The sequence below is a fragment of the Metabacillus mangrovi genome, assembly GCF_009711125.1.
GTDB classification, from domain to species: Bacteria; Bacillota; Bacilli; order Bacillales; family Bacillaceae; genus Metabacillus_B; species Metabacillus_B mangrovi.
The window spans coordinates 1-43,376 of sequence record NZ_WMIB01000029.1 but is presented as its reverse complement, the minus strand read 5'-3'; the positions used below and the strand labels follow the sequence as shown (position 1 = coordinate 43,376).

The following is a 43,376-nucleotide window of genomic DNA, read 5'->3' as shown; positions in this document are numbered from 1 at the left end:
AACAAGGAAAAAACTGAATAACTACATGATAAAGGATCCACGCCTTCTCTTTAAGGTGTGGATCCTTTTACGCTTACAGATAATAGTCGATATCTCATTTTTTAGATCGATATATAGAAAACGTACAGAAGGAGATAGAAAAAATTCGAAGAATATACCCAGTAGAAATAGAAAGGAGACCCCTATGATTGCTAAGAAAAGAACTCTACCTTTACACCTCTTGAAAATCCAGGCACTTCTTCGACGTTTGCCACCGTCTCACAAGCAAATTTCTCTCATTACGGAAGATATGAATAAAAGTACAGCCGGATATAAAGGTGAGCTGGCTGCTGATTATTATCTCTCACTCTTTGACCAGCCATCTCGGTACATCTTTCATGATCTCCGCCTTCCCCACGCCCATACTTATTTTCAGATGGACACTCTTTACCTTTCTCCCAGTTTTGCTCTAATTATTGAGGTCAAAAATATCTCTGGGACTCTCATATTTGAACCCGGTCTGAATCAGATGATTCGATCAAAAGATGGAATTAAAACAGGATTTGCTGATCCCATTCTTCAAACAGATTGATTGAAGTTTGAACTAAAAGAATGGTTTGAAAAGATGCAGGTAACCCGCCTCCCTATCTTATCGCTCGTCGTAATCAGCAACCCAAAATCGATTATACAAACTGTCAGCCCTCATATGTTAAAGGATCGTGTTATCCGGGCTGAAAAACTTCCGCTTAGCATTCAGCAGCTTGAAAAGTCATATAAAGAGATTTTAACTGAAAAAGAAGTAAAAAAAGTAGTGAGAACCTTAAATAAAAACCACGCAGAAGCTCATTATTCTATTTTAGACCGGTATGGTATCCAAAAAGAAGAACTTATAAAAGGTGTCCTTTGCATCCATTGTTCGAAGGTGATGGAAAGATACAAAGGAGGATGGCACTGCAGAGGCTGTAACATAAAGTCCAGGAATGCCCATACAACTGCGTTAAACGATTATTTGTTACTGATCAATTCAAGTATTACAAATCAAGAGCTTAGAAGCTTTTTGAAATTAGAGAGCCCAGCCTCTGCAACAAAACTCCTCAAATCCCTCAACTACCCCTCCTCCGGCCAAAACAAAGGCCGCACCTACCAGCTTCATCTCATCGAGATAAATGTATAAAAAAAGCACCCCATCAAGAGGTGCCCGCCCAACCTTTTATTCCGTATCCTTTTTCCACTCATCCTGCTCGATCAGCATCTTGCCGGGCCAGGTGTAGGCCATGATGCCGCCGTCAGCTTTGATGTCTTCGCCGGTGACGTAGGAGCTGTCGTCGGATGCGAGGAAGAGGGCGACTTTGGCCATTTCGTCCGGGCGGCCGAGTCTGCCAAGCGGAGTGATCCATTTGTTGGCTTCCCTGAATTTTTCACCCATGTCTTCCTGCCGGTCCCCGACTAGATTGTCAACGAGCGGCGTTTCAATCGTTCCGGGGGAGAGGGAGTTCACCCGGATTCCGCTGCGTGCATAGTCGATGGCCATGGCCCGTGTGAAGTTAATGATTCCGCCTTTCGCCGCGTTGTAGCCGGAACGGTCCAGATCCGCTGCGCTTCCGGACATCGATGCATTGTTAATGATGGAGCCGCCGTTTTCAAGCATGAGCGGAATCAAATATTTGCTGACTAAAAAGGTTCCCCGGAGATCCACCGCGATGATGCGGTCAAACAGCTCGACCGGGTATTCGTGCACTTTCCCGCCCTGTTCATCGACACCTGCATTGTTAAACAGGATATCAATTTTTCCGTATTTTTCTTTTAGATGATCTGCAAATTCCATGACGCGATCCTGGCTCGAAACATCCAGCTCAACCGCCTCTGCCTCGCCGCCGTTCTGCTTGATCTGTTCAACCGTTTTCTTCATCTCATCTTCCTTCAGATCAGCGCAAATGACACGTGCACCTTCCCGTGCAAACACTTCAGCAGTCGCTTTACCGATCCCGGTCGCTGCCCCTGTAATCACTGCAATTTTATTATCCAATCTGCCCATTTTCTATGACCTCCAATAATAATCATTTAGGGTACTCTTCCCGGTATGTGAAATAGTAAACATAAGGATGGGCTGTATTATTTGAACAATCGGAACCTTTCAACTTTGTATTATCGTATTGCCTATTTCTCAAGCCTGTTTTAAAATGACTTTACTCAAACAACCTAATTTACAACCTGCATTTACGGAGGATTCCGTAAATGTCTAAACGTGCTACATGTTATCCTTGTATAAGATCAGTTAAGCTTCGGTCTGATCGTTTCTACCTGGCAGCCGCTAAATGCCGGACTACAAGGAAGTGTGAAACCTTGAGGTGTCCGGTCTTTTTTTAGTCCCGGCATTCAGACTCTATTTTTCATGCTTTCTGTCCATTTTTGGCTGAGGGTGAAAATTAGGGTCTTTTTTGTTGGGAAAATGACATCCGGGAGTTGACATCATGTATTTTCTAATGAATGTGCTGGGGATTTTTGTAGTGATTGGTTTGGTTTTTGCTCTTTCACCAAAGAAAAGAGAGGTTAAATGGAAGCCGATCGGCATCCTGATTGCAGCGGAGCTTCTGATCACGTGGTTTATGCTGGGGACAAAAATTGGCGGACAGGCGATCGGCGGATTTGCATCGTTTTTTAATTGGCTGATTGCCTGTGCGAATGAAGGGATTTCATTTGTGTTTCCATCGGTGATGGCGAATGAACAGGTCGACTTTTTCTTTAGCGCGCTTCTGCCAATTATCGTAATTGTCACCTTTTTTGATATTTTATCTTATTTTGGCATTTTAACGTGGATTATTGATAAAGTCGGCTGGGTGATTTCAAGACTGTCCCGCCTGCCGAAGCTTGAAAGCTTCTTTTCGATTCAAATGATGTTTCTCGGCAATACGGAGGCGCTCGCGGTTATCCGCCAGCAGCTTGTCGTGCTGAAGGATAACCGGCTTCTTACATTTGGAATCATGAGCATGAGCAGCATCAGCGGCTCCATTATTGGAGCGTATCTGACAATGGTCCCCGCCGAATATGTATTCAGCGCCATTCCATTGAACTGTCTGAATGCCCTGCTTTTAGCAAGCATTTTGAATCCTGTTCAGGTTGCTAAAGAAGAAGACATTGTGTACGTTCCTCCGAAGAGTGAGAAGAAGGATTTCTTCTCGACGATTTCCAACAGCATGATGGTCGGAATGAATATGGTTATCGTCATTCTGGCGATGGTCATCGGGTATGTAGCCCTGACGGCGATATTGAACGGCATCCTTGGTTTTTTTATAGATGGACTGACCATCCAGAAAATCTTCTCGATCCTGTTCAGCCCGTTTGCATTCCTGCTTGGACTTTCCTGGAAGGATACAATGTATGTAGCCCAGCTGATGGGAATTAAGATGGCCACAAACGAGTTTGTGGCAATGCTTGATCTAAAAGAGAACCTGAATACGCTTAGTCCGCATACGGTGGCTGTTGCCACTACGTTCCTTACGTCATTTGCAAATTTCAGCACGGTAGGAATGATTTACGGAACCTTCAGCTCCGTTCTCGGGGATGAAAAATCTTCAATGATCGGGAAAAATGTGTGGAAGCTTCTTGTGAGCGGCATGGCCGTTTCCCTGTTAAGCGCCATGATTGTCGGTCTGTACGTTTGGTAACAGAAAAGCCGGTCGCCCTGTTAACGGGCCGCCGGCTTTTCCTGCTTCTTAAACGCAAAATGATAATAAGTGAAAAGACCGGCCCCGAGCAGGAGTACACCGGCAAATACCCAGGCAGGAATACCATAAAAGACAGTCCCTTTAAATGCAAGAACGATAAGCAGGATAAAATCAAACACCATATCAAATTTACCCATGAATCTGCACCCCCCTACTATAATTTACCATCTTTTTTTTCGGACAATATGATTGGTGCAATCTCTATATGTTCAAGGAATTTTCACAACATTCTCCCTTGTTTCCATCAGCTTTACCTAGTTTTATGACCTCAAACGTAGTAAGCTTAAGGAGTTGCACACTCGAGTTACCGGGGAGGAAAAAATGTCCAAACAAAAACAGCTTATGCTGAAAAAGAACATGGCACCCTTTGAAAAATCCAATGTGAAATCTAGTGCAAGACAATTGTTGAATACATTGCCGCCGTTTTTCCTGCTGTGGTTCGCTGCTTATCTGAGTTTATCCGTGTCATTCTGGCTCTCACTTGTCTTTTCCATAGCCGCAGCCGGCTTTGTGATCCGGATTTTCATCATCTTCCATGACTGCTGTCACCAATCGTTCTTAAAAACACGCAGGGGAAATGATGTACTGGGGGTCATAACCGGGGTACTGACTCTGTTTCCTTACGAAAAGTGGAAGAGGGCCCATTCCATCCACCATGCAACGAGCAGCAATTTGAATAAGCGCGGAACCGGCGATATCTGGGTTCTAACTGTAGACGAATACGTTTCATCTTCCTTTTGGAGGAAGGTTGGATATCAGCTTTATCGAAATCCCCTTGTGATGTTCGGGCTTGGTCCGATCTATCTTTTCCTGATCTCCAACCGGTTCAACCGGAAAGGAGCCAGGAAAAAAGAGCGTCTTAACACGTACCTGATCAACTTTCTGATCGCAGCGTCGTATTCACTGATGTGTCTGTGGATCGGCTGGCAGGCTTTTCTGATGATTCAGCTTCCGATCATTTTTGTATCCGGTGCACTTGGCATCTGGCTGTTTTACGTGCAGCATCAGTTTGAAGATTCCTATTATGAAAACGAAGAAGAGTGGGATTATGTAAAAGCGGCCGTTGACGGCAGTTCCTATTACAAACTCCCTAAGATCCTTCAATGGGTGACAGGCAATATCGGGTTCCATCACGTTCACCATTTAAGCCCGAAAGTGCCGAATTATAATTTGGAGAAGGCTCACCAATCGACACCGCCGCTCCATAAGGCAACAACGATCACTTTGCTATCAAGCCTGCAGTCTCTGCGTTTCCACTTGTGGGATCAGAAGAACAAAACATTTGTAAGGTTTAAAGATATCAAGCACCTGCTTCAAAAACCGAAAACGGAATTGTAATGATTAAGGCCTGCCGGCTTTCCGGCAGGCCTTTTCTGTCTGTATAGGAACGGCCAATCCGGAGAACCTATGAACATTCGAGGTGATGCGGGTGCTGAGCACATATACAGGCAATGCGGATGATGCCATCTGCTATATAAAAGAAGCTTTTTTCCATTCAAGTGATGTAAAGGTAAGACCGGTGCCCTTTAACGGTAAGCCATCATGCATCGTATTTCTTGCCTCTGCAGCTAACCGGGAGCTAATCCAGCTTAACGTCATCAAGCCCCTCCTTGTAAGTCCGGCAGGAAAAGTTGAAGATGTGGCTGCCGTTACAGGCATCCTGAAAACAGAGGACCTGGACGAGGCAGTCCGTTACATGGCGGAAGGACATTGCGTCTTTTTAACAGCTGGTGAAAAGAAAATGACTCTTCTGAATGTGTATAAGCCATTACCTGATTCAGCCAGAGCCCCGAACAACGAGCAGGTTGTCCGGGGCTCCCACCAGAGCTTTTCGGAAAATTTGATGAAAAATATCCAGATGCTCAGGGAACGTGTCAGACATCCTTCATTAACGGTAAAGGTCCGGAAAATCGGAAGGACGAGTCAGTCAAACATTGCAGTTGTTTATGCCGGGAAAATTGCAAACCCTGCGATTGTAAAAGAAGTAGAGAGAAGGCTGGACTGCATTCAGGCGGATTCGCTTCATTTTCCGGGAAATCTAGAGGAATATCTGGAGGATTACCCGTTTTCTCCTTTCCCGCAGATCCTTAATACGGAGAGGCCTGACCGGGCTGCGGCTAACCTCATGGATGGCAGAGTAGCAATCGTAATGGAAGGCAGCCCGACGGTTCTGGTACTGCCTGTTCCGTTCTTTTCTTTTTTTCAGTCATCAGAAGATTACAATCAGCGGACCCTACTCGGTTCGTTTTTCCGCCTGCTGAGATTTCTATCCTTTTTAATTGCTCTTGGCCTGCCTGCCCTTTACATCGCTCTCGTTTCCTTTAATTACGAAGCCATTCCGGTGGACTTGATTTTCTCAATCAAAAATTCACTGGAATTTGTTCCGTTTCAGCCGCTTCTGGAGGCGATTATCATGCAGGTCACGCTTGAGCTCCTGAGGGAAGCATCGATCAGGCTCCCCAGCCCGATCGCCCAAACGATCGGGGTGGTAGGGGGACTTGTTATTGGTACGGCGGTTGTTGAGGCGCACCTTGTATCGAATACGATGATCATCGTTGTGGCCATAACAGCGATCTCATCGTTCGTCATCCCATCAAATGAAATGAGCAGTACGATCCGGATCCTTGGATTTCCCATCATGCTGATGTCGGCGATGTTCGGCTTTTTCGGAATTGTCATCTCTATGATGCTGATCTTGATCCATCTTGTTAAGCTAACGCCGCTCGGAAGCCCTTATTTGTACCCGCTGGCGCCATTCTCGGCCAGATTTTTTAAGGATACGCTGCTCAGGGCACCGGTCTGGATGATGAACAGCAGGCCAGACGATACAAGGCCTGTCTATAGCTGGAGAGAATCCCGGTCAAGAGGGTGGAAGAAAAATGAATAAAGAAGTGACTCCTTTCCAGCTATGCTTTTTTATGATTCAGACACAAATCGGTGTAGGGGTATTAGGACTTCCTTACAATGTTCATTTGGATGCAAAAGGGAACTCCTGGATCTGTATTGTGATAACAGGGCTAATGATACAGATGGTTCTATGCCTCTATTGGGGTCTTGGAAAAAAATTCTCCCATTACAATCTGTACGGGTATACGCCTGTCCTGTTCGGAAAGTTTATCGGAGGAGCTGTAAATATGCTGTATGTCCTGTACGGCATTACAGTGATGGCCGTGATCCTGATTTTTGCAGTGGGCATAATTAAAGACTGGGTGCTGGATGAAACACCGCGATGGATTTTGCTTGCCTTGCTTTGCCTGACCGGCATTTATCTCGGCAAGGAGAAAGCGGGAGTGATTGCGAAATTTAATGTCATCGTTTCATCCTTAATCGTGCTTCTCTTAGTGATAACCCTGATTGCCTTGTATACGTACCCTCTGGAATTCCGTTACCTGCTGCCGATCACGCAGACCGGTGTTATGGAAATTGCAAAAGGGGTAACAAAGGTGTATTTTTCAATGATTGGATTTGAGATTCTGCTCATCTTGTATCCTTATATAAAGGCAAAAAAGACGGGTTCCATATTAAAGGCAGCAACAGCTGCAAATATTGCAGTGACGGGAATCTATGCTTACCTAACCATTGTTTGCGACATCGTTTTCAGCCCGAAGGAAATTGAACTGATCCCCCAGCCGATTCTCTACCTTGTTAAAGCGCTCTACATTCAGGTGATCGAGCGGTTTGATCTGCTGTTTGTTTCCATTTGGATTGTAAATGTATTGACTTCCTATGTTGGCTATATGTTTCTTTCAGCAGAGGGTACAGCTGCTGTTGCTCCCCGTCTTAAACGGTCTGTCACCGTACCTGTAATCAGTGCGGTTACATTTTGCATTGCTCTTTTCATTTCGACAGACCAGGAGGCACAGGTGCTGAATGATTACTTGCTGATCGCTACGGTGTTTTTTGTGCTCGTGATTCCGGTACTGCTGTATTTTACTTCATTCTTTAGGAAAAAGGAGTCTGTGAGATGAAAAAGGCATGGATAATCGTGGTTGCAGCATCGCAGCTCATCTTATCAGGGTGCTGGGACCAAAGGATATTAAAAGAAAGCCGGCTCGTTTTCGGTACAGGAATGGACCTTATAGAAGATGACCGGCTGCTCGTTACATCCGTGATCAGGGATTATAGTAATAACGTCCCGATCAATGCCATTGTTACCGGGGAAGGAAGGACGTTCAGAGAAACTAGAATGGATATGGACAGAAAAATCGCCGGCCGGTTTGATCCTTCAAAGAACCGTGTTTTTCTTTTTGGGGAAAAATTGGTCCAGAAAGATTTGTATTCCTTTCTGGATGTCGTATACCGCGATCCTGATGCCTCCGTGTCTTCTAAATTAGCTGTGGTTAAAGGAAATGCGGGAGATGTTTTAAATGCCGGGAGAGTTCAAAATGTCCTGATTGCCGAGTATCTGATTAAGCTGATTGAAAGTGAAGAAAAAGAAACGACCATTCCTGAACAAAGCCTTCAAACCATCTGTTCCGTCCTGTTCGACGATGGAAAAGATTTCGGCCTTCCGGCTATTAAAAGAGAAGGAGACGAGATCATTCTTGACGGCATGGCCATGTTCAACAGGCATACTTTAGCAGGCTATCTTTCTCCGGATGAAACCGTTCTTCTTCAGATGCTCTTGAATAAAAAAGCAAAAATCGCCAGGTACGTGAGCAAAATCAATGAGAACCAAGAACCTGCAAACAAAAATTATATCTCTTATACGTTCCTTAAATCCAAGGCGAAAATGAAAATCCTATCTGCTCAACCCGGCAGGATGAGGGCGGAGATTACAATGAAAGCAGAAATCAACGTGGCCGAATACCCTCAGGACACGTTAACGAAAGAAAAGACAAAGAAGCAGCTGAACCGCAAAATTTCAAAAGAATTGACGGAAGACGCAGAACGCGTCATTTCCAAAATTCAGGAAGCGAACAGCGATCTTTTCGGGATCGCAAGGGAATTGATGGCGTACTACCCAGATAGATGGGATAAAGTGGAGTGGAAAAAAGAATATCCATCAATGGAAATTGTTCCAAAGGTTGAAGTGGAGATTACGGAATACGGAGTGATTAACTGACTTTTTTTTTCTCAAATAAAAAACGGAGAGGCTCTATACCTCTCCGTTTTACAGCTTCTATTCCAGGTTCGCATGCTTTCCGTACATGGTTTTTGTATCGAGTTCTTTTTTCTCCATGACCTTTAAAATCACGGCATCGAAATACAGGAGCAAAGTCTGTTCGAAAAGAGAACCCATCGGCTGGATCGTTTCTTTCCGTTCCCCGGCTTGATCTTTCGGAGCCCCGGGAAGCTTGACGGTGAAGTCTGCCATTTTCCCGAGTGTGGAGTCTATAGAAATGGTAACGCATGCGATGCTGCCTCCGATGGATCGGGCTTTCTCAGCCATTGCAACGAGACTTTTTGTTTCCCCGGATCCTGATGCGAAAATAATGAGGTCACCCTCCTCAAATTGTGGAGTCGTGGTTTCACCAACTGCATATGCATCAAGCCCCATGTGCATCATCCGCATCACGAACGACTTTGCCATTAAACCGGAACGGCCTGCGCCGGCAGCAAAAATTTTATTGGAAGCCATGACTTTATTGACAAGGTCATCGGCTTCTTTTTCATTTAAGACGTCTGATGCTGCCTCAAGTTCATTCAGTATCGTACGGAAAAATTCAGCTGTTTGCATGGAGTTACCCTTGCTTGATCAGTTCTTGCATTTTGGCAGCTGTACCTTTTTTATCATCCTGCCCTGTAATGCCTCCTCCGACAATGACGAGGTCAGGATTCGCTTTAATGACTTCAGGGAGTGTATCCATTTTAATACCGCCTGCTACTGCGGTCTTCGCGTTTTTTACGACACGCTTGATGGCTTTCAGGTCTTCAAATGAATTTTGGCCTGCTGCCTGCAAGTCATAGCCTGTATGAACGCAGATGTAGTCTACACCGAGGTTATCCAATTCCTGCGCACGGGTTTCAATGTCTTTTACGGCAATCATATCGACCAGGATTTTTTTGTTTTGTTTTTTTGCTTCTTCGACAGCGCCTTTAATCGAAGCGTCTTCTGCAGCACCGAGAATGGTGATAATGTCGGCCCCGGCTTCGGAGGCTTTCATGACTTCGTAGCCTGCTGCATCCATTATTTTAAGGTCAGCTAAAACCTTTAAATCCGGAAATGCTTTTTTCATTTCCTTAACGGCTTTAAGGCCTTCGTTAATCACAACGGGGGTTCCGATTTCGACGATGTCGACGTGGTCTTCCACTTCTTTTACTAATTCAATCGCTTCTGGAATGTTTACTAAGTCTAATGCAAGCTGCAGTTCCATCTATAATCACTCCTGAGTAGTAGTTTGGGCAATCTTTATTAGTATTCCTGAATGATTGCCTTCTACAAGCATACTCCTTCAATTATTTTAATGTAAGTACTGACTTTAATCTTACATAGTGATAAAAAGTATACTATGGGTTATACTAAGGGATGAGGTGATGTTCAATGACACGATCCGGAGATAAAGTGTACAACTGTGAAAAAGAGCTAACACTTTCTGTCATTGGCGGGAAGTGGAAGATGCTGATTTTATGGCACCTTGGCAAAGAAGGAACGAAGCGGTTTGGAGAACTGAAGGCCCTCATGCCGGGGATCACCCAGCGGATGCTCGTGAATCAGCTGCGGGAGCTAGAAGAAGACCGAATTGTGCACCGTGAGGTTTATCCGGTGGTGCCTCCCAAAGTGGAATATTCTCTTACTGAACAGGGAGAAACCTTGATGCCAATTCTTGAAGCGATGTATGACTGGGGAAAAAACTATATGAGTGAACTCGACCAGCCGCCTCTTGATCCCGCGGCTGAAAAATAAAAAAGGGAAACGCCTTCTTAGTGCGTTTCCCTTTTTGCATGCCGTTAGAGCTTTAAATCTTCGGGTCCTTCTATGACACGTCCGGCACTCGATTCAAGATCTCCGATCGGATCGCTTTTCTTCAAATCTTTGAATTGAAGCCCGGTCAACGATTCAATCTTAGAGAGCGGGACCTGATAGGTTTTGTAGTCTCCATAGGCAAACTCCAAGTCCTCAATCAGGTTTTTCTGGGACTGAAGGTAGGCAGTTGCTGACAAGGTGCCGTCCTCTTTTACCATAACGGCTACCTTCCAGAATTCTGCCGGAATCTTCACATCCCTGTACACGATATCATCTTCGCGGAAGACAGGCCCTGTAAAGACGGTAGCTTTAAATTGATGATTCTCGGCATTCTCCAGAATATAATCCTCGAGATCAAGCCACGTCTTCTGATTCAGATTCTTGTGCTGCGGAGAACTGTTCGTAAAGTGGAACGTGTCTTCATTCGCTTTTTTAGCATCTTTCCCCCACACAGGATCTCTCCTCCTGACGAGGTGCCCCCGGTCCAGGTCGTTCCGGCTGTACAATTCTTCGCCAGCCTGGTATTTTTCATCAATTCGGGGATCGTAATACCAGGAGTCTTTTCCCCGTTCAACGTTCTTCATTTCTTTGCCATCGATGTTGACCACGGTATAGTACGCAAGTTTTCTTGATTTGCTCATGACAATGGAAAAGTGAATGTAGTTCAGAACATTTTCTCCGCCTTTTACCTCGGCAGCATCTTCCTCCAGCGCTTTTGAAAGCTTGGGCAGGGAAACGGAATGCTTCTCACCAAGAAATTTGCTGTCATACCCTTTTGCTTTCTCATATCTGGAAGGCTTCAGTCTTTCGGTTTTTACCGGGTCTGCTTCTTTTTTTACATCCATCAGCATTTCCGCGAGCATTTCTTTCTGATGTTCCTTGAACGAAGATTGCTTTTCCGCTAAAAATTTCACAATGCTGCTGATCCGGATTCCTTCGTTAGCAGTGTATTTTTCGGGATCATCAGGGTCCGGCACACCTGCATGATGAAGGGCGACCGGAAGCCATTCGTCATTTAGCACTGGGGAGCCGGATGAGCCCTCTAATGTATCCGTCGTATAATGGATAAATTCATCAAAAACATCACAAATTTCGTTCTCTCTCATAGCGACTGCCTTTGGCGCCCCGGAAGGATGCTGGATAATGGAGACATATTCCCCGATCAGTGCTTTTCCGGATTGTGCATGGAGCGGCAAATGGCCGAAGTCGGTCAGCTTTGTGCCGTCGCTTGAAACTTCCTCGACAGCAACCAGGGTCATATCCAGCTTCTCATCTGTGATGAAAAACACTTCAGGAGTTAGGCGGAAGCTTTGAATCGGCTTTTCCCGCAGATTCAGATCCATTTCATAGTTGAATTGCGCAAGGCTGTGCAGCGCGCAGTCTTCATCTGTCAGCACGTGATGATTCGTAAGAAGAAGAGAGGGAGTCACTAAAAATCCCGTTCCGTGGCCAAGGATGCGTCCGATTCGATCGCGGATCTCAATCCGGCAAACGGCTTTCGCTGCCCGAATGCCTGCTTCAAGGTAAGAAATCGGGATCAAATTGTTTTTGCCAATCATTCTTTCCATGGCCAAGCCATCCCGCGGATTCACAAGAGCCTGGCGGAAAGCCGTTCTTTCTGGGCTGTCCACTTCAAGAGGAGTGCTGGTTTTCAGCTGTTCTGAAAGCTTTCTGCGCTGTTCTGACCGTTCTTCATATCTTTTTAGGGCGTCCTTTTCCTGATTGGCTGCAAGATCCCGGTTCCATTGCCTGGTAGGCTCTTTCACACGTGCTGTCGTCATGATACCCTCCTGAAATGAATGTTCACCTCTGGCAATCCTGGGTGACACTTCCATTATAAAAGGGAATGCAAGGAAGCTCAAAAGTTTTGGCTCCTTGCGGAGGGGGAACAATAAGAACATCTATTCAGAAGGAGGCAAGATCATGATCCAGCTTACTGAAAGTGCAAAAAAGCGTCTGGAGGAGGCTCCGGAAGGCACCGTTTATACCATTCCTTTCGATCCCGGCAGCTGCGACATCGTAAACAATGTGTATGAAATAAAAGGAATTCCGGACAGAGAGCTTGAAGAAAGAGAAAAGAAGCTGCTCGCCGAAGGAATAGAGTTTATTGTAGACCGCAACTTTGATGAGAACTTTGACGGGGAGCTTGTGATTGATTATTCAAGCAACCACCTTGTTCTGCGGAATAAAAACCAAATATTCAACAGCCGGGTAAGGCTGTCGATTGAAAAGTAAAAGCGGGCCTGTGACGGCCCGCTTTTTACTTTCTGTTTTTCGTTACATATTGAACAATTTTTCGAAGCTCTGTTACAGAAGGGCGTCCGAATGGACTTGTCTGCCTCTGCTGGTAAAGAATCTTCCCGTTTTCATCTATAAGGAAATAAGCGGGCTCTCCATGAACTCCATGATCCTCGTATGGAGCTTCTTCTCCATGATAGAAAACATCGTACGCTTTCAGTGCTTCCTGTTCTTCATCCGCGAGTACGGGAAAGGTAAAATCATTTTCCTCTGCCATCTTCTTTAAATCTTCTTTTTTATCGGTAGAGATCGTTAACAAGTGCACATTCTTCTCATCGAAATACGATTTGCTTTCCTGAAGACTTTTCAAGTCACTGACGCAAACCGGACACCAGGATCCCCTGAAAAAAATGATAAGGTGCATGCTTTGGTGCTGGTCTTGGTGTTCTTTAAACGAAAAACGGTCTCCGGATACAGCAGGCAGTGAAAAATCTGGTGCCTGTTCATTTAATTGAAAAGCCGGCATGGTTAGCCCTCCTCCAGTTTTGTGATCTCCCTCACCTTATCCCGGATTGACTCGGGAATTCTACACATATGCTTTAAAAAAGCACATTGACAAAAATTGAATAGTGAAATACTTTGGTCTTACGTATCATTCTGAGGGGGGATGAGGGGATGGAGAGGAAAGGCTTGTACCGCGATTTTTTTCTTCATGGGGATATTTTGATTATGGGTGTTCTTTTTTTTCTGCTGGGCACCGCAGTCTCTGTATTTGGATTTGTATGGATGAATGTATTTTACATTCTGGCGGGGATGGTGGTCTTTATGTTCAGCGAGTATTTTACCCACCGCTTTCTATTTCATTTAAAGCCGCCAAAGCAGCGCTGGCTTCTAAATTTTTTAAAGCGTTTACACTACGATCATCATAGAGAACCGGATAATTTGAAGCTGCTGTTTCTACCTGTATGGTACAGCATCCCGAATTTTCTCGTGCTGGCAGCTTTCTTTTATTGGTTGACCGTCGATGCAGCCGGCACAGCCGCGTTCGGCATGGGACTCATCTTCATGCTCCTTGTATATGAATGGAAGCATTACGTAGCCCACCGGCCGATTAAACCGCTTTTCAAATTCGGAAGATGGCTTAAGAAAACCCATCAGCTGCATCACTATAAAAATGAAAATTACTGGTACGGGGTATCCAACCCGATCGGTGACCTTCTTTTTGGCACGCTCAAAAATGAAAAAGAGGTAGAAAAAAGCCAGACAGCAAAAGACTTAGAGAAAAGAGGGTTATCATGAACAAAATTGCTTTAGTTACAGGAGCCTCCCGCTTGCAGGGGATCGGTGCAGCGGTCTGCAGAGAACTCGGTTCCTCCGGTTATTCGGTGTTTTTTACCTCCTGGACACCTTTCGATCAGGCAGTCTATCAGAAGAATACCACCCGGGATCCGGACATTTTACTGGAAGAGCTCCGCACTGCAGGTGTCCAGGCGGAACAGATGGAAGCCGACCTGTCGGATCCTGAAGTACCGGAGCAGATTTTTCTGGAGGTGAAAAACAGGCTGGGTGCGCCACCTGATATTCTTGTCAACAATGCAGCATTCAGTGTCAATAAAGACATCCTGGAGATGACGGCACTGGACCTCGACCGCCACTACCACGTAAATGTCAGGGGCACGGCCCTCATGTGCGGTGCGTTCGCCCGTCATTTTTCCAAAGAAAGCGGGGGCCGGATCATCAACATGACATCCGGACAGTCGCAGGGCCCGATGCCCGGAGAAATTCCGTACGCCGTCAGCAAAGGAGCCATCGATGCGCTCACCCTCTCCATCTCCGCCGAACTGGCACCGATGGGCATCACCGTCAACGCCGTCAACCCCGGCCCGACCGACACCGGCTGGATGACCCGTGAAATCAAAGAACAGCTCACCCCGCTCTTCCCACTCGGCCGCCCCGGCCAGCCCGCCGACGCCGCCCGCCTCATCCGCTTCCTCGCAAGCGAAGACTCAGCCTGGATCACCGGCCAGGTGCTGCACTCGGAGGGCGGGTTTCGGCGGTAGGGGTGATGTGTGGGGGGGGTGAGGTAATGAATTAAAGATGAATATTAGTAGCAAGTGATCGAATCCTGATTCCAGAGCGGACAACAATGCAGTAGAAAACGAGTTTGATTGAATAAATGGATATGGTGAAGGAATACCGCGGTTAGGTGATGGAATAAATGGAAAACGTGAAGGAATACCGCGGTTAGGTGATGGAATAACCTGTTCAAGTGATCAAATCCTGGTTCCAGAGCGGACAAAAGTGAAGTATGAACCGAGTTTGTTGAATAAATGAGTAAGGTGAAGAAAAACCGCGGTTAGGTGATGGAATAACCTGTTCAAGTGATCGAATCCTGGTTCCAGAGCGGACAAAAGTGAAGTATGAACCGAGTTTGTTGAATAAATGAGTAAGGTGAAGAAAAACCGCGATAAGGTGATGGAATAACCTGTTCAAGTGATCGAATCCTGGTTCCAGAGCGGACAACAATGCAGTAAAAACCGAGTTTGATTGAATAAATTAGTATGGTGAAGGAATACCGCGGTTAGGTGATGGAATAAATAAGGCAGGTGATTGAATAAATGAATAAGGTGATTGAATAAATGAATAAGGTGATTGAATAAATGAATAAGGTGATTGAATCCTGGTTATATGGGAGAAAAAAAGTAAGTAGAAAAGTCGTTAATTGAATAAAATGTGATTCATATACATAATCGGTTAAAGTTTTATCTTAGAATGAAGTACCTGAATAGGAAAATAAAGTTTATAATATATTTTGCACGCGATAGAAAAGGAGTGTGAAAATATATTGATAAAGAAAGTGAGGGACTTCCCGGTTAAGCTTAAAAAACTGGAAGCTTTGTTAAGACGGATTCCTAAGTCCCACCCGAAGTATAATGATATCGAGAAAGATTTTGCTATTACTCTGGCTGGCATTAAAGGTGAGCAGTCGATGGAATATTATTTGAGTTTACTGCCTGAAAAAGAGTACAGCATTTTTTACGATTTGAGATTGGTTAACGACGATCATTTTTTTCAAATCGATGCGCTTGTGCTTCATAAATCTATTTGCATCATACTCGAATCAAAGAATATAGGAGGCACTGTTCAATTCGATCCTTCTTTCCAGCAGATGATCAGGTCATTTAATGGCAAGGATGAAGTATTTCCTGATCCTCTGATTCAGGCAGGAAGACAAGCAATGCATCTTCGTAAATGGTTTATCTCTAAAGGCTTTACTCCACCTGTTATAGATTTTCTGGTTGTAATGACCAATCCCCATGCTATTCTCCAAAGCGGTTCTATCCCCTTACCCAAAAGCCTTCAAAAAATAATAAGAAGCTCCTACCTTATGGAAAAGATACATTTCCTTACTGAATCTAAAAAACCTTTTATCTCTGATGAAGAGATGGAGAAATTATCTGCCTCTCTGCTTAAGTATCACGAGCCGAGAAAAATTTCGATATTAAGCTCCTATAATTTTAATTGCGAGGATGTTGTTCAAGGAATACAATGCATTAAATGTTTAAAGTTTACTATGAGCAGAAAAAATAAAGGGTGGATTTGTTTAGCCTGTAAAAATACTGACAGATCAGCTCATGTAGCTGCTTTATTAGATTATTGCTGGATTATTTCGTCTAACGCTTCAAACAGAGAGATTAAACAGTTCTTGAATATTGACTCTCCCCAAGCAACATACAGGATTATTCGCTCTCTCAATTTGAAATCTTACGGCAGTACAAAAGCGACCACCTATAATTTAGAGTCATTAATTAAGGAGACGTAAAAATGAACATCCCCACCCACCTAACCCATCTCGAATCTGCCCACAATATCAAAATATGCTATGCGGCTGAAGCTGGAAGCCGGGCTTTCGGGTATGCTTCAGAGGCGAGCGATTATGATGTTCGCTTCATTTATATTCATCCTCCAGAGTGGTACCTTTCGATTGACAGGGGGAGAGATGTGATCGAGGCGCCTATCAGCGAAAAGCTGGATATGAGCGGCTGGGAGATTACGAAGGGGCTAAGGCTTTATCGGAAGTCGAATCCTTCCTTATTAGAATGGCTGCAGGCGGATACGGTGTATGCAGACCGGTTTTCTTTTTCCGAAGCATTGCGAGGGATACAGCATTTTAGGCCAAAACAGGCGCTTTTTCATTTTTTGCACATTGCCGGCAACAATGAGAAAAAAGTAAAAGAGGGGACCATCCCTGTAAAAGCGCTCCTCCACATGATCCGTTCCATTGCAGGGGCAAGGTGGATTCAGGAATACGGAGCTTTCCCTCCGAACGACATTCGAAAACTTGAGTTTCCATTCAGTGACGAATTCACCAGAGCACTGGAGTTAAAACAATCCGGCTTTGCGGGAGATGTTCCAGTGAGTGCTTCGCTGCTTGCCTATGTAAAGGAGGAGCTGGAGGAACTGACGCGTTATGCAAACTTATTCATTCAGGCGGATTCAGATCCGACTGAAGAATTGAATCGACTGTTTCAAATCACTCTCAAAAAAGCCTGGCCGGAAAGCAGATTTTAAAATAAATCTGCTTTTTTGCATATTTATAAAACTTTTTAGTGATCCATTGGGCTGCCGGTCCCGTTTACTAGGTGTCAAACAAAAAACAAAGGAGTGAAAGACTTTATGAACATGAAAAGAATTCTGGTTATGATGATGGCTTTGCTGCTTTTTATCCCGACGATGGCAATGGCCGCGGGTGAGAAAGCACAGCCGACTGTTAAAACACCGGCAGCCGATTTGAGATCAACACTGGATCAGCTACTGTCTGAACACTTCGTTTTAGCCGTCATGTCCATGACAAAGAAATATGATGGTGCAGAAGATGCGGAACAAGTACAAGCCGCTCTTAATCAAAACGCGAAAGATATGACTCCCGCCATTGAATCCATTTATGGAAAAGAAGGTGCGGCACAATTTGAAGAAATTTTCCTTGGCCATAACGGCTATACAGATTCACTGGTAGAAGCAGCAAAAAGCGGCGATGCTGAAGCCCGTAAAGCAGCGGAAGCTGAAGTTCAGGAATTCGTAGACAGCTTCTCAGCATTTCTTGCAACAGCAACAGAAGGAAAACTTCCTGAAGCCGCAGCAAAAGAAGTGCTTCGTGCACACGAAGATGATGTAATGAAAGCATTCGATTTACATGTAAAAGGTGAATATGAAGCATCTTACACGGCTTTCCGTGAAGGATATGCAAGAATGTTTGCCATCTCGAAAGCGCTATCAACTGCAATTGTAACTCAGATGCCTGAGAAATTTGAAAACACGAAAGCTGATACACCAGCAGCTGATTTAAGGTCTAACCTTAACATGCTCGCTTCTGAGCATTTTGCACTCGCAGCAATGGGCATGCAAAAAGGATTTGATGGTGCGGAGGATTATGACTTCGCTACATGGGCTGAAGATATGCATACAGCTGATTTCAAAGCAGCCATCGCTTCCATCTATGGTGAAGAAGGTGCCGCTCAGTTTGAAAAAGTATGGCAGTCCGAGCACATCACAGCACAAGCTGATCTTGCAGCCGCTGCAGCAGAAGGTGATGAAGAAAAAGTAAAAGCAGCAAAAGAATCTCTAAGCATGTTCTCTCAGGAATTCGGTGCATTCCTTGGAGCAGCTACGGAAGAGAACCTTCCAACTGCTGATGCACAAGCAGCAGTTAAAGGACATGAGGACACAGTAATCAAAACTTTTGAGAGCTATACAGCTAAAGACTATGATGCCACTTACGCATCTTTCCGTGAAGGGTATGCCTACATGTATGGAGTAGGTGAAGCACTTGGAGGAGCGATTGTAAAACAAATGCCGGATAAATTTATGGCAGAAAACATGCCTTCCGATATGCCGAAAACGGGTATGGGCGGAGCTTCTGACAGCAGCGCATTGAATATGATGTATGCGGCACTTGCCGGAATGGCAGTTCTGACTGGAGCTCTTATTATCCGCAAAAAAGCAAGCAGCAAGTAATTAATGCAGGAAAAAGAAGAGAGGCTCTCTCTTCTTTTTCCCGTAACAGAGGGGCGGAGGTGTTACCGTGAAATGGATCCTTTCCATTGTTTATGTTGGATTGTTCACCTTGTTCATTTATAATGCAGCTGATTATTTTTTGTTCAGCAAAGAGAAGCCGGCCACTTCTGCCGCGCAAGCAGATAAAAAGCCTGAAGAAGAGGTCCCGGGTGTCATCAGAACGAAACTTCCGTTAAATGAAGAGTTTCCTAGAATTAAAGAGCAAATCCAATCCATGAACGGGTTAACCTCCGCTTTTCAAGGGATGGACCCGGTGAAAGTCGAAATTCCGAAAATTGATGTTTCAGCCAGTATTGAAAACGTAGGGACCCTTTTAAACGGGCAGATGGATGTACCAAAGGATGATCAAAACATTGGCTGGTTTCAGCCTGGCGTCAAGGTTGGAAATCCCGGGAACGCAGTCCTTGCAGGACATGTAGATAACAAGACCGGCCCGGCCGTTTTCTACAATCTGAAAAAGCTTGAAGCCGGAGACGAAATCAAAGTGAAAGACGGCGAGGGCAAAGAGCTTGTGTTTATTGTGAAACGCAAGGAGAGCTATCCGCGGGACAAAGCGCCACTAAATGAGATTTTTGGCAGTGCAGGCGGCCGGAATTTAAACTTGATCACATGCACAGGTACATTTGACCGCGATAACCGGACCCACGAAGAACGTCTTGTCGTCTATACAGAGTTAAGAGAAGATTTAGTTGAGCAAATTGAAACGAATGCACAAAAACCGGACGCACCTACTAAAGTAGAGGTGAACGGAAATCTCGTTACATGGCACGCAGTCCGGAATGAAAAAATAATCGGCTACCGCGTCTACCGTCAGAACAGCAACGGAACGAAAGAACAAGTAGGAAGCGTTTCTTCATTGGACCGTAAAAACTATATGGATCCTGATTCTGAAAGCTCCACCTATTCGGTTACGTCTGTTGATATGTATGGACAGGAATCCCATTTTGCAAAATGGTCCGGAAAAAGCACCCGCTGAAAAGTTTCAGCAGGGTGCTTTTTTTACAGAAAATCTCTAGTACAGATTGCATTTTACTTCAAGAGCGGCTGAATGTTGTTTGAATCCAGTCCGTTTTATTTAGAGTGTAGTGTAAATATCTTTCCTTCTCCAATTCTAAGTTGCCTGACAGGGAGAACCCTGCCTTCGGGCCTGCAGGAAGCAGGTCAGTTCTGCGTTGCGACAGGACGTCGCGCACTTAGCAGAACCTCCTTACTATGGCGCCCTCCGCTTTTCATTGTCCAGCTCCAGCGGCTAGCTCTTCGGCCGCTTCGCTCTCTCGGTCGAAGGCCCGCAGGACGCCGCGCACTTAGCAGAACTTCCTTTAAAGCGCCTCTCGGTCGAGAGCTCCACCGTCCTTCGGGCCTGCAGGATGCAGGTCAGTTCTGCGTTGCGACAGGACGTCGCGCCTTTAGCAGAACCTCCTTACTGCAAGCCGCCTCCGCTTTTCTCATAATTTCACATGATTTTCTCATTCTCTTGCCAAATTCTTCTTATATGATAGAGGCAGATGATAAGTGAGTATTCGATAGGAGGAGAGATAGATGGGATATTACGATGATCAGCAACAGTCCGGTTATGGTCCGCAGGAGTCTCCGTCCCGCTATGGTGAGGGGAGGAAGCCGGGTAGGCCGAGCCGGTTGAGGCCTGTGCTGTCTTCGATTACGAGCGGGGTTGTCGGCGGGATGATTGTGCTTGGGGTGTATCCGATGATTGATCCGAAACAGGATCAGGAGCCCTCTGTGAAGACGCAGGCTCCGGATAGTCAGACAGGTTCTCAGAGTGCGGGCCAATCTGATAATGTCCGCCAGGTAGGGACCAGCACGGCAACAGCGGATATTGCGGAAGAGCTTTCTCCGGCGATTGTGGGGATTGCAAATCTTCAGCAAAGCCAGCAGAGTATTGGTGCTCAGGAAAAGGGCTCCGGCTCCGGGGTGATTTTTAAGAAAGAAGGCAAGGATGCCTTTGTATTGACGAATAATCATGTGGTGGAAGACGCACAGTCACTGGAGGTTTCCCTGTCAACGGGTGAAAAGGCAAAGGGTGAGCTTGTCGGTGCGGATCCGCTTACTGATTTGGCTGTCGTTAAAATCAATGCAGATAAGGCCCCGGGGACCGCGCCCATTGGAGATTCGTCTAAGCTGCGCGCAGGTGAACGTGTGATTGCAATTGGGAACCCGCTTGGGATAGAGTTTTCCCGGACCGTTACAGAAGGGATCATCAGCGGAACCGACCGCAGCATCGAGATTGACACGTCTCAGGGACCTTGGCAGCTTGGCGTCCTTCAGACAGATGCAGCCATCAACCCGGGCAACAGCGGAGGTCCGCTCATTAACATGAGTGGTGAAGTAATCGGGATCAACAGCCTGAAAATCAGCCAGAACGGAGTGGAAGGCCTCGGTTTTGCGATCCCAAGCAATGATGTTATGCCGATTGCAGAGCAGCTGATGAGCGGCGGGAAAGTTGAGCGCCCTTTCCTTGGTGTTTCCCTTGGAGACATTGACCAGATTCCTCCGCAGATTGCAAGCCAGGAGCTGGGTCTTCCGGATGGAATGACGACAGGCGTGTATCTGGATTCCATCCAGCAGGGTTCACCGGCTGATAAAGGCGGCCTTCAAAGAGGTGACGTCATCACAGCCCTTGATGGCAAGGACATAAAAAATTCCAGTGAGCTGAGAAAGTTCCTTTATGAAAACAAATCCATCGGTGAAAAGGTGGAAGTGACCATCTACCGCGACGGCAAAAAGCAAGAAGCTGTTCTCACACTCACTGCTCAGGAATAGATGTTTTACCCTCCCCCTTAAAATAGATCAGCCTGTATCCCATGTGGATACAGGCCCTTTATTTTTTACTCTCCGCCGCCCCCGTCAGAAGCTGAATCAGATGTACTGGCAATCACAGCAATCATCGCTGCCTGCTGGGCCTGCATCAGTGTTTCCATTGCTGTGTAAAGACCGGTGCTCAGGAGCTCATTGTGCTGAAGCTCGCCGCTCACGACCAGGTGGACAGCAATGGTGAAGTTCATCTCTTTATACCATTTGAATTCCTGATTTAAAGCAGCTGTGATCTTTTTCAGGCTGTTCCAATCCGGATTCTTAAGGAAAGAAAGAAGGCCGATTTCAGGATAAAATCTTTTTTTGACAGGAAGTCCATGCCTTTCAAGTTCATATGCAGTTTGAACACAGCGGCTGATCACATTGTGCTGAGGATCACCCATCGTAAGAATATGGCTTAGGAATTGAAGGTCGTTTCCTTTTTTGAATCCCTTGTCAACAAGCTCGTCATAGCATGCTTCCATTCGGGCAATCAGTTCTTCAGCAGGTTCCGCCCTTTCTGCGAGGAGAGCAGCCAGAGGGTAGTCGCTTGCGGAGGTAAGGAAAAAATGATTCTTCTTCATCATCGTAAACAGGATATAGGCTTTTTCCATTTTTTCTTTTGTGAAGGGTCCGTCCAAGCTGTTTCCCATCATGGCAAGGCCGGCTACATAGGTGAAAATTCCTTTTTTAAAGCCGTGATCCGTAAGCCCGCTGTATACATTATGAAGCTCATCGAATGCGGCATAGGAGTCATCGTAGCGGCTGTCCAGGATCGCCCCCGTCAAAAACCGGTGGTAGGATTTAAAAGGTGAAAACATACTGCTGTACTGCTTCATGTAGTCACACATATTCCGGTAGCTTTCCAGTTGAAACGGCCGTCCGGATACGGTATACACAGAGGCTGCCATCATCAGGATCCTCTGGTCTGAAACCTTCCACTTAAACTCGCTCTTCAGCTCTGAAAAAATGCGGAGATAGTCAGATAGCTTTTCTTCTGTATTCTGCATTGCGGAATCCTCCATTTCTGGTATCTATCTGGAATACGGGTGAAGAAGGAGAAAGGTTTCAAATTAGCTGGCATATAGTTCCATCCGCTGCTCGATTTCAGCAAATTCTTTTTCTTTTCCTGCAATCGTTGAGAGCTGCTTGAGAGGGGTGAGGAGATATTCAACATCCCTTTCAAAGAGATAGCGCTCTTCGAATCCTTTCACAATAAAGGTAGCAAAATGCCATATGCTCGTTTCGTGGCAATCTTCAATGGAAGAAGCGAGATTCCGTAAAGCTTTGACAATTTCGATCGTCATCGTGATGTTGTCTCTTGAATAATGGCGGATAGCGGAATAAGAATCATATAAATAATCTTCGAAATTTCTCTGCTTCATGATCACTCTCAAATTTTCCCCATCGTCTGAAAGGTAGGGGGAGAATTGAGTGACACGGCAGATCGTCCTCAGTAAGTCGGAAATCTGATGAATCGCGATTGTAGCGGTTTTAATATCGTCATTTCCGAGAGAACGGATGGCCATTTCCACAAACTTCATGATGTTAAAGTGAATGTCCTGCACGTCGGTTTCTGCTTCGCCGATCAGAACACAATGATGAAAGTCCTCCTCATTAATGCTTTTATCTTTTATCCGGTATAAGCAGAATAAAGGGTTTCCTTTTAAGATAAATTCCCCGACATCGTAAACCATCCTGACAATCAATTCTTTTTCTGACGCAAGCTTCAGGATTTTCTCATAGTTGACGATTTGAATATACCCTGACTTTTCGGCGTGCAGACAGAAGCCATCTTCTTCCGGTATTTGCTGCTCAAGCTTTATGGCTTCAATCGTTCGGTATGGTTCCAAGTCTGTTTCCAGAGAATTTAAGATGGTAGCCGTGGAATCTTTTTTCATGGATTCAGCCATATGATTGACCTGAAGCCATCTCACGGCGTGATTGATAAAGTATACAAATGTTCCTGCGCTTAAGCATACAAGGAAGGCTACTGTGTATGGAATGGCGAAGTAGGATATCGAATCCTTGCTTGAGGAAGCAAGAAAAACAATCATTGTATAAAGAAAGCTGCCGATGAAAATTCCAAGGATCCGCTGGGAAGCCTTTGACGCGATAAAGTTTTTTAAAATGCGCGGTGAGTATTGCCCGGCCATCGAAGTGAAGGAAACGAGAATAAGGTTGAATGTGAATGTTGTTAATGTCAGGACGGCTGGTGCGATCGTGCTGATCAATGTATTGGTCAGCTCAAAGCTGACACTCAGAAAAGCGGGCACTCTTGCCCCGGCGTGCTGGGAAAAGTCCAGATAGAGTGTTGCTCCGGCAAGTACCGCTGCATACACACAATAAATAAGCGGGGCAAACCAGATCTGTGAACGGAGCTCATTAATAAACTGGCGTTTTGTCAGGCTCTTCAGCTGAAGAGACCATTTTGAAAAGATGGACATTTCAAACGTCTCCTTACGATTTATTTCCCTAATCGTTTCCCGGCAGCATGGCTCCTAAAACTGGCAATTTGAAGGAGGGCATGAAGTTCGCTCTGGCTGACTGCAATATGGTATCGTTACTAAGGTAATGATGAACGGCAAGGAGAATGAACATGATTCAATTAAAAAGCAAACGGGAAATTGAACTAATGCTTGAAGCCGGAAGGCTGCTTGCACAGTGCCATAAGGAAATTGCCGGGATGATCAGACCGGGGATCACGACCGTGGAGATTGATGCATTCGCTGAAGCATTTTTGAAAGAACACGGGGCAGTGCCTGAGCAAAAAGGATACAGAGGTTATCCTTATGCAACCTGCGCTTCCGTTAATGATGAAATCTGCCATGGATTTCCCTCAACGAAAGAACTGAAAGACGGAGATCTTGTAACCATTGACATGGTGGTCAATCTGAACGGAGGGCTGGCAGATTCCGCCTGGACTTATGCTGCAGGCAAGCTTGATGAAGATTCGGAAAAGCTGATGCAGGTGACAAAAGAGTCTTTGTATAAAGGAATTGAATTATACAAATAAAAACCCAAGCAGCGGCTCCGTAAAGGAGGCGTTTTTTGTTACAATTAAACAGAGGAAGAGATTGATTATGCTCATTCATTAAAAGACAGAAAGTGAACCGCAATATTAATTTCGTCCAGTCCATTTAGAAGAGATAAAAGAATATTGCTATGACAAACGTAATGGCTGGTCTTTCAATTGGGGAGAAATCATAAAAGATAAGCAAGAGCAAGCGCTTGAAATATACGGCATGGTTACTGATCTGGATTCTGATGCACCTGTACAGGGATTAATCGCTTTAAAATGCATGGTCAATTCCGGAGGGGATGGAAATGTCCGGGTCTACAATATTAAATCCGCACCTAATAATAAGTCCAGAAAAAAGGAAATACTTATAGAAGGCAGAAAATATATAGGAAAGGCAAGGTCCTGACGGCTTTTGCTTGCCAGTACAGTATCGAAAAAAGGTTTAGAAGGTTATGTAGACCTAATATCAAAAACAGAAAACTGAAATTTCTATAAAGAGATGGGTGCAGTTAATCCTTTCTGTAACATACTTCAAAGGGATAAAATGGATGTAAATCCAAATACTACGTTTGTTCCGATTCCAACAAAAAAAAGGTTGAGAATGGTGGACAAGTCCAGACTTAGAAAAGAGACGGAAGACTTTGAGGCGGGGTTTCCAGACGGAGATTACGCTATTCCCCCTAACCCAAGCGACCCAATCATCAATGTTCCTAAAATGTTTAAATGGTGCAAAAAGCACGGAAGAGACCCTGAAAGTCTTAGCAAGAAAGAAATGAAGCAGTTTTTCGAATATCAATAAGCAATGAAAGCAGCGGGAACAGCTTCCGTTGCTTATTTTATTTCCAGAGGAATATTTTTCTTGACGAATAAAACCAAAGGGTTAAGTCAGTCCAAGCATTTTAAACAAGAAGGTGAAACAATGTATACGGCCAAAAATTTTATTGGAAATAAAGCCATGAACACAGCATGTCCTTGTTATTATTGAAAAGTTGGAATGATTGAAGAAGACCTACTTGAGCAAAATCATGAAATAGATATTCCATATCTTTTCAAATGTGTCATCAACTATGGAAGAGTTAAGATTGTGTCCTTAGAAAAAGACACCGTTGTGCTCTTACCTCAAAACTAGACGGAGGGAGAAGTCATGAGCAATCAAAAAGAAAGACTAATTAAATTGATGGAAGATGTAAACCAGGCTGTGCTTACAGAAAGGCATCGTCAAGTTGAAGAGAGAGGGTATCGTTAATCTTCATCCCCAAGATTTTCTGGGAGAGTTTATGGGAACTTTTCAGAGCAACGACCTATTTAAACAGTCTAATGAAGAGCTATATGACATGACGATTCGGCTGGCTGCGTCTTTTTGCGAATTGGCAGAACAGATTAAGGCTGGTTAATCAGATGTACAGCTGCTGCGCATGTGGCAATTAAAATCAGAAATATACAGAATAAAAATCTTTACTTTTTATAATTTTATAAATATTATGAAGTTATAACTGTTAATATTTTCTAAAATGTTGAAAAGGTGGAGGGAAAATGAAGAATACCAGTAAGTTGTTTTATGCGTTGGGTTTTGTATTATTAATTTTTTCCTTATTCATGATTAGTCCTACAAAATCCTCTGCAATTGAATCAGATTTTGTTCTCAATACTGAATTTGAAGACGATGAATCTGATCCAGATGTACATGCGGGACTAACAAAAGATGAAGAAGTTGTTGAAAGTTTTATGAATCACTTTCCCAATAACGAAATTATAGATAGAGAGATTCCTGTGGATCTGGATAGAATATATCCAGAACCATTTGTAATAGGTAACCCATACACTCAAGATGAAAGATATAAAAGGTGGTATGCCGTCTCTAAAACATATAAAGGTCTTTCCTATGGCAAGTGGAAATTTGCCGGAGCTTCTACTGTGAGCGGAGGAAGATTGAATGCAACTCATACTAAAACAGTTGCTAATAAATATTCCGGCACCCTTAAAGTACCACTAGGAAAACTGGAAAGTGTTATTGGATTTGATGTTACAGATTCTTGGTCAGTAGCTGTAGGCTTTATATCTAGGGAATATCCTGAAGGCAGATATCGTTTAGAATATAGACAAGTATACAAAAAGTATAAGGTGAAACAAGTTCGAAAATATGACCATCGTGTAAAAGAAACTTATGGTACACAATATGTTTACCCTTATAAATGGGTCGAACGCCAATATAGAGTCGTTAAATTCTAATGGAAAAGAGATAATTTTTATGGCTAAAAGCACTTACGGTTCCGCTTTTTTATTAATATCTGCAATCTTTTTTTCGACTAGATATATATGTGCTTCCATTGGACTTTCAAATAGTAGAGTTTGGTCATTGGAAGAGTTTAGTGTTTCGCTTAAGAATGTTCCTAATTCCTTACTGGTATTAAGTATTATTTCATTATTTATAGGATTGGTATTTATCATCTGGGGATTTTTAGAGAGAAGCAAACGATAAAAATTATAAGTAAAGAAAGCTTAGTCCGGACAACGACAAATGCAAAAAGCAGTAGAGGTTTGTCGAAAAAAGGGCAAAATGGCTGGACGGCGAGAACAGTGGATGGGAAGCGAAGTGCCCAGTTTGAGCACACCATTGCCATTACAGCAGACGGCCCGCTGATTATGACACAGCAGTAAACAGGAAAGACAGAACCCTCGTGGCTCTGTCTTTTTTAATGGTAAAGGAGGTACATTCTTTTTGCATGCTCTTTCATTTTTTCCTTTAATTCTTCAGGATGCAGCACTTCGGCCTCAGGGCCGAGTGCAAGAAGGAGTGAGGAGGTATAGCTGATTTCTCCATGTGGGATCTTCCCTCTGATCCACCCCGTACCGTCGCTTTCTTTCTCCAAACCCTTCTGGAAAACAGAATGGCTTTTAGCCAGCCTTACTCCTGCTTTCGTCAACCGGACTTCAAAATGGCAGCCATCTGAGTTGTCGTTATCTTTTTCCAGCCACTCAAGCAGCGAAGGGAGGACGACATCCGCAGGTACCTTCCTATCCGAATGAGTAAGACGGAGGATCCGGTCTGCACGGAATAACGCAATTTGATCCTTTTCAGGAAGATAAGCGGGAGCATACCATAGGCCTGACTGTGAATAAACGCCAAGGGGCACTGCAAGATGGGTGCGCGGTCCGTGGGCGGACTCATACAGGAGCTCGGTTTCCGTTTTGGCGATGGCTGCTTCAATAATATCTTCAAGCAGAGGCGCATTCACCTGTTCATAATCAGGAGACCAAAAGGCAATGGTGTTGACTAGCCTGTTCAGCTTGTCCCGGCTGTGAGACGGGAGGTTGGCATAAAACTTCTCCAGCGCGGAGTCTATATTGACTTGAAAGGGGAGGGAGCGGTAGTAAGAAAGGGATTTATAGGCAAAATAAATCGAAACAGCCTCATCTGCTGTAAACAGCAGGGGAGGAAGAAGATTTTTGTTCAGCATTCGATAACCGCCTGAACGGCCCTGTTCAGAATAAAACGGCACTCCCCACGAGCTTAATTCGTCCAGATCGCGCTGAATGGTCCGGATCGATACTCCGAATTCCTCCGCACATTCCTTTGCAGTAAACGAACCTTTTCCATTGATATATTTAAGCAAATCAAAAAGGCGCTTTGGCTTGTTCATCGGAACCCCTCAATCATGATTTTGTTTATCTATGACATAGTATGTCGTATTTTAAAGGTAACATGAAGAGGAACAGCATACAGGGAGGAATAAAAATGAAGAAAACCATTTTATATATTGCGATGAGCCTTGATGGCTATATTGCACGGGAAAATGGAGACATCGACTGGCTGGAAGCAGCGGAAGGAGAGGGGGATAACGGCTACGGAGATTTTATCAAATCTGTTGATACAGTTGTGATGGGGAGAAAAACCTATGAACAGATCCTTGGGTTTCAGATGGAATTTCCTTATCAGGAACAGGATTGCTATGTGTTTTCAAGCGAGAGGACAGGAAGGGACGAAAATGTTCAGTTCGTTACGGGGAGTCCGGACAGCCTGATCCGGAAACTGAAGGCAAAACCGGGAAAGGATTTATGGATTGCCGGCGGCGGAGAACTGATTCATCATTTCATGAAGGAGGAACTGGTAGACAGTTTCATGATTGCGGTCATTCCAGTACTGCTCGGTAAAGGAATTCCGCTTTTCCAAAGCGGGTTTTCCGAGCAGGCACTCCGTCTTGAAAAAGTTCAGACCTATAAACAGATTGTCGTGCTTTCCTACGAAAAGAAATAGTTAAGAAGGGATTGGAAAGGGGCTGGTGTGAGCTACAGGTACAGGCTTTTCCCTGTCTCTTCTTTCCATTCATTGATGCTCTGACCGGTTTCAATTGCTAAAATACCGGGCTGGATTAGGACGATGGCCTTTTGTTCGGCCCTTTTTCTTTCCGCTCGAGCTCTTCAAGCATTTTCAAAACCCTTTTATTATCCGCTGATACAGCGAAGCCCATATCTTCAACACACATGGGGCGCCTGTTGGGGTTCCTGACCGGTTTGTTTTTGGAAAGAGCCATTGGTCCTCCTCCTCTATCCTGCATTATTAATCAGCATATCCAGAGGGGGATTGGATTATGACGCCAAAAAAAAGACACAGGGTACAATCGCCCTGTGTTTGGCTATACTCTTTTTGCGATAATTTCCAGTGCCCGTTTATTCATATCATGAACCGAATGGAAGGTTTCTGAAACAGGGACGCTCATTTTGCGCCTGTTTGGATTTTTAGATGCTTTGCGCTTTTTTTGAAGTGCTGCTTTAGGTGCCGGCTGAATCTCATCAGAAGACAGAGACAGTTCATTTAGATTGGACATGATCCATTCCTCCTCTTTGGATTCTATATGTATAGTATACTACAGAATGCTACTCAACCATAAACCAGTCAAAAATTTGTGCCATATTCAGGATGTGAGACGCGTCTATGCCGTCTACGTCCACAAAGTGTGAGCTGATGCCAATCAGCATATTATAGCTTTCCCCGTAATAGGCCACGATAAAAGCCTTTTTCTTCATGTCGCTGCTTTCTTCTTCTTCTTGTTTGTCTTTTAATTCTATGCTTCTTCCTTCCAGCAGCTTCTCGATCAATCTATCCCGCCACCCGGCGTCCTGAATGGCTTTGTTATGGAACATCTCCAGCCTGCTGAAAGCTCCGGTAAGATTTTGTTTTAGCTGATAAGAATCATTGTCAATATCGAATGGAAAAATGGAAATATGGAATTGAAAGGTTTCCGCATACAGTTCAAGGTATTTCTTCAATTCATTCCGGTATTGGCTCCAGCCGGCAGGAGTGGGGATGCCGCTGAAATGATCAGGAGATTTTGAGATAACCTCTGTGAAATTTTGGACTTTGATCGCATTATAGCCCAGGACTTCTTCATTCTTTTTTATCGTTTTCCGAATATAGCTGCTGTGCTGAAATTCAGTATTCCAGATCTTTAAAATATCCGGGGTCTGAAAAACGGCCAAATCAATGAATACAAACAGGGCGGCCAGCTCTAAAATAAGCGGCCAGTTTTGAAGGTCCAGCTGTTTAAAAAGAATGCCGCAGCCCATCATCAGCACAAAGAACACATAAAAGGTCTTGCGAATGAATTGAAGATTTTCCACGTATTTATCCGTATTGCGCCAAAAATAAAAAAGGCTCCATACGACAAAAAGCAGGACGGCTGTAAACGAAATCCAATAGTAAAGGCTCACTCCATCGCTCCCTCTGATTCGGTCTGTATTTTCTATATTTTAGCATTTTTAGGGAAGGAAGAGGAGAAGTTTGTCAGCGGATTATTGAAGCCTGCCTTGTGAATTCAGACTCCCGCTAAAATAAAAACCCGGACTGCACTCAGGCAATCCGGGTTAATAGACTGGAAGATTTACGATGATGCGGACTCACTTTCACAGTTTTTCTTCCTGATGAAGTAGCGGAAGATAAGATATCCTGCGATTGCTGCGCCGATCAGGATCAGCAGGATGGACTGCATACCAGACATAAAGTTCTGAACGGAACTGAGGTTTCCGTTGGAGCCGAGCCAGAGCATGACCAAATTTAATGGGAAAACTCCGATGAAGGTCAAGATCAGGAAAGGTGCCAGTTTTACTTTGGACAGTCCGGACACATAGGAAATGTAGTTTCCGACACCGAAAGGACGGGAAATGGCGATGCTCCAGATTCCGCATTTTTTAAACCATCGCTGTGTTCTCTCTATTGCTTTCTTCTTTTTGTTGAATTTCTTTTTCATTTTATGTTCCAGCTTAAACCCGATCCAATAAGGAATCAGGGTGAAGATTGTATATACGAGGCTTGCAAGAGCAGCAATCCAGGTCATTTCCCAAATCGTTGCGTTCAATATATATCCATATGCAAGCGCAAGGAGCGAGCCTGGAAACGGAACGGAAGATGCTTCAATGGCAATGCCGCCGAGAAGTCCCCAGATCCCGAATGATTTTAAGACATTGATGATAAACTCCAGCATGGAAGCTCCTTTCAAACATAAAGGTTACTGTTCCATACCTCTTTTTAACCCGCTCCAAACTGGTAAATCATTCTGCAGGCAAATAGCCGGGGAAATGGGCAATGCGGCTGTAATAGGAAGATTCGTTTAAATCGGAGAACAGCCTTGGGTCAAAATCATAATCTCTGAAATGGCGGTAGACACCAGCAGCCATTCCGGACACTAATGGTTTTTTCTTATCTTTTGATAATCCAAGCAGGTACAAAAGAATCCTCCTCTCTATATATCATTTTGAACGTGCTTTGAGCCATTCACTCAAGTAACCTGGAAGTCCGTCTTTGGCGTTAAAGGTGGCATGGCCTCCGCTGAGAATCTCGAGCGTTTTATCTGTACTCGAAGACAAATCCAGAATGGCTGTGCTGAGCTCCATGGGAACGAGCTTGTCATTTTCTGCACAGATGACGAGAAGGCTGCTGTCAATATTAGAAAGGCTTGCCCTTCTTCCGCCGATCTCCAGTGTGCCTTTTACAAATTTGTTATCCCTTCCAAAGTCCTGCACGAGCTGCTTTAAGGCTGCGCCTGAAAATGGCACATGTCCCTGTGTCCACTTATTGAATCGTCTCCAGTAATCGGTGTATTCCTGATTATCGATGCGGTTGATCAGGGAAAGATAAGGACTGTAGTAAACAGGATAGCTGACCATCCGGAGACCGGCTTTAATAAAGGGGGCAGGAATGATGCCAAGAGCGTCGAATATAGGATCCAAGTCCGCTTTTCCATCTCTCATGGCAGCCGTCAGCTTATCAAACCCTTTATATTGCTGAAAATCAATGGGAGCGACATTCATAATGACGTTGCGGATCGGATCCTCTGTTACGGCAGCATAGATGGCCGCAATGGTTCCGCCAAGGCAATAGCCAATCACAGTCAGTTCATTCGCTTTGGCATGTCTTAAAGTGCGTCTTCCAGCCTCCTGAATGTAATTCAGAACATAATCATCCACTGTAATGTCTTTATCTTCATAACCCGGAATGCCAAAATCCAGCAAATAGACATCATAGCCTTCCTTTGTAAAAGCTTCGATCATACTGTAGCCTGGCGCCAAATCCAGAATAAATGCCTGATTGACTAGTGAATAAACGAGAAAGAGAGGGACTTCGTATTTCTTTTCTGCCGCAGGGTAATGCCACAGAACTGCCTTGTTTTTTCTCCAGACTGCCGTCCTAGGTGTCAGACCTGTTGCAGGTTCCGGAGTGGCTAGAAGAAGAGCGGATTTCCGAACTTGCTCATACATTTCAGCAAATGGAATCATTGCAGCCGATCACTCATCGAAAAAGAATTCATCTGCAAGCGGAGTTCCGCTTTTAACTGCTCCCGCTGGGAAAGTCTTTCTTTCGAAACGGCGTTTACAGGAGACGAGGGGAGCACGGGGATAGGGATGGAAGAAGGATACGATTCCTGATTTGTCAGGTAATAAAGGTAGTTTTCAATCATATCGAGCTTTTCTTCAAGCTGAATGACAAGCTGGGCAAGATTGGCCACATCTCTTTTAGTAGGGAAATTAAGAGGTACAGAAAGAAACTCAGAGAATTCCTGTCCATCTTCGAAAATTCTTTTAATCAGAGGTGCTGCAAGGTTTGCTGCGTCCAGCAGCTCCTCTCTGTTCAGCTGGGTTTGAATGAGGTCATTCATGTTTCTTTCAAGCTCAGTGCCTTTCTGCTTTACTAATGCGAGTGCTTGCTGCGGAGTTAGATCAGACATAAAATGTTCCTTTCCATCATTTTTTTAAGGGCTTGTATCATAGATAACCTGGCTGCAGGGCAGCACCGGCAAGTACTCTATGGAACCATCACATTACATTATAAGTATCGTTCGTATAAATGTGATTAAAATGATGGATAAGCCTGTAGACGTCTGCTCAGGGAGAGATCACGAAATAAGTTGTGGGTAATTTGTACTATTTAGAGAGTTAGAGATAAACAATAGAGACTGCATACCGATATAAAAGTCACAGTTGTTTCAGAAAAAAGATAGAGGAGATGGGAATAATGTCATTCATGGAAGCATTCCGCGCAGCCTTTATGTGGGCACATATTGGAGTTCTGGCAGTAGGCTGCACGTTTATTTACTATCATATATACAAAAACCGGAAAACAAAGGCTTAAAGGCTGCGGTACAGCTTTGAGAAAAGCTCGTTGATGTAACGGTCTTTAATAGATGTTCTGCCGGCAAACAGTTTAGCTTCAATAAACCGTATAAGCTCTGAGCATGTTCTGACATCAAGTTCATTCATATACTGATGACGGGCCTTGTTAATGGCGAACAGTTTGCTCGGATCACTGACAAGAGAAAGCAGCTGTTCTTCGAAAGAGTGATCCATGCTTACCTTTTCAGCGAGTCCTTTTTCGGTCAAGTAGTCCAGGTTGATTTCTTCCTGGCCGGGCAGTACAGAATGAATAAAGATCAGAAGCTTTTTCCGGATCGCTTCACTTATGGTCGCTCCTCCCGGCTTGGTCACGATGGCATCAGCCCATCCGTATAACAGATTCATTTGTTCGGCAGATGAAATATACGGAAGCGCAGTCACATGAGGCAGATTGAGCGAATTGACTTTCTCCAGCAGCTGAAGGTTGGAGCCGCAAAGGATCTTATATTCAGCAAGTCCGCTGTCTGTAAGATTTACCAGCTTAGACAGGTTTTTGCCGAGACCAAGGCTGCCGCCTGCCAAAAGCACATGCAATTTATCATCACTCTGCCTTGGTGCTTTTCTTTTACTGAAACGGTCGTTGGCTAAAATTCCGGAGACCACAATCCGCTCCTCCAAAATCCCCATAGACATCAAATCATTTTTTACTTTCATTGATGGGACACAATGCAGATCGACCTGATCTTTCCCCCAAAGCCCGTTCACAAAGAAATCGGTATATAAGTTAATGACGGGCACTTTGCAGACGCCGTAGCTTTTCAGCTTGTCCACAAAAAAGGAGGGGAAACTGTGCGTGCATACAATGAGATCAGGCTGTTTCATTTCGATCAGCTGCTCCATCTTTTCCAGAAAGACCGCTTCATACGCGGATTGAAGCACAGTGGATTTTTTGCTGAAAAAAAGGTGATAGAAAGTGCTGTACGCATTCGGGAATTTCTTGATCCAAGTTAAATACAGACTGGAAACGAATTTTTCAAGACCCCCATTAATAAAACTCAGAAAATCCGCTTTTTCGCAAATAATCTCCGGGTCGTGCTTTTGAAATGCCTCAGCAAGTGCGTTTGCACTCTTATGATGGCCCGATTCCATCTTAAATAAGGGCAGAATTAAAATCCTCTTCATTTTCTTTCCTCCTCTTTTTAAACGTGCATTTTTTTTTACCTGTTCATTGGAGCGAAAGTCGTGAGTCTCCCGGCTGAGGGCAAAGGGACGGGCAAAATCCTGCAAGGATGAGGCTGAACATACTAAGCGGCGTCATTCAGCAGAGCATCCTATTGATCCGCCAGCAGTCCAGGCACCGGTTTAGAAAGGGATTTCCAAACTGGAAAGGCAGAAGACAGCAGGCCGATAAGGATGGAAGCCGCAAGCCACATCAGCATACTTTCCAGCGAAGAACCGGATGGAAGAGGGGTACCGAGCAATGATTTTCCAATCTCCTTTGCCAGAAGGGTATCCAGTGGAATCGAAATGGCAGATGCCAGCACCCAGCTGATTATGGAAGCGATCAGGCTTTCCCCTGCAAACATCCCGAATACTTTTCCGGAACGGCCTCCAATCGCCCTCAGAATGCCAATTTCTTTTTGTCTTTCATATACGTTCATGCTTGAAGCAGTCATTAGATTCATGATTCCAAGGAAAGTAAAGAGAACACCGGCAGCCAGAATGGAATATACAATAAGTCCGATGATCAGCTTCGGACGCTCCTGCATAGACTTGATCGTCTCAGAGCCTTCAACAGCCGTTCCTCTTTCAGTCAGCTTCTTTTCAAGCTGAGTGGCCGTTTCCTTTTCGTCCGCAGTGTCTTTCAGTTTAACAGCCATGCGGTTAATGGAGGGATTCTCGAGCCATGATTCATATACTTCCTTAGTTATATAAAGGCCTGGACCTTTAAATTGGCTTCCGATGATGCCTTGAATCGTAAACGTTTTTTCCTCCCGGCCGATTTTTAGCGTAACCTTGTCACCGATGGATGGAGATTGAAGAAGAGTCCGCAAGTCTTCATTAATCACAACGGAGGGCTGCTTCCCTTTCTGCAGCCAGTTTCCTTCCTTGACATCAGGTCTGATCAGATTTGATGCAGCAGGAAGGGAGGTAAGAAGTGCGTTCTGCTTTGAACCGCCTGATGGAGTGATTTCTGTGTTCCGGACAGTCCATCCCTCTGCCTCGCGGACCCCGCTGTTTTCTGTAAAAAGTGCAGTCATTTCTGAGTTTTTCAGGTTTGACTGTACGGACCATTCCTGATCGTAATTCCAAAAGCTGTTCATTTCATTCAGCTGGTTTGTTAAGGTTTGCTGCAGTCCCAAACAGGATATGATGATGGCGCCCCCAAAGGACAGCATTAAAATATTGGAGAGCATTTGTCCTTTTTTTGCAAAAGCATGCCGTCTGGACACTGTGCCAAGAAGGAGGTTCCCGGAACTGCTTCTCATCTTTTTGGAAGGAAAAGAGTGGGGAACGTTCCTTAGCGAGTCGGTCAGCGGCTTACGCAGAACCCTTCGTATTGGCAGAAAAGCTCCGAGATACGGAATTGTAAATGAGAGGAGGAGCAAGACAACTGCGGCTCTCCAATCCACTTCGCTGCTGTATGCGATATTCAATTCTTCAGACAGGTATCTGACCGCAGCTTGGCTGCCGTAATAGGCTGCTGCTGCAGAGCACAAAAAACAAATGAAGCCGATCAGACTAAGATAAAAGAAATACTGTTTCCATATAAAGGAGACAGGAGCTCCTAGCACTCTTTGGATACCCAGTTCTTTAACATGCTCTGCTATAATCCGCCCGAATAAATGGCTAATGAGCACAAATCCGAGAATCATGGAAAAAAGGCCAAACCAGATCAGTACAGTCAAGATAGAGGACACAAGCGTATTACGAATATAGAAGGTTTCTTCAGCGAGCTCTGTACGGTAGGAAGTAATGTTGGCTTCTTCCAGTACGTTATGGACAGAAGAAATGATCTGCTCTCTCTTTTTGCTGCTTATGCCATCGGTGAATACAAGCTGGATCTGGGTGTAGGAGTTGGACACGCCAAGTTTTTTTAAAGCCGGTGGTGTCATATAGAGATATCCGGTTCCGCTGTACGCTGCCGGAATTCTTGATGGATCATTGGCTGTTCCGGTGAGATTCAGCCGTTTCGGGTCTTTGCCCGGAATCAAAATTTCAGCATCCTGTAAAGCTTTCCAACCGAAGTGTTTCATTGTGGAAGCTTCGACATAGACGGAAGCCTGATTTGCTTTCGCAGAGTTCAGTTCGATTTTGCTGATCTGCCGTTTATCCCTCTCAGGAAGGCCGGTTATTTCAATGTTTTTATACCCATCTCCTGTATCAGCCCTTGCCCGCAATGAAATTCGTGCTTCGGCCTCCTCAATTCCATCCAGTTTCGAAAGCTTTTCAGGGAGCTTCTTGAACGGATTTGTATACAGGGATGCATCGGGAACGTTCGCTTTTTCTTTGCTGGCTTGAGTCGATGCCTCGAATTGCAGCTTTGTATGCAATAGAATGCCAGCGATGGAGAGACTGATAATAATAGATAATAGGATAAATAGCGTTTTTGCCTTCTGCCTCTTTAAATCGCGAATCGGCTTTGCTGTGAATAAAGGCATCATATGAAGCCCGCTCCTCTAGCCCGGGGCGCGGCTGCCGGCCCTTCTATGATCTGGCCGTCTTTCATGTGTATGATTTTGTCTGTTTTGCCTGCCAGCTCCAGATCATGTGTGACCATTACAATGGTTTTGTTTTCATTCTTCAGAGCGAGAAACAGTTCCATGATATGTGCAGCATTTTCTGTATCCAAGTTTCCGGTCGGTTCATCTGCGAAAAGGACAGGCGGGTCATTTGCCAGGGCGCGTGCAATCGCTGCCCGCTGCTTTTCCCCGCCGGAAACATAATCAGGAAACATATTCGCTTTGTTTTCCAGGCCAACTTTTTGAAGAAGTCCGGCTGCTCGGCTTTTTTTGTTCTTCTTATTAGAAGAGAACTCCATCGGGAGCATGACGTTTTCTATAAGGGTCAAACTCGGGAGCAGATGAAAGGATTGAAAGACGATGCCAATCTCTGCGTTTCTCCACTTTGTAAGCTTCCGCTTTGAAAAAGACGTAATGTCGTTTCCGTTTATATGAATCCTTCCCTTGAAAGGCTGATCAATCCCGCACAGCAAATTTAAGAGAGTTGACTTGCCGCTTCCGGATTTACCTGTTATTGCCGTAAAGCTGGTAAGAGGGATGGCAAGGCTGATATTTTTTACTACATGATTCCATTCATTCCCATTTGTGAAATACTTCTCGATGTTCTCCGTTTTGATCATGGATCCACCTCGCTGACTGCCAGAATTCCCCACTGCCCGCTAAAAACGGACAGTCTCCATACCATTAAATATCATGACCCTCTCAGATTGGCAAACACGGTCAAACCCCCATAAAAAGAATCGATGAACAGGTATACGCATATCTTCACAGACAGCCGGCGTGAATAACCGGACTTTTTGGGAATTAATAGGTGGAAGGGACATACGATATATGAAATCCTTCTCATTATCATTGTTGATATATGTCGAACTGTGTCGAAATTGATTGATTTTTTTAGAACTGTTTCCTCATTTTTCTTAACAATTCTCCAATTTTCGCGGGATTTAAGAGAAGGCTGCCAAATATCAAAAAAAGCTGAATTTTAAACCGATTTTTTATTACAAATATATTACAAAGATTTCTAGCGAATAGATGTTTAATCATGCAAGTAAAATACAGCTTTTAACGAACCCACTGTTACCAGGGGTTTTTATTGTTACAAAAATATTACAATGTGAAGCCGCGGCAAATAAATAACAGGTAGCGCTTACATCCCTTTGGACATTGGGATTCTCACAGTTTTTTGCAAATAGGGATGAATTTTGTCACGGGCATAACGGCAGATTGTATGGTGTCAGAAAATTTCTTACTCTGAACAGGATGAAAGTTCCGGAGCGGATGCTGCCAGGCAGACGGGAAGGAGCCAAAATCAATTTGAGAGGAGAACGAGTATGGCTAAAGTTGAACAGGATCTGTCTGCGCTTAAACAATCGCAGGAAATGAACACGCAGAAGAAATTATCAATGAAGGAGAAAACCTTCGTTATTTCTTTATTCGTGATCACCGTTGCAGCTCTTTTCTTTGTGAACTGGACTGCATCAGACAAATTAAATTTAACCATTGGTCTTTATGGTTCTGTTATGATTGCCTACCTATTAGGGAAAATGCTTCTTTCCTTCAAATATCAGGAAGTCATGATGGATCCGCCGGATTTAAAGGTCTCAGTCGTTATTCCTTCTTATAATGAAGCACCAGAATCTGTGCTTGGCACCATCGAAAGTATTCTAAAGCAGGATTATCCAATTCATGAAATTTTCCTCATTGATGATGGAAGCAAGGATACTTCTGGTTATGAGGCGACTTTAAAACTTAAAGAAAACCTTATGTCAGGTATTGGTGAAACAGCCGCTGAGCTCGCTCAAGGCAACTATAAAATGCCAAATCTGATTGTTCATCGCCTTCCTAAAAATAAAGGGAAACGCCATGCGCAGATCTGGGCGTTCGAAAAAGCAACTGGAGATGTATTTATAACAGTTGATTCAGACTGCACTGTATTCCCAAATGCAGTCCGCGAATTGCTTAAACCTTTTAACAATCCGGAAGTATCTGCTACTACCGGTCATGTAAATATCCGAAACCGCACTGATAACGTTTTAACCCGCCTAATTGATATGCGCTACGACAATGCATTCCGTGTAGAGCGTGCTGCTCACTCTGTTACAAACAATGTGCTGGTATGCAGCGGACCACTAAGTGCGTATAGACGCGAAGTGGTTATGAAAAACCTGGATCATTATGGAAACCAAATGTTCCTTGGCCAGCAGGTGCAGCTTGGAGATGACCGCTGTCTGACAAACTATGCGATTCGTGAAGGAAAAACGCTTTATCAATCGACTGCACGCTGTATTACAGATGCTCCAACCTCTTTGCGTACATTGTTAAAGCAGCAATCACGCTGGAATAAGTCATTTTTCCGCGAGAGTCTTATTGCGATGAAAATTGGTTTTACGAAGCCGAACGTCTTCGTTTGGGTCATGCTTGAAATGTTCCTATGGATTGCATTTGGTATCTCACTCATTCTTGCCATCTACTTTACGACGACAACAATGGGCTGGATTTTGCTCATCTACTACTTGGCTTACGTAATAATATCGGCATACGCACGTAACGTTTTTTATGCCTACAAAAGGCCGTTTACCTTTTTGCTCGCGCCATTATACGGTTTGCTGTTCCTGATCCTTCTTTGCCCGCTTCGCTTCTGGGCGCTTCTGACAATCCGCTCTACAGCTTGGGGTACTCGCGGCTAATCAGAAGGATTTAGAGAGAAATATTACGTGAATGGAGAGGTTTTAATGAAAGTACGTAAAGCGATTATTCCTGCAGCCGGTTTAGGCACCCGTTTTCTTCCTGCAACGAAGGCGCAGCCGAAAGAAATGCTGCCGATTGTAGATAAGCCTACAATTCAGTACATCGTAGAGGAAGCCGTTAAATCGGGAATTGAAGACATCCTTGTGATCAGCGGCCGCGGTAAGCGGGCCATAGAGGATCATTTCGATAAATCCTACGAGCTGGAGGAAACGCTCTACAAGAAAGGCAAGTTTGAAAGGCTTGAGGAAATTCAATCCATCTCCAATATGGCGAACATCCACTATGTGCGCCAAAAGGAGCCGCGCGGCCTTGGCCATGCCATCCATTGTGCGGAGAGCTTTATCGGAAATGAACCTTTTGCCGTTTTGCTTGGCGACGATATCGTTAAATCTGAAACTCCATGCCTCAAACAGCTGATGGATGTGTATGAACGGCACGAGGCGTCTGTCCTTGGTGTACAGGAAGTGGACCACAAAGATGTATCCAAATATGGAATCATCGCACCGCTGGAGAATAAGACACTGGAAGAGAATGTTCTTACGTTATCATCAGTTGTCGAAAAACCATCTATGGAAGACGCACCGTCCGATTATGCAATTATGGGCCGCTACATACTAACGCCTGAAATCTTCAGCATACTTGAGACGCTTCCTCCTGGATCAGGAAATGAAATCCAGCTGACGGATGCAATCAAGATTCTTAATGAAGCTCAAACGGTCCTTGCCTACAACTTTGCAGGACAGCGCTATGATGTCGGTGATAAATTTGGCTTTGTCAAAGCAACCATTGACTTCGCTCTTGAAAGGGAAGACCTTGGCAAGGATGTTCAAGAATACCTAAGCAGCCTTGTAAAAGAGAAAGAAATGATCCTATCGTAAACACGTGTCCTTTGTCCCCAGCTGTCCGCTTGCAGCTGGGACAAGCACGTCTTTCTGTAAAGCAAAAGAGGAGGAATAATGATGAATATCGCGATTATCGGTACTGGATACGTAGGCCTTGTTACTGGGGTCTGCCTTTCTGAAATCGGTCATGATGTAACATGCCTTGACATTAACAGTGAAAAAGTTGAAATGCTGAAAAAAGGCATCTCCCCTATTTATGAACCAGGTCTTGAAGAGCTTATGCTTAAAAACATTGAAGCGGGCCGCCTGAAATTTACGGACAGCCACATCATCGGGTTAAAAGACAAGGATGTTGTCTATATTGCTGTCGGTACTCCTCAATCGGAAGACGGTTCTGCCAACCTTTCCTATATCTACAAAGCTGCCAGAGACATCGGCCAAAATATTACACGCGACGTAACGGTTGTTACGAAAAGCACGGTTCCCCTCGGAACAAATTACAAAGTACGTGAGCTCGTTATGGCTAATCTTCAGGACAATTACCTTGTGGAAGCCGTGTCCAACCCTGAATTCCTGCGCGAAGGATCAGCGGTTTACGATTCATTCAATGGAGACCGTATTGTGATCGGTGCGGATGATGCAGAAGCAGCGAACATTATCGAAGAAATCAACAAGCCATTTGGATTGCCTATTTTGAAAACAAGCATTAGCAGTGCCGAAATGATTAAGTACGCTGCCAACGCGTTCCTTGCTACCAAAATCTCTTTCATCAATGAAGTTGCCAATCTTTCCGAGAAGGTTGGGGCTGATGTAAGCGAAGTGGCACAGGGAATCGGAATGGATGGGCGGATCGGCGGAAAATTCCTGAATGCAGGTATCGGTTACGGTGGCTCTTGCTTCCCTAAGGATACACATGCCCTTGTGAAAATCTCACAGGACCACGGCATGGATTTTCACCTTCTTAAATCCGTCATTGCCATCAACGAAAATCAAAAGACGATGCTCGTTAAAAAGGCAAAAGAACGACTTGGTTCCCTTGAAGGAAAGCGCATTGCGCTGCTGGGTCTTGCCTTCAAGCCTGAGACAGATGATATGCGTGAAGCGGCATCCATCGCGGTTTCCCGTCAGCTGATCGACGAAGGCGCGCATGTAGTCGGCTATGATCCGATTGCAGCAGAAAATGCGAAATCGATTCTTCCAGAAGAAGTTCAATATGCAGAGCAAATAGAAGATGCCATCAAAGAAGCAGACGCTGTATTCATCCTTACAGACTGGAAGGAAATTACAGAAAAGGCACTGCTTATGTCCGGACTCTTCATGGAAGAACCGATTGTTTTTGACGGACGCAACTGCTACACAGCAGAAGAAGCGGAAAAGCTGCATGTTGAATACATCTCCATCGGCCGCAGCTCCGTCGTTCCTACGGGAGAAAAAGAGCAGGAATCCGTTCTTGCTGTATCCTTTTAATCCATAAATCCGCAAACACATCAAGGGGTCGGCATCCAGGTTAAAAAACTTGAGAGGGTGCAAAAGAAAATGAAGAAAATTGCTACAGCAGTATTGGCCGCAAGCATCGCAGTCAGCGCAGCGGTACCGGCAGCATCAGCAGCCGCGTACACGGTGCCAAAAGGAACAGTGGAGCAGGTTAAGAAAATCGACGTCAATTCTTTGTGGAAAACAGTGGACACCTTTAAAGGGACAGTGGAGCTTAAGAACGAAAAGTACAAAGTAAGCTACACAGATGAAAAAGGCATCGTGAAGGTTTCCATTCAAAAAGAAACCGGCAATAAAACAATTGAAGTAACAGGCGAAGAAGCAAACAAAAAAGTCATCGAATTCGTAAAGAACCTTGATCTTTCCAAGAACATGACGAAAGAACAAGTAATCAGCCGCTTATCTGAAGCTCTTGGTGCAAAGCCATCGGATGTTCAGCGCGCTAAAGCAGCAATCGGCTTCAACAACATGGCGACAGTTGACTTCTCCTACAAAAAAGGCGATAAATCAGCGGTAGTCAGTGCATACAACATCAGCAAGCTGTACATGAAAGTAGAAGACAAAAACGGCTACTACTACCACGTACGCTACCTTGCAAACGATGACAACATCAAAGTAAGCATTGAAAAGAAAACAGCTGCCGGCAAAAAAACATACAAAGGCTTCTACGCTCTTCTTGAAGCCCTGCGCATCAAAGACAGCATCATGCCTGCAAAAAATTCAACATGGAACAGCTACCTCGACCAGCTTTCCAAAACACTTGGTATGAAAGTAACCGACATCACAGATGTAGAAGTGCAAACTACGTTTGAAAACAACACGAAAGCAAATATTGATTTCAAACGCTAAAATCTCCGCCGCCCCGGATCCAAACCGGGGCGGTTTTTTGCTCTTTAAAGGGGATCGCAGATTTGGGGAGCGGGAATGCAGCTGGTGTGAGTAGTTCTGGCAGGAGGTAGGGGGAAAGCTGGGGGATTTTTAGGAGGTAATAGCGTTGCTGGAGACTGAAAAGGGAGAAAAAGTTTATAGAGAAAATAGCGTCTCTGGAGACCGGAATTTCAGTGTTCGGTCTCAGAGGCCGCTATTTTGTAGAATAGGGGCGGTTTTTAGCAGTATCGGTCTCAGCAGCCGTTATTTTTACAAAATCGGGCTCCCGGGAGGGGAAAAACCGAAAATAAGAGCTGTGGAGAC

43 protein-coding genes, 1 pseudogene and 1 riboswitch are annotated in these 43,376 nt (G+C 44.6%); of the genes and pseudogenes, 25 read left to right on the top strand and 19 right to left on the bottom strand.

The window, feature by feature from the left end:
• Positions 1-184: 184 nt before the first annotated feature.
• Entirely contained in the window at positions 185-571 is a 387-nt protein-coding gene (locus GKZ89_RS18880) for a nuclease-related domain-containing protein (protein ID WP_162357091.1), read from the top strand.
• 114 nt (positions 572-685) lie between these two features.
• Positions 686-1,153, top strand: coding sequence for a hypothetical protein (locus GKZ89_RS18875; RefSeq protein ID WP_155113955.1), 468 nt, complete (start codon positions 686-688; stop codon positions 1,151-1,153).
• Positions 1,154-1,189: 36 nt separating this feature from the next.
• Here GKZ89_RS18875 and GKZ89_RS18870 read toward each other — a convergent pair whose 3' ends face one another.
• Positions 1,190-2,014, bottom strand: coding sequence for an SDR family oxidoreductase (locus GKZ89_RS18870; protein ID WP_155113954.1), 825 nt, complete (start codon positions 2,012-2,014; stop codon positions 1,190-1,192).
• Between the two features lie 206 nt (positions 2,015-2,220).
• Positions 2,221-2,325, top strand: a riboswitch (purine riboswitch).
• A 125-nt stretch (positions 2,326-2,450) separates the two neighbouring features.
• On the opposite strand from GKZ89_RS18870, the gene GKZ89_RS18865 reads away from it, so the two are divergent.
• Entirely contained in the window at positions 2,451-3,644 is a 1,194-nt protein-coding gene (locus tag GKZ89_RS18865; RefSeq protein WP_155113953.1) for a nucleoside transporter C-terminal domain-containing protein, read from the top strand.
• A 20-nt stretch (positions 3,645-3,664) separates the two neighbouring features.
• Here GKZ89_RS18865 and GKZ89_RS18860 read toward each other — a convergent pair whose 3' ends face one another.
• Positions 3,665-3,841: a hypothetical protein gene (locus tag GKZ89_RS18860; RefSeq protein ID WP_155113952.1), complete on the bottom strand. Its 177-nt coding sequence runs from the start codon at positions 3,839-3,841 to the stop codon at positions 3,665-3,667.
• A gap of 184 nt (positions 3,842-4,025) precedes the next feature.
• Here GKZ89_RS18860 and desA point away from each other — a divergent pair, with 184 nt between their 5' ends.
• From desA to GKZ89_RS18840, 4 genes are all read left to right on the top strand, one after another.
• Entirely contained in the window at positions 4,026-5,042 is a 1,017-nt protein-coding gene (gene desA / locus GKZ89_RS18855) for a Delta(5) desaturase DesA (RefSeq protein ID WP_155113951.1), read from the top strand.
• Between the two features lie 91 nt (positions 5,043-5,133).
• Positions 5,134-6,591 (top strand): spore germination protein, encoded by a 1,458-nt coding sequence (locus tag GKZ89_RS18850; RefSeq protein WP_162357089.1) that lies wholly within the window; start codon positions 5,134-5,136, stop codon positions 6,589-6,591.
• Complete coding sequence (locus GKZ89_RS18845; RefSeq protein ID WP_155113949.1) at positions 6,584-7,672, top strand: GerAB/ArcD/ProY family transporter; 1,089 nt, start codon at positions 6,584-6,586, stop codon at positions 7,670-7,672. Before GKZ89_RS18850 ends, GKZ89_RS18845 begins: the two co-directional genes overlap by 8 nt.
• Positions 7,669-8,769 (top strand): Ger(x)C family spore germination protein, encoded by a 1,101-nt coding sequence (locus tag GKZ89_RS18840; RefSeq protein ID WP_155113948.1) that lies wholly within the window; start codon positions 7,669-7,671, stop codon positions 8,767-8,769. Before GKZ89_RS18845 ends, GKZ89_RS18840 begins: the two co-directional genes overlap by 4 nt.
• A gap of 57 nt (positions 8,770-8,826) precedes the next feature.
• Here GKZ89_RS18840 and hxlB read toward each other — a convergent pair whose 3' ends face one another.
• Entirely contained in the window at positions 8,827-9,384 is a 558-nt protein-coding gene (hxlB, locus tag GKZ89_RS18835; protein ID WP_155113947.1) for a 6-phospho-3-hexuloisomerase, read from the bottom strand.
• Between the two features lie 4 nt (positions 9,385-9,388).
• Positions 9,389-10,021, bottom strand: coding sequence for a 3-hexulose-6-phosphate synthase (hxlA, locus tag GKZ89_RS18830; RefSeq protein ID WP_155113946.1), 633 nt, complete (start codon positions 10,019-10,021; stop codon positions 9,389-9,391).
• A gap of 167 nt (positions 10,022-10,188) precedes the next feature.
• On the opposite strand from hxlA, the gene hxlR reads away from it, so the two are divergent.
• Positions 10,189-10,551 (top strand): transcriptional activator HxlR, encoded by a 363-nt coding sequence (gene hxlR / locus GKZ89_RS18825; RefSeq protein ID WP_155113945.1) that lies wholly within the window; start codon positions 10,189-10,191, stop codon positions 10,549-10,551.
• Positions 10,552-10,595: 44 nt separating this feature from the next.
• Here the strand turns inward: hxlR and GKZ89_RS18820 are convergent, their stop codons facing one another.
• Positions 10,596-12,392, bottom strand: a complete 1,797-nt coding sequence (locus tag GKZ89_RS18820; RefSeq protein ID WP_155113944.1) for a DNA/RNA non-specific endonuclease — start codon at positions 12,390-12,392, stop codon at positions 10,596-10,598.
• Between the two features lie 142 nt (positions 12,393-12,534).
• Here GKZ89_RS18820 and GKZ89_RS18815 point away from each other — a divergent pair, with 142 nt between their 5' ends.
• Positions 12,535-12,846 (top strand): iron-sulfur cluster biosynthesis family protein, encoded by a 312-nt coding sequence (locus GKZ89_RS18815; protein ID WP_155113943.1) that lies wholly within the window; start codon positions 12,535-12,537, stop codon positions 12,844-12,846.
• A 25-nt stretch (positions 12,847-12,871) separates the two neighbouring features.
• On the opposite strand, the gene GKZ89_RS18810 is transcribed toward GKZ89_RS18815, so the two are convergent.
• On the bottom strand, positions 12,872-13,375 hold the full coding sequence (locus tag GKZ89_RS18810) for a peroxiredoxin family protein (protein ID WP_155113942.1): 504 nt from the start codon (positions 13,373-13,375) through the stop codon (positions 12,872-12,874).
• A gap of 149 nt (positions 13,376-13,524) precedes the next feature.
• Here GKZ89_RS18810 and GKZ89_RS18805 point away from each other — a divergent pair, with 149 nt between their 5' ends.
• The 7 genes from GKZ89_RS18805 to GKZ89_RS18775 all read left to right on the top strand — a co-directional run bounded on the left by GKZ89_RS18805 (position 13,525) and on the right by GKZ89_RS18775 (position 21,702).
• Positions 13,525-14,148: a sterol desaturase family protein gene (locus GKZ89_RS18805; protein ID WP_155113941.1), complete on the top strand. Its 624-nt coding sequence runs from the start codon at positions 13,525-13,527 to the stop codon at positions 14,146-14,148.
• On the top strand, positions 14,145-14,909 hold the full coding sequence (locus tag GKZ89_RS18800; RefSeq protein ID WP_155113940.1) for an SDR family oxidoreductase: 765 nt from the start codon (positions 14,145-14,147) through the stop codon (positions 14,907-14,909). The genes GKZ89_RS18805 and GKZ89_RS18800 overlap by 4 nt, the downstream gene beginning before the upstream one ends.
• A gap of 785 nt (positions 14,910-15,694) precedes the next feature.
• Complete coding sequence (locus GKZ89_RS18795; protein ID WP_155113939.1) at positions 15,695-16,672, top strand: nuclease-related domain-containing protein; 978 nt, start codon at positions 15,695-15,697, stop codon at positions 16,670-16,672.
• 2 nt (positions 16,673-16,674) lie between these two features.
• Positions 16,675-17,421: a nucleotidyltransferase domain-containing protein gene (locus GKZ89_RS18790; protein ID WP_155113938.1), complete on the top strand. Its 747-nt coding sequence runs from the start codon at positions 16,675-16,677 to the stop codon at positions 17,419-17,421.
• Positions 17,422-17,526: 105 nt separating this feature from the next.
• Positions 17,527-18,864, top strand: a complete 1,338-nt coding sequence (locus tag GKZ89_RS18785) for a copper amine oxidase (RefSeq protein ID WP_155113937.1) — start codon at positions 17,527-17,529, stop codon at positions 18,862-18,864.
• Positions 18,865-18,931: 67 nt separating this feature from the next.
• Positions 18,932-19,900, top strand: a complete 969-nt coding sequence (locus tag GKZ89_RS18780; RefSeq protein WP_338324952.1) for a class F sortase — start codon at positions 18,932-18,934, stop codon at positions 19,898-19,900.
• A 563-nt stretch (positions 19,901-20,463) separates the two neighbouring features.
• Positions 20,464-21,702 carry a S1C family serine protease gene (locus tag GKZ89_RS18775; RefSeq protein WP_155113936.1) on the top strand — a complete coding sequence of 413 codons (1,239 nt, stop codon included), beginning with the start codon at positions 20,464-20,466 and terminating at the stop codon, positions 21,700-21,702.
• Between the two features lie 65 nt (positions 21,703-21,767).
• Here GKZ89_RS18775 and GKZ89_RS18770 read toward each other — a convergent pair whose 3' ends face one another.
• A complete protein-coding gene (locus GKZ89_RS18770) occupies positions 21,768-22,742 on the bottom strand; it encodes a DUF4003 family protein (protein WP_162357087.1) in 975 nt (324 codons plus the stop codon).
• Positions 22,743-22,805: 63 nt separating this feature from the next.
• On the bottom strand, positions 22,806-24,179 hold the full coding sequence (locus GKZ89_RS18765; protein WP_155113934.1) for a DUF2254 domain-containing protein: 1,374 nt from the start codon (positions 24,177-24,179) through the stop codon (positions 22,806-22,808).
• A gap of 152 nt (positions 24,180-24,331) precedes the next feature.
• Here GKZ89_RS18765 and GKZ89_RS18760 point away from each other — a divergent pair.
• The 3 genes and pseudogenes from GKZ89_RS18760 to GKZ89_RS18750 all read left to right on the top strand — a co-directional run.
• A pseudogene (locus GKZ89_RS18760) lies at positions 24,332-24,736 on the top strand (M24 family metallopeptidase); the annotation flags it as partial.
• A gap of 562 nt (positions 24,737-25,298) precedes the next feature.
• Positions 25,299-25,553, top strand: coding sequence for a hypothetical protein (locus tag GKZ89_RS18755; protein ID WP_241680326.1), 255 nt, complete (start codon positions 25,299-25,301; stop codon positions 25,551-25,553).
• Positions 25,554-26,287: 734 nt separating this feature from the next.
• Positions 26,288-26,983 carry a hypothetical protein gene (locus GKZ89_RS18750; protein WP_155113932.1) on the top strand — a complete coding sequence of 232 codons (696 nt, stop codon included), beginning with the start codon at positions 26,288-26,290 and terminating at the stop codon, positions 26,981-26,983.
• Positions 26,984-27,447: 464 nt separating this feature from the next.
• Here GKZ89_RS18750 and GKZ89_RS18740 read toward each other — a convergent pair whose 3' ends face one another.
• Positions 27,448-28,395, bottom strand: coding sequence for a helix-turn-helix transcriptional regulator (locus tag GKZ89_RS18740; RefSeq protein WP_155113931.1), 948 nt, complete (start codon positions 28,393-28,395; stop codon positions 27,448-27,450).
• A 95-nt stretch (positions 28,396-28,490) separates the two neighbouring features.
• Between GKZ89_RS18740 and GKZ89_RS18735 the strand changes: the two genes are divergently transcribed.
• Complete coding sequence (locus tag GKZ89_RS18735; RefSeq protein ID WP_155113930.1) at positions 28,491-29,009, top strand: dihydrofolate reductase family protein; 519 nt, start codon at positions 28,491-28,493, stop codon at positions 29,007-29,009.
• 115 nt (positions 29,010-29,124) lie between these two features.
• Here the strand turns inward: GKZ89_RS18735 and GKZ89_RS18730 are convergent, their stop codons facing one another.
• From GKZ89_RS18730 to GKZ89_RS18685, 10 genes are all read right to left on the bottom strand, one after another.
• Positions 29,125-29,286, bottom strand: coding sequence for a hypothetical protein (locus GKZ89_RS18730; RefSeq protein WP_155113929.1), 162 nt, complete (start codon positions 29,284-29,286; stop codon positions 29,125-29,127).
• 102 nt (positions 29,287-29,388) lie between these two features.
• On the bottom strand, positions 29,389-29,580 hold the full coding sequence (locus tag GKZ89_RS18725) for a hypothetical protein (RefSeq protein WP_155113928.1): 192 nt from the start codon (positions 29,578-29,580) through the stop codon (positions 29,389-29,391).
• Between the two features lie 49 nt (positions 29,581-29,629).
• Positions 29,630-30,463, bottom strand: coding sequence for a type II toxin-antitoxin system SpoIISA family toxin (locus GKZ89_RS18720; protein WP_155113927.1), 834 nt, complete (start codon positions 30,461-30,463; stop codon positions 29,630-29,632).
• A gap of 170 nt (positions 30,464-30,633) precedes the next feature.
• Positions 30,634-31,233 carry a DedA family protein gene (locus GKZ89_RS18715; RefSeq protein ID WP_155113926.1) on the bottom strand — a complete coding sequence of 200 codons (600 nt, stop codon included), beginning with the start codon at positions 31,231-31,233 and terminating at the stop codon, positions 30,634-30,636.
• 67 nt (positions 31,234-31,300) lie between these two features.
• Complete coding sequence (locus GKZ89_RS18710) at positions 31,301-31,477, bottom strand: hypothetical protein (RefSeq protein WP_155113925.1); 177 nt, start codon at positions 31,475-31,477, stop codon at positions 31,301-31,303.
• 21 nt (positions 31,478-31,498) lie between these two features.
• Positions 31,499-32,524 carry an alpha/beta fold hydrolase gene (locus GKZ89_RS18705; protein WP_155113924.1) on the bottom strand — a complete coding sequence of 342 codons (1,026 nt, stop codon included), beginning with the start codon at positions 32,522-32,524 and terminating at the stop codon, positions 31,499-31,501.
• Positions 32,521-32,973 (bottom strand): hypothetical protein, encoded by a 453-nt coding sequence (locus GKZ89_RS18700; RefSeq protein WP_155113923.1) that lies wholly within the window; start codon positions 32,971-32,973, stop codon positions 32,521-32,523. Before GKZ89_RS18700 ends, GKZ89_RS18705 begins: the two co-directional genes overlap by 4 nt.
• A 400-nt stretch (positions 32,974-33,373) precedes the next feature.
• Positions 33,374-34,540, bottom strand: coding sequence for an MGDG synthase family glycosyltransferase (locus tag GKZ89_RS18695; protein WP_155113922.1), 1,167 nt, complete (start codon positions 34,538-34,540; stop codon positions 33,374-33,376).
• A 149-nt stretch (positions 34,541-34,689) separates the two neighbouring features.
• On the bottom strand, positions 34,690-37,023 hold the full coding sequence (locus GKZ89_RS18690; RefSeq protein WP_155113921.1) for an ABC transporter permease: 2,334 nt from the start codon (positions 37,021-37,023) through the stop codon (positions 34,690-34,692).
• On the bottom strand, positions 37,020-37,721 hold the full coding sequence (locus tag GKZ89_RS18685; protein ID WP_155113920.1) for an ABC transporter ATP-binding protein: 702 nt from the start codon (positions 37,719-37,721) through the stop codon (positions 37,020-37,022). Before GKZ89_RS18685 ends, GKZ89_RS18690 begins: the two co-directional genes overlap by 4 nt.
• 711 nt (positions 37,722-38,432) lie before the next feature.
• On the opposite strand from GKZ89_RS18685, the gene GKZ89_RS18680 reads away from it, so the two are divergent.
• The 5 genes from GKZ89_RS18680 to GKZ89_RS21090 all read left to right on the top strand — a co-directional run.
• The gene (locus tag GKZ89_RS18680; RefSeq protein WP_277753254.1) at positions 38,433-39,788 is read left to right on the top strand and encodes a glycosyltransferase family 2 protein; all 1,356 of its coding nucleotides are present in this window, start codon (positions 38,433-38,435) and stop codon (positions 39,786-39,788) included.
• A 45-nt stretch (positions 39,789-39,833) separates the two neighbouring features.
• The gene (galU, locus tag GKZ89_RS18675; RefSeq protein ID WP_155113919.1) at positions 39,834-40,727 is read left to right on the top strand and encodes a UTP--glucose-1-phosphate uridylyltransferase GalU; all 894 of its coding nucleotides are present in this window, start codon (positions 39,834-39,836) and stop codon (positions 40,725-40,727) included.
• 81 nt (positions 40,728-40,808) lie between these two features.
• Positions 40,809-42,158, top strand: coding sequence for a UDP-glucose dehydrogenase family protein (locus tag GKZ89_RS18670; protein ID WP_155113918.1), 1,350 nt, complete (start codon positions 40,809-40,811; stop codon positions 42,156-42,158).
• Positions 42,159-42,227: 69 nt separating this feature from the next.
• Positions 42,228-43,034, top strand: a complete 807-nt coding sequence (locus GKZ89_RS18665) for a YusW family protein (protein WP_155113917.1) — start codon at positions 42,228-42,230, stop codon at positions 43,032-43,034.
• Between the two features lie 145 nt (positions 43,035-43,179).
• Positions 43,180-43,376: hypothetical protein (locus GKZ89_RS21090; RefSeq protein WP_206672155.1), on the top strand; the 197-nt coding region annotated here is incomplete at its 3' end.

Coding starts and splice junctions, on each gene's coding strand:
- GKZ89_RS18880 (WP_162357091.1), top strand. CDS start 185: ATGATTGCTAAGAAAAGAACTCTACCTTTACACCTCTTGAAAATCCAG.
- GKZ89_RS18875 (WP_155113955.1), top strand. CDS start 686: ATGTTAAAGGATCGTGTTATCCGGGCTGAAAAACTTCCGCTTAGCATT.
- GKZ89_RS18870 (WP_155113954.1), bottom strand. CDS start 2,014: ATGGGCAGATTGGATAATAAAATTGCAGTGATTACAGGGGCAGCGACC.
- GKZ89_RS18865 (WP_155113953.1), top strand. CDS start 2,451: ATGTATTTTCTAATGAATGTGCTGGGGATTTTTGTAGTGATTGGTTTG.
- GKZ89_RS18860 (WP_155113952.1), bottom strand. CDS start 3,841: ATGGGTAAATTTGATATGGTGTTTGATTTTATCCTGCTTATCGTTCTT.
- desA (WP_155113951.1), top strand. CDS start 4,026: ATGTCCAAACAAAAACAGCTTATGCTGAAAAAGAACATGGCACCCTTT.
- GKZ89_RS18845 (WP_155113949.1), top strand. CDS start 6,584: ATGAATAAAGAAGTGACTCCTTTCCAGCTATGCTTTTTTATGATTCAG.
- GKZ89_RS18840 (WP_155113948.1), top strand. CDS start 7,669: ATGAAAAAGGCATGGATAATCGTGGTTGCAGCATCGCAGCTCATCTTA.
- hxlB (WP_155113947.1), bottom strand. CDS start 9,384: ATGCAAACAGCTGAATTTTTCCGTACGATACTGAATGAACTTGAGGCA.
- hxlA (WP_155113946.1), bottom strand. CDS start 10,021: ATGGAACTGCAGCTTGCATTAGACTTAGTAAACATTCCAGAAGCGATT.
- hxlR (WP_155113945.1), top strand. CDS start 10,189: ATGACACGATCCGGAGATAAAGTGTACAACTGTGAAAAAGAGCTAACA.
- GKZ89_RS18820 (WP_155113944.1), bottom strand. CDS start 12,392: ATGACGACAGCACGTGTGAAAGAGCCTACCAGGCAATGGAACCGGGAT.
- GKZ89_RS18815 (WP_155113943.1), top strand. CDS start 12,535: ATGATCCAGCTTACTGAAAGTGCAAAAAAGCGTCTGGAGGAGGCTCCG.
- GKZ89_RS18810 (WP_155113942.1), bottom strand. CDS start 13,375: ATGCCGGCTTTTCAATTAAATGAACAGGCACCAGATTTTTCACTGCCT.
- GKZ89_RS18805 (WP_155113941.1), top strand. CDS start 13,525: ATGGAGAGGAAAGGCTTGTACCGCGATTTTTTTCTTCATGGGGATATT.
- GKZ89_RS18800 (WP_155113940.1), top strand. CDS start 14,145: ATGAACAAAATTGCTTTAGTTACAGGAGCCTCCCGCTTGCAGGGGATC.
- GKZ89_RS18790 (WP_155113938.1), top strand. CDS start 16,675: ATGAACATCCCCACCCACCTAACCCATCTCGAATCTGCCCACAATATC.
- GKZ89_RS18785 (WP_155113937.1), top strand. CDS start 17,527: ATGAACATGAAAAGAATTCTGGTTATGATGATGGCTTTGCTGCTTTTT.
- GKZ89_RS18775 (WP_155113936.1), top strand. CDS start 20,464: ATGGGATATTACGATGATCAGCAACAGTCCGGTTATGGTCCGCAGGAG.
- GKZ89_RS18770 (WP_162357087.1), bottom strand. CDS start 22,742: ATGCAGAATACAGAAGAAAAGCTATCTGACTATCTCCGCATTTTTTCA.
- GKZ89_RS18765 (WP_155113934.1), bottom strand. CDS start 24,179: ATGTCCATCTTTTCAAAATGGTCTCTTCAGCTGAAGAGCCTGACAAAA.
- GKZ89_RS18755 (WP_241680326.1), top strand. CDS start 25,299: ATGGATGTAAATCCAAATACTACGTTTGTTCCGATTCCAACAAAAAAA.
- GKZ89_RS18750 (WP_155113932.1), top strand. CDS start 26,288: ATGAAGAATACCAGTAAGTTGTTTTATGCGTTGGGTTTTGTATTATTA.
- GKZ89_RS18740 (WP_155113931.1), bottom strand. CDS start 28,395: ATGAACAAGCCAAAGCGCCTTTTTGATTTGCTTAAATATATCAATGGA.
- GKZ89_RS18735 (WP_155113930.1), top strand. CDS start 28,491: ATGAAGAAAACCATTTTATATATTGCGATGAGCCTTGATGGCTATATT.
- GKZ89_RS18730 (WP_155113929.1), bottom strand. CDS start 29,286: ATGGCTCTTTCCAAAAACAAACCGGTCAGGAACCCCAACAGGCGCCCC.
- GKZ89_RS18725 (WP_155113928.1), bottom strand. CDS start 29,580: ATGTCCAATCTAAATGAACTGTCTCTGTCTTCTGATGAGATTCAGCCG.
- GKZ89_RS18715 (WP_155113926.1), bottom strand. CDS start 31,233: ATGCTGGAGTTTATCATCAATGTCTTAAAATCATTCGGGATCTGGGGA.
- GKZ89_RS18705 (WP_155113924.1), bottom strand. CDS start 32,524: ATGATTCCATTTGCTGAAATGTATGAGCAAGTTCGGAAATCCGCTCTT.
- GKZ89_RS18700 (WP_155113923.1), bottom strand. CDS start 32,973: ATGTCTGATCTAACTCCGCAGCAAGCACTCGCATTAGTAAAGCAGAAA.
- GKZ89_RS18695 (WP_155113922.1), bottom strand. CDS start 34,540: ATGAAGAGGATTTTAATTCTGCCCTTATTTAAGATGGAATCGGGCCAT.
- GKZ89_RS18690 (WP_155113921.1), bottom strand. CDS start 37,023: ATGATGCCTTTATTCACAGCAAAGCCGATTCGCGATTTAAAGAGGCAG.
- GKZ89_RS18685 (WP_155113920.1), bottom strand. CDS start 37,721: ATGATCAAAACGGAGAACATCGAGAAGTATTTCACAAATGGGAATGAA.
- GKZ89_RS18680 (WP_277753254.1), top strand. CDS start 38,433: ATGGCTAAAGTTGAACAGGATCTGTCTGCGCTTAAACAATCGCAGGAA.
- galU (WP_155113919.1), top strand. CDS start 39,834: ATGAAAGTACGTAAAGCGATTATTCCTGCAGCCGGTTTAGGCACCCGT.
- GKZ89_RS18670 (WP_155113918.1), top strand. CDS start 40,809: ATGAATATCGCGATTATCGGTACTGGATACGTAGGCCTTGTTACTGGG.
- GKZ89_RS18665 (WP_155113917.1), top strand. CDS start 42,228: ATGAAGAAAATTGCTACAGCAGTATTGGCCGCAAGCATCGCAGTCAGC.